At 54.5% G+C, this 45,822-nt stretch carries 35 protein-coding genes and 1 pseudogene; 13 read left to right on the top strand and 23 right to left on the bottom strand.

Annotated elements, in window-relative coordinates:
* Nucleotides 1-55 precede the first annotated feature (55 nt).
* A pseudogene (nrdR, locus tag Q0X28_RS07635) lies at nt 56-517 on the top strand (transcriptional regulator NrdR); the annotation flags it as partial.
* 68 nt (nt 518-585) lie between these two features.
* Here the strand turns inward: nrdR and hrpA are convergent.
* The 3 genes from hrpA to Q0X28_RS07620 form a co-directional block, all read right to left on the bottom strand.
* Nucleotides 586-4,485: an ATP-dependent RNA helicase HrpA gene (gene hrpA / locus Q0X28_RS07630; protein ID WP_298577386.1), complete on the bottom strand. Its 3,900-nt coding sequence runs from the start codon at nt 4,483-4,485 to the stop codon at nt 586-588.
* Nucleotides 4,486-4,650: 165 nt separating this feature from the next.
* Nucleotides 4,651-6,765 carry a beta-glucosidase gene (locus Q0X28_RS07625; protein WP_296237221.1) on the bottom strand — a complete coding sequence of 705 codons (2,115 nt, stop codon included), beginning with the start codon at nt 6,763-6,765 and terminating at the stop codon, nt 4,651-4,653.
* A gap of 445 nt (nt 6,766-7,210) precedes the next feature.
* The gene (locus Q0X28_RS07620) at nt 7,211-7,801 is read right to left on the bottom strand and encodes a peroxiredoxin (RefSeq protein WP_296237218.1); all 591 of its coding nucleotides are present in this window, start codon (nt 7,799-7,801) and stop codon (nt 7,211-7,213) included.
* A 124-nt stretch (nt 7,802-7,925) separates the two neighbouring features.
* Here Q0X28_RS07620 and Q0X28_RS07615 point away from each other — a divergent pair, with 124 nt between their 5' ends.
* The gene (locus Q0X28_RS07615; RefSeq protein WP_296237216.1) at nt 7,926-8,876 is read left to right on the top strand and encodes a hydrogen peroxide-inducible genes activator; all 951 of its coding nucleotides are present in this window, start codon (nt 7,926-7,928) and stop codon (nt 8,874-8,876) included.
* Nucleotides 8,877-8,976: 100 nt separating this feature from the next.
* Here the strand turns inward: Q0X28_RS07615 and Q0X28_RS07610 are convergent, their stop codons facing one another.
* From Q0X28_RS07610 to Q0X28_RS07600, 3 genes are all read right to left on the bottom strand, one after another.
* Complete coding sequence (locus tag Q0X28_RS07610) at nt 8,977-9,906, bottom strand: SDR family oxidoreductase (protein WP_298577383.1); 930 nt, start codon at nt 9,904-9,906, stop codon at nt 8,977-8,979.
* Nucleotides 9,907-10,783: 877 nt separating this feature from the next.
* On the bottom strand, nt 10,784-13,315 hold the full coding sequence (locus tag Q0X28_RS07605) for an RNA helicase (RefSeq protein ID WP_298577381.1): 2,532 nt from the start codon (nt 13,313-13,315) through the stop codon (nt 10,784-10,786).
* Between the two features lie 3 nt (nt 13,316-13,318).
* Complete coding sequence (locus Q0X28_RS07600) at nt 13,319-14,269, bottom strand: PAC2 family protein (protein ID WP_296237210.1); 951 nt, start codon at nt 14,267-14,269, stop codon at nt 13,319-13,321.
* Between the two features lie 233 nt (nt 14,270-14,502).
* Between Q0X28_RS07600 and Q0X28_RS07595 the strand changes: the two genes are divergently transcribed.
* Nucleotides 14,503-15,483 (top strand): hypothetical protein, encoded by a 981-nt coding sequence (locus Q0X28_RS07595; RefSeq protein WP_296237208.1) that lies wholly within the window; start codon nt 14,503-14,505, stop codon nt 15,481-15,483.
* 146 nt (nt 15,484-15,629) lie between these two features.
* A complete protein-coding gene (locus Q0X28_RS07590) occupies nt 15,630-16,751 on the top strand; it encodes a DUF4192 family protein (protein WP_298577379.1) in 1,122 nt (373 codons plus the stop codon).
* On the opposite strand, the gene galE is transcribed toward Q0X28_RS07590, so the two are convergent.
* From galE to Q0X28_RS07570, 4 genes are all read right to left on the bottom strand, one after another.
* On the bottom strand, nt 16,748-17,737 hold the full coding sequence (gene galE / locus Q0X28_RS07585) for a UDP-glucose 4-epimerase GalE (RefSeq protein WP_296237204.1): 990 nt from the start codon (nt 17,735-17,737) through the stop codon (nt 16,748-16,750). The genes Q0X28_RS07590 and galE overlap by 4 nt on opposite strands.
* Nucleotides 17,738-17,740: 3 nt before the next feature.
* Entirely contained in the window at nt 17,741-18,430 is a 690-nt protein-coding gene (locus Q0X28_RS07580; RefSeq protein ID WP_298577376.1) for a metal-dependent transcriptional regulator, read from the bottom strand.
* Between the two features lie 161 nt (nt 18,431-18,591).
* Nucleotides 18,592-19,569: an RNA polymerase sigma factor SigB gene (gene sigB, locus Q0X28_RS07575; RefSeq protein ID WP_296237200.1), complete on the bottom strand. Its 978-nt coding sequence runs from the start codon at nt 19,567-19,569 to the stop codon at nt 18,592-18,594.
* Between the two features lie 78 nt (nt 19,570-19,647).
* The gene (locus tag Q0X28_RS07570) at nt 19,648-21,210 is read right to left on the bottom strand and encodes a class I SAM-dependent methyltransferase (protein ID WP_298577374.1); all 1,563 of its coding nucleotides are present in this window, start codon (nt 21,208-21,210) and stop codon (nt 19,648-19,650) included.
* Between the two features lie 90 nt (nt 21,211-21,300).
* Here Q0X28_RS07570 and Q0X28_RS07565 point away from each other — a divergent pair, with 90 nt between their 5' ends.
* Nucleotides 21,301-21,543, top strand: coding sequence for a DUF3039 domain-containing protein (locus tag Q0X28_RS07565; protein ID WP_296237195.1), 243 nt, complete (start codon nt 21,301-21,303; stop codon nt 21,541-21,543).
* A 123-nt stretch (nt 21,544-21,666) separates the two neighbouring features.
* Here the strand turns inward: Q0X28_RS07565 and Q0X28_RS07560 are convergent, their stop codons facing one another.
* Complete coding sequence (locus Q0X28_RS07560) at nt 21,667-23,463, bottom strand: RNA polymerase sigma factor (RefSeq protein WP_296237193.1); 1,797 nt, start codon at nt 23,461-23,463, stop codon at nt 21,667-21,669.
* Nucleotides 23,464-23,691: 228 nt separating this feature from the next.
* A complete protein-coding gene (gene ppgK, locus Q0X28_RS07555) occupies nt 23,692-24,465 on the bottom strand; it encodes a polyphosphate--glucose phosphotransferase (protein ID WP_296237191.1) in 774 nt (257 codons plus the stop codon).
* A 279-nt stretch (nt 24,466-24,744) separates the two neighbouring features.
* On the opposite strand from ppgK, the gene Q0X28_RS07550 reads away from it, so the two are divergent.
* On the top strand, nt 24,745-25,677 hold the full coding sequence (locus Q0X28_RS07550; protein ID WP_296237189.1) for an inositol monophosphatase family protein: 933 nt from the start codon (nt 24,745-24,747) through the stop codon (nt 25,675-25,677).
* 126 nt (nt 25,678-25,803) lie between these two features.
* On the opposite strand, the gene Q0X28_RS07545 is transcribed toward Q0X28_RS07550, so the two are convergent.
* From Q0X28_RS07545 to Q0X28_RS07530, 4 genes are read right to left on the bottom strand one after another with little or no spacing between them, the layout of a single operon-like run.
* Nucleotides 25,804-27,462, bottom strand: coding sequence for an NAD(P)-binding protein (locus Q0X28_RS07545; protein ID WP_296237187.1), 1,659 nt, complete (start codon nt 27,460-27,462; stop codon nt 25,804-25,806).
* Nucleotides 27,463-27,465: 3 nt separating this feature from the next.
* Nucleotides 27,466-28,680 (bottom strand): thiamine pyrophosphate-dependent enzyme, encoded by a 1,215-nt coding sequence (locus tag Q0X28_RS07540; RefSeq protein WP_296237186.1) that lies wholly within the window; start codon nt 28,678-28,680, stop codon nt 27,466-27,468.
* A gap of 11 nt (nt 28,681-28,691) precedes the next feature.
* On the bottom strand, nt 28,692-29,942 hold the full coding sequence (locus Q0X28_RS07535) for a transketolase C-terminal domain-containing protein (RefSeq protein ID WP_296237184.1): 1,251 nt from the start codon (nt 29,940-29,942) through the stop codon (nt 28,692-28,694).
* 22 nt (nt 29,943-29,964) lie between these two features.
* Nucleotides 29,965-30,543, bottom strand: a complete 579-nt coding sequence (locus tag Q0X28_RS07530) for a 2-oxoacid:acceptor oxidoreductase family protein (RefSeq protein WP_296237182.1) — start codon at nt 30,541-30,543, stop codon at nt 29,965-29,967.
* Between the two features lie 632 nt (nt 30,544-31,175).
* Here Q0X28_RS07530 and Q0X28_RS07525 point away from each other — a divergent pair.
* From Q0X28_RS07525 to Q0X28_RS07515, 3 genes are all read left to right on the top strand, one after another.
* Nucleotides 31,176-31,481, top strand: a complete 306-nt coding sequence (locus Q0X28_RS07525) for a DUF4193 domain-containing protein (protein WP_296237180.1) — start codon at nt 31,176-31,178, stop codon at nt 31,479-31,481.
* A 223-nt stretch (nt 31,482-31,704) separates the two neighbouring features.
* The gene (gene dut, locus Q0X28_RS07520) at nt 31,705-32,181 is read left to right on the top strand and encodes a dUTP diphosphatase (RefSeq protein WP_296237177.1); all 477 of its coding nucleotides are present in this window, start codon (nt 31,705-31,707) and stop codon (nt 32,179-32,181) included.
* Nucleotides 32,182-32,184: 3 nt separating this feature from the next.
* Nucleotides 32,185-33,015, top strand: coding sequence for a DUF3710 domain-containing protein (locus Q0X28_RS07515; RefSeq protein WP_298577369.1), 831 nt, complete (start codon nt 32,185-32,187; stop codon nt 33,013-33,015).
* Here the strand turns inward: Q0X28_RS07515 and Q0X28_RS07510 are convergent.
* Nucleotides 32,995-33,777 carry an alpha/beta fold hydrolase gene (locus Q0X28_RS07510; protein WP_296237174.1) on the bottom strand — a complete coding sequence of 261 codons (783 nt, stop codon included), beginning with the start codon at nt 33,775-33,777 and terminating at the stop codon, nt 32,995-32,997. The genes Q0X28_RS07515 and Q0X28_RS07510 overlap by 21 nt on opposite strands.
* A 416-nt stretch (nt 33,778-34,193) precedes the next feature.
* On the opposite strand from Q0X28_RS07510, the gene Q0X28_RS07505 reads away from it, so the two are divergent.
* Nucleotides 34,194-34,952, top strand: a complete 759-nt coding sequence (locus tag Q0X28_RS07505) for a DUF3159 domain-containing protein (protein WP_298577367.1) — start codon at nt 34,194-34,196, stop codon at nt 34,950-34,952.
* On the opposite strand, the gene Q0X28_RS07500 is transcribed toward Q0X28_RS07505, so the two are convergent.
* A complete protein-coding gene (locus Q0X28_RS07500) occupies nt 34,912-35,658 on the bottom strand; it encodes a TrkA family potassium uptake protein (RefSeq protein ID WP_296237168.1) in 747 nt (248 codons plus the stop codon). The two genes, Q0X28_RS07505 and Q0X28_RS07500, sit on opposite strands and share 41 nt — an antisense overlap.
* Nucleotides 35,658-36,326, bottom strand: coding sequence for a TrkA family potassium uptake protein (locus Q0X28_RS07495; RefSeq protein ID WP_296237167.1), 669 nt, complete (start codon nt 36,324-36,326; stop codon nt 35,658-35,660). Before Q0X28_RS07495 ends, Q0X28_RS07500 begins: the two co-directional genes overlap by 1 nt.
* Nucleotides 36,327-36,589: 263 nt before the next feature.
* Between Q0X28_RS07495 and Q0X28_RS07490 the strand changes: the two genes are divergently transcribed.
* From Q0X28_RS07490 to dxs, 3 genes are read left to right on the top strand one after another with little or no spacing between them, the layout of a single operon-like run.
* The gene (locus tag Q0X28_RS07490) at nt 36,590-38,506 is read left to right on the top strand and encodes an APC family permease (protein WP_296237165.1); all 1,917 of its coding nucleotides are present in this window, start codon (nt 36,590-36,592) and stop codon (nt 38,504-38,506) included.
* A complete protein-coding gene (locus tag Q0X28_RS07485; RefSeq protein WP_296237164.1) occupies nt 38,496-39,836 on the top strand; it encodes a class I SAM-dependent RNA methyltransferase in 1,341 nt (446 codons plus the stop codon). Before Q0X28_RS07490 ends, Q0X28_RS07485 begins: the two co-directional genes overlap by 11 nt.
* Nucleotides 39,837-39,890: 54 nt before the next feature.
* The gene (dxs, locus tag Q0X28_RS07480; RefSeq protein WP_298577388.1) at nt 39,891-41,762 is read left to right on the top strand and encodes a 1-deoxy-D-xylulose-5-phosphate synthase; all 1,872 of its coding nucleotides are present in this window, start codon (nt 39,891-39,893) and stop codon (nt 41,760-41,762) included.
* 79 nt (nt 41,763-41,841) lie between these two features.
* On the opposite strand, the gene Q0X28_RS07475 is transcribed toward dxs, so the two are convergent.
* The 4 genes from Q0X28_RS07475 to Q0X28_RS07460 all read right to left on the bottom strand — a co-directional run bounded on the left by Q0X28_RS07475 (nt 41,842) and on the right by Q0X28_RS07460 (nt 45,642).
* Nucleotides 41,842-43,095: an HRDC domain-containing protein gene (locus Q0X28_RS07475; protein WP_298577363.1), complete on the bottom strand. Its 1,254-nt coding sequence runs from the start codon at nt 43,093-43,095 to the stop codon at nt 41,842-41,844.
* Nucleotides 43,096-43,102: 7 nt separating this feature from the next.
* Nucleotides 43,103-43,690, bottom strand: a complete 588-nt coding sequence (locus Q0X28_RS07470; protein WP_296237161.1) for a DUF3000 domain-containing protein — start codon at nt 43,688-43,690, stop codon at nt 43,103-43,105.
* A gap of 77 nt (nt 43,691-43,767) precedes the next feature.
* Nucleotides 43,768-44,994, bottom strand: a complete 1,227-nt coding sequence (locus tag Q0X28_RS07465; RefSeq protein WP_296237159.1) for a glycosyltransferase family 87 protein — start codon at nt 44,992-44,994, stop codon at nt 43,768-43,770.
* A gap of 75 nt (nt 44,995-45,069) precedes the next feature.
* Nucleotides 45,070-45,642, bottom strand: a complete 573-nt coding sequence (locus Q0X28_RS07460) for a GNAT family N-acetyltransferase (RefSeq protein ID WP_296237158.1) — start codon at nt 45,640-45,642, stop codon at nt 45,070-45,072.
* Nucleotides 45,643-45,822 lie beyond the last annotated feature (180 nt).

The raw sequence follows: 45,822 nt of genomic DNA, 5'->3' as shown, positions 1-45,822 counted from the left end.
CTACACAAGGAGTATCGTCGGCAGCGTCAGATGTGTATAAGAGACAGGTCATTCGCCGCAGTCCCGTGTTGTCGACTCCCGTTCCATTGATAGTGGGAAGATTATCCGACGACGACGTGAATGTCTCAGCTGTGGAAAACGCTTTACTACCCATGAGACGGCCATCCTCAACGTCATCAAACGGAGCGGTTTGTCAGAACCGTTCTCCCGCGACAAGGTGCTGCAAGGCGTTCGCCGTGCGTGCCAAGGACGAGATGTCTCCGAAGATGAACTCAAGTTACTCGTTGAAAAAGTAGAGGCCAATGTCCGCTCAACAGGCGCGTCTGAAATACCTTCGCACGAAGTCGGCCTTGCTATCCTTGGACCCCTCCGGGAACTAGATGAAGTTGCCTACCTCCGTTTCGCCTCGGTCTATAAGTCCTTCACTTCTCTGGAAGACTTCGAAAAAGAAATGGCAGCTCTGCGGCACGACCATGGACACTCTGGCGCAGGTGTCACCGGATACGACGACCTTTAAAACACACATTGCCAACAGACAATGACTAATGTCACCGTGAACTCGACGTTCCACACCTGCAATGAGACCTAAGCGGGAAGTGCAGCAATTTCCCGCATAAGCTTCTTTTCGGAGACTTTCTCCACCGTTCCTAGCTGCTGCGCAAAGGTACTCACCTTAAACTCCTCACACAGCCAGCGCACCTTTTTAACGGCGACAGAATCCCCCGCTGAAGGAGCTCCACACTTCTCCCACAAGGCATCCTCAACACGGTAGAAAGCCTCCACCGAAGCGGACCACGGATCCTCCCATTCGCCATCATGAAGTACCGCTTTGCCCAGACGCTCTTGCGCGGCCTGCAAATAGCGAGGAATGTGCTTGACGCGAACTGCCCCATGCATCGTGACAAAACCTGGCGAGGTAAGCCACGCCACCTGCTCACGCACATCCTGCACAATCCCCTCTCCCTCTGGGAGATTTGCCAGCACCTGTATACGCGCTTCCACTGCCTGCGCAACGAGTAATGCAATGGCACGCTCACGAGAGGGAACTTTCTCAGTCGCACTCTGGCGCAAAGAAGCGTAACCGTCCAACGTAAGAGTGGGAGGCCCAGCGAGCACCACAATATCCCGCACTGCGCAATGGTGACAATCCTCCCGGAGGGACCCCTCACCTCCGGGATAACTCCGCAGTGCCATACGTTGAGCTTGAGGAATACCGCTAAAGAGCTGACGGCGAGCATGCGGGAGCTCAGCGAGTAACAACTCTACTAGCGCCTTATGCTGCGCCACCTGCGCCGATACAGCAGTCGGATAGGTATGCACATGCCATCCGTCCTTTTTCCGCAGCAACGCCGGATATGCAGTGACGTCACCCTGCGAGACCTGCGGTGGAATATCCCCAATCTCCTCGGTCCAGGCAGGAAAAGGCCCTTTTTCCACCGTATGGAAGGTCGAGCTAATCGCTTGGGCACTAGTGCCCTGCTGCCTTGCCTGTAGTTCCCGCACATCTCGCGCTGTATCGACGGTACGTCCTTGCTCGTCCACTGCAACAAAACGCATGAGCAAATGCTGAGGCAGCTCCGCAGCGGAGATGACGGAATCAGGGACATCTACCCCACGCACCTGGCGCAAGGTTTCTTGGAATACCTGCCGGAAGTCGCGCGAGTAATCCTCCACTATGGTTCCCATCATTGCCTGGGATGTCTCAGGAAGAGGAATAAACATACGACGATAATCTTTGGGTAAACCTCGTAATAGAGAGAGGATGAGCTCCTCTCTCATTCCGGGCACCAACCATGTGAAAGGTGCGGGGGATACCGCAGGAAGTTGAGCGAGTGGAATGAGCACCGAAATGCCGTCCTTCGCAGAACCCGGTTTGAAGGCATACTCCAGGGGGAATCCAGCGAGTTCATCAGGATAAAGAGTGCTATCCTCGCCAGCGGAGGCCGCAGCTCTGATGTGTTCTTCTGAGAATTCCAGTGAGGCTTTCTCTGCAGCACTGGCTCGGCGCCACCATTGGTCAAACTGCACCCGTGACATGATCTGCTCAGGTACGACCATGGCAAAGAGCGTCGCTAGTGTCTCCTCGTCGACTACGCTGCCACGCTGCCGTGCCTTTTCTTCATAGACCTGTAAGCGTTCGATCGTGGCGTCATTAGCCGCAGTAAAAGGATACTGTCGGTCCCAATCGCCCCGGACTAGCCCGTGTAGAAGAAAAAGGCGACGTGCAAGATCAGGGTCAATCTTGCGGTATGACACGAGTCGATCGACCACCAGCGGTACCCCCCATAAACTGGTGGTCTCATATGCCTGCACCTCACCCCGCGAATGCGACCAGTGTGGTTCTGTGTAACGGCGGGAGATTGAGGCGCCGGCAGCTTTTTCAACCCATTCAGGTTCTATGGCTGCTACTGTCCGGGCCCACACTCGGGACGTCTCCACAATTTCATAGGCCATGACGAAGCTATTCTTCCGAGCGACACCGCTACTCGGGAAAATAGCGAATCGTTTCCCCCGTGTACCCTGGTAGTCCCGCGTCTCGCCGATACGTGAACCTATGTGGCTAAGAAGCCCAACCAACAGTGCACGATGGATGTCGTCTTCTCGGACTCCGTCTTTCTCCTGATGTGGAAGCCACGACCATTTCAAATCCCGGCATATTTCGCTCAGCTGTTGGACAAGATCGAGCCATTCTCGATAGCGCATCCAGTGGAGAAACTCTCGTCGGCACATTTTTCGGAATGCGGAACGAGAGAGTTGGCGCTGTTGCTCATGAAGAAAATCCCAGAGCTGAAGGTAAGAGAGAAAATCACTCTGTGGATTGCGGAAACGGGCATGCAACTGGTCCGCTTCCTGCTGCTGTTCCATCGGCCGTTCTCGAATGTCTTGGAGGGAGAGACCAGCAACAATAAGCAGGACGTCTCCTAGGACGTCACGTCGCTGTGCTTCCACCAGCATCCGGGCGAGACGCGGATCGGTAGGAATACGTGCCATTGTCCGGCCAGTCCCCGTCAAAGCCATATCATCGCGTAGTGCACCCAACTCGCGAAGGACTTGGACGCCGTCACGGATCGAGCTCAATTCAGGGGGATCAAGGAAGGGGAAGTCCTCCACTGTCCCAAACCCAAGGTCAGCCATGCGGAGAATGACAGCAGCCAAATTCGTGCGGAGAATCTCGGGTTCGGTATAAGCCGGACGGGACTCGTAGTTCTCCTCTGAATACAATCTCAACGCAATACCATCTGAAAGACGCCCACAGCGCCCCGAGCGTTGGCGTGCAGATGCTTGTGAAATTTCTTCGATGGGGAGACGTTGGATTTTCGTCCGATGAGAGTAGCGAGAAATGCGGGCTGTACCAGTATCGACAACATAACGTATCCCCGGCACCGTGAGTGATGTTTCTGCCACATTAGTCGCTAATACAACCCGCTGTGTGTCATGGGGTTCGAAGACCCGGTGCTGTTCCGCCGCGGAAAGACGTCCGAAAAGCGGCACTATGTCCAGAGCGGGAAAACGTCGTTGACGTAGTGCATCTTCAGCCTCCCGGATCTCTCGTTCCCCCGGAAAGAACGCCAAGATGTCGCCGCCTTCCAGCGACGACTCGGTATAGAGTTCGGTAACGGCGTCAACAAAAACATCGAGGGGATCGGCGTCAGTTTCACCAGGCCGATAGCGGATCTCTACAGGATACGTTCGCCCTGACACCTCAATGATCGGTGCGGGTTCACCTCCCACCGCGAAATGCTCAGCGAAACGTTCCGTCTCAATCGTCGCAGAGGTGATGATGACATGCAGGTCAGGGCGCTGGGGAAGAATCTTTTTGAGATATCCCAAGAGGAAGTCGATATTGAGACTCCGCTCGTGTGCCTCGTCGATAATGATGGTGTCATAAGCGCGGAGTAGCCGGTCGTGATGGATTTCCGCTAAGAGAATGCCATCCGTCATCACCTTAATGGCGGTGTCTTCTGAGACAGTGTCTGTGAACCGAACGGAGTAGCCGACGAGTCCACCTAGCGGGCAATTGAGTTCGTTAGCAATGCGTTCTGCTACTGACCGTGCAGCGATACGACGGGGTTGTGTATGCCCGATAATGCCAGTTGCTCCCCAACCCAGGTCGAGACAGAGTTTGGGAAGCTGCGTCGTTTTACCAGAGCCGGTTTCACCTGCAACTACGACCACTTGGTGGCGCAGTAGTGCCTCACGGATATCTTCTAGCCGGGAGGTAATAGGTAGCTGATCAGGGTATTCAGGATGGGGAAGTGCCGCACGGCGAAGTTCGAGGCGCAGTTCAGCACATTCGAGATCATACTCAATTGCCGCACATGACTTGAGCGATCGGACTTTCTGGAGCCGGCGGCGCAGCTGGTCATAGTCCCTCAGCATGACATTCTCTCCAGTGCCAAGGCGGCTGAGAAGACGATGCCGGTACTGCCGAACATCCGCGGGGAGCGGAGTAGAGGTGGAAGTACGACGCCGATGCTGGGACATAAACTCAGATTACCCGTAGTGAGTGATACAGGAGAAAGAGCCTGGCAGGAGAGAGGCCCCTACGATACCGGTGGCCTCCTGCTTTTCGGGAACAGGAGGCCACCAGGTAGATAGTCGATGAGCTCAGACCACGCCAGGAGGGGGTACTGGGATGGCTTGAGTGTGTTAACGCACTGTGTAGTTCAGCGTGTAGGAGGTCTCGTTCACATTCGATCCCAGGTAGATGTGGTAGACACCTGGCATGACGACGAACTTGTGGAGGTTACTGTTCCAGTAGCTGAGCTGTTGCGGCAGGACTGTGATTGTGATCGTCTTCGACTCACCCGGACGCAGATACACCTTCTGGAAGCCGCCGAGTTCCTTCGGCGGAACTGACACACCCTGATTCCGTGGCTTTCCTACATAGACCTGCGGGACAGTCGCCCCAGCTCGCTTGCCCGTATTGGTGACGGTAAACGTCACCTTAATCGGTGTGTTGGCAGCACCAGAGGTTGCCTGCATGCGGGGAACGGAATATGCGAACGTGGTGTAGGAGAGACCGTAGCCGAAGGGGAACAGTGGTACTTGGTTGCGGGACTGGTACCAGCGGTATCCAACAAAGATTCCTTCGCTATAGGTGGGGGTGAGACCAAGCGGACCTCCCGGGAATTGTGCGAGGGTGTGCGCAGGCCACTGACCGTCAGCCGTGGGGAAAGTCTGTGGAAGGTGACCAGAAGGGTTCACATCACCGTAGAGGAGTGAGGCGGTGGCTTTGCCACCCGCTTGGCCGGGCTGCCACATGTTCAATACTGCAGCGACTTTCGGTAGCCACGGCATTGCAATGGGCCCGCCAGTATTGAGAACGACAATCGTGTTCTTGTTGGCAGAGGCAACCTTGTTGATCAATGCAGTCTGTTCAGACAAAAGGTTAATGCTGGTGCGGTCCATCGCCTCCATGGTGAGGTTGGTGACGAAGACGATGGCAACGTCAGCCTTCTTTGCTTCCTGGGCAGCGCTGAGGTGGTTGAGACCAGAGGAGTAGCTAACCTTTGCGCCACGTGAGCGCTTCGTGATCTCGTCGAGGGCCGTGTCTGTTTCAGTAGCGGAAACATTAGAAGAACCACCACCGCCGACAGCTACCTTGGCAGGCGCACCAAAGATGGCAATGCGTCGGGCAGTGTTTGTCTTCAACGGCAAGACACTATTCTTGTTCTTCAACAGCACGGCGCCTTGCTCCGCGATCTTCTGTGCCGCAGAATTACCGCGCGCTACATTGACGGGATGGATCTGCTTCGTACGGTCGAACATGCCGAAACGGAACATGACGGTCAGCGTTTCCTTGACGCGAGCATCGATGTCCTTCTCACTCAGCCGACCTTGCTTGATGGCTAGTCGCACCGTGGGTTCGAGTGATGTGAAGGTCTGTGGCATTTCAACGTTAAGACCATTCTTAAAGTCTTCTGTAGACCACGATGCAGGGAAGTCAGTGACGACATAGCCGCCAAAACCCCAGGTATGTCGCAGGTATTTGGTGAGTGTGTAGTAGTTGGAGCAACTGTGTGTCCCGTTGAGGGCGTTGTAGGCGCACATCACAGAGCCAGGATTGGCCTGCTTCACTGCCATCTCGAATGGCTTCATGTAGATCTCGTGCAGCGCTCGTTCGGGAACACGGGAATTGCCGATGTTACGAGCAGTCTCTTGGTTGTTTGCAACGAAGTGCTTGAGTGTAGCGATAACACCAGCAGACTGGATGCCTTTTACGTTGGCAGTGGCCATCGTGCCAGATAAATAGGGGTCTTCTCCGTAGTATTCAAAGCCGCGGCCGCCCAGCGGGTTACGGGCGATATTGAACCCAGGTCCGTAGAGCTGGTCAGTACCGAGTGCGCGGGCTTCCTCACCGGCCACTCGACCTTGGAGCTGTGCTATCGCGGGATCCCATGAGGCGGCGTAGGCGAGTGGAGCGGGGAACTTCGTTGCGGGGTCGGCGCCATTGCGAACGCCGGCAGGGCCATCAGATTGGACAAACTCGGGAATGCCGAGTTCCGGGATCGGGGGAATATAGCCAATGGCCGGAGTGTGCGGGCCGGTAAGCTTGGTGCCGGAGAGCATGTGAATCTTTTGAGAGAGATTCATTGCAGAGATCAGCTTGGCAGCACGCTGCTCGGGGCTGAGTGCGGTGTTCATCCACGGGCGAACTGGGGTGGCATTAGCGCTCCCCATGAGAGCCGGGGTGAATGCCAAGGCGGCGGCAATACCTGCTACAGAAAAGGACCGTAGCGTTTTGGTCCAAGATGCGGTCATATAGTTGCACGTCCTGTTCGGTAGATCGATCAAGTCAGTTACTAATTTACCAATTGTGCTTGCTCAATTTGGAAGAATTGTCACTTATTGCGCAATGGCACGCAAACATCGACTCAGAGACTCGCAGGACAATCCGAATGGAAGAAGTCCGGAGTGTAATGTGGATCCTTCCTGACAAAGAATGGCCGAGACTGTGTTGTCACATTACCGATTCTCCTGGAGTGCTATTAACTTAACGATTCAACGAAAGTGTTGTGCGCCACTTGGCGCCTGTCGATATATATGAGACGACAGTATCAATATCACGCTAAGAAAAAGTGTTTAACCTAGAGCTATTGACTACCTACAGCGAAGACAAGTGAAAAAGGCAAGAAAAAAGGGTCCCTTTCTGTTTATAAGGGGCCCTTTTCCGTTGTCGTAGCGGGTTTTAACCCGAGGTGACGAGTCACTCGAAGACGGAGGATACAACGTCCAGCTTGTCGATGGTGGGGTCGTTCTTCTTCCAGTCGCAACCGCAGGGGCCGGCGGTCTGCAGAGCATCGAGGACGCGCAGAACCTCTTCTACGGAACGGCCGACAGAGTCTGGAGTTGCGGAGACGAACTGGATCTTGTTCTCAGGGTTGACGATGAAGGTCACTCGGTCGGCAACGCCATCAGCATTTTCTACGCCGGTAGCCTGGACAAGTTCATGCTTGATATCGGCTAGCATGGGGAACGGGATTTCGAGCAGCTTGTCGTTGGTGGCACGCCACTGGAAGTGAGAGTACTCGGAGTCAATGGAAACTCCGAGTACCTGGCAGTCACGATCGAAGAATTCATCGTTAAGGTCGCCGAAGGCCTTGATTTCGGTCGGGCAGACGAAGGTGAAGTCCTTCGGGTAGAAGAAGATGACCCGCCACTTCCCATCGTAGCTGTTGTTGTCGACAGTCTCGAAGTAATCCTCGGGCTTGTCAGCGTCGATGTCGTGCAGGTTTCCACCCCTGAGTGCGGTCAGGGAGAACTCTGGGAATTCGTCATCAATAGTAAGAAGAGCCATCTTGTACTCCTTCTGGTGAATACCAATACATTCGTCACCATGTTTTGGTGATCTCTCTTGACTACCATCTTCCACGCTTGAAATTAAAAAGTCAAGACTTTTGGAGTGTATTATAATAATCATTATGGCTAATCAATCATACCAACCGACTATCGCGCATTTGCGGGCATTTGTCGCTGTAGCGCACCATCGTCACTTCGGTGCTGCGGCTCACAGTCTCGGGGTCTCACAGCCGTCACTATCGCAGTCTCTTGCCACCCTGGAAGAAGGCATCCACCGCACTTTGATTGAGCGATCGACGCGACGTGTCATCGTAACGCAAGAGGGTGAGTCACTCCTCCCATATGCAGAGGCCGTTATTGCTGCAGCCGATCATTTCCGGTCTGCAGCACAGGGCCTCGGACACGGTTTGGAAGGTGATCTTTCTATTGGTCTTATCCCTACCGCCGCGCCCTACATCTTGCCCCAGGTTTTAAGTCTTACCGCCCAGCATTACCCAAATCTTTCGGTAACAGTGATCGAGGACCAGACAGCACGCTTGCTGGAAAGCCTGCGGGCTGGCCGCATCGACGTGGCATTGTTGGCCCTCCCCCTGGGAGAGACAGGTTTCAACTCGATCCCCATTTACCAAGAGGACTTTGTATTAGCTGTTCCCAAAGGCCACCCGCTCGAAGGACGTAACGATCTCCCGACAAGTGTGCTGCGTGAGGTGCCACTGCTTCTTCTTGACGAGGGGCATTGCTTGCGTGATCAGACGATCGATCTCTGTCATGCCGTGGGCGCCACAGTGGGCAAATCCAATACTCGCGCTGCATCCCTTCCCACCATTCTGCAGTGCGTGTCGGCAGGGATGGGTGTCACGCTGATCCCTGCTTCTGCAATTCCTGTGGAGGGCTATATGAAAGGAATTGCTATCGCCCGCTTTGCGGACCCGGTACCAGGCCGAAAGATGGGCCTCGTCTATCGCTCGTCATCGACCCGTGGAGGAGACTGGGACTCACTCGCTCGAACCATAGGGGACGCTTTCGCGAATACCGTGGGAACTACACACGAAAAGATCGCTCGCAGGCGGTAAACCTCTCGATCATTGATTGATACAACGCCATGAAAGTTGGGGTGGGCGGATCATCTGATCCGCCCACCCCAACTATTAAGTGAGGAAAGAAGTCCGTTGCCTACTTACGGCCAGTGAACTCATTCATACCGTCATTAACGCCAAGGAAGTTAGCTATAGCGTCATACCAGTGTGTGGGAAGGATACGCATCAGCGCGGTGTACTTTACCAACGGCGGCATGAAGATTTCCTGCTGCCCAGATTCGATGCTGGCAATAATCTTGTCGGATACTTCTTGCGGCTTCAGAATTGGAAGAAGTAGTGGGATACGCGTCTTCACACCATCGAACATGCCTGTTGAGATGTAGTAGGGGCAGACGGTAAGGGTCTTCACAGCAGACTTTTCCTTCGCCAATTCATTGCGAAGAGACTCCATGAAACCGCGTGCACCCCACTTGGATGCTGCATAGTCAGTCAGCATGGCAGGCCCAATAGTTCCTGCAGCAGAGCTCAGCGTAATGATATGGCCGTGATCTCGGGCAATCATGCCGGGAAGAAACTCGCGGGTAACGTAGAACAGACCGTTGAGGTTAATGCCGAGGGTGCGATCAATCCCCTCGTCGGAGAGTTCAAGCAGTGGAGCACCGGACACGACACCAGCGGAGTGTACGAGAATGTCAACCTGTCCGAATTCATCAAGCACTTGTTTGGCCACAGACTTCACGGCCTCACGGTCAGAAACGTCGACTCGGTAGCCCTTAGCAGTGCACCGCATCTGCTGCAGACGGGCAACCGTGTCATCAATACGCTGCTGGGTAAAGCCCCAAATAATGACGGCCTTTGCACCACGACGAGCGCACTCTTCCGCCATCAAACGACCAACACCGTTAGATCCGCCAGTAATAAGGACTACGTGTCCGGCAATGGCAGTGCCGTCATTCATCGCTACTTTCTTCACGAGGTTTTTCACGACGTTCCTCATCATGGTGGGTCCACCACTCTTTACCAGGGGCAGAACGTCCTTGATCACCTGCATTGGTACGTGTCCCATACTGAGCCCTTTCGGCAGTGGTTATCGTTAGCTTGTCCGCTATATGTGCGAAGTAAAGAGGAGTTTTCTCTTTCTGGAATCGATTGTAACGAGCGAAAGGCATCCAAGACGAAACCCCACGCATGACTTAGCACACAGTTGCGAAACAACCTGCAGAGAATTTACACGCTAGCTAAATAGTCGCGTAGAAACGATTAAGAAAAGCGACTGAAAGAAACCATTGTGGTGGTTCGTGGCAAGCGGTAGCACCGCCCTTGGATAAATCCGTTGTGGGAGTAGAACGCTTTCAACTCTTCTCGGCATTCCAGCGTCAGCGGAAGGTCCTGTCGGGGAGGCTGGTGGAGGAGTTGTGCGGCGACTCCGAAGCCGCGGAAGGGCGGTGCAACAGCCAGGCTTGAGAGGTAGCATTGTGCTCCATACCCGCGTGCATTTTTTGAGAGAAAAGCTTCAAAGTAATAGCGCCAAAAGTGCTTTCCTAACAAACTCCATATGCTTGCTAACGTCGTAACTGACTCTGTGACCATTCTGCCGAAGCGACGGCATCGTGTAAGGAAAGCCCCACCCGCTGACGCGTGTTCCTCTGCAGCTGTGCCCTCCACAGCCCAAATAGCGGCTCCAGCAACACATTCATGGATGGCACTCGCCGCATTAGTCTCTGTGGCTGTCACCGCCACCATCAAGGTGCCAGCTGCGTATGCATCTTCAGCCCAATGCTGAATGAGCGGGAGTGCACTTTTAGCCCGATTGTGAGAATGAGGAAATAGCCAGACGAGATAGGGTTCGACTGTGCCAAAAGACTCTGCAATGATCCGCGCTGCAGTGGCCACCTCGTCCAGGTGGGCAGCGCGAATATGAAATACCGGGGTTTTTGCTGAACTCATGAACGCGTCAAATCTTTCACATCGAGCGATCGGAAATATACTTCTCCGCGCTCATTGGATAGAGCGCTATCGACAACTGCATCGATGACCCACGAATGGTTCTCTTCCGGATCGCAAATGGTTTGACGAACGTCCCATGTTGTTCCATCCGGAGAAGGAGTGATAGTGATGAAACGAGCACTACGTGCGTCGCTATCGGTCACGATGTCATCGTACTCGGCCCAGTAATCTTCCGTTGCCTGGTACCAGTCAGGATACTCTTGCGAGATTCTTTCATCAAGTTGGGCAAGAGTTTTCGTGTCATCGAGAGCGAGTAGCGAGACATGTCGGAACATAACGGTACGGATTAGGCGCTCGAACAAGTAGCGGTTCTCGGAAAGGAGCGGTGGGGGAGTAGTAGCGTTGCGTTCTTCCTCGGTGGGAACTCGACCAGCCTTAAGAGCTTCCCATTCTGCCAGCAGTGAATTGTCAATTTGCTCCACGAGCGCTCGGAGCCAGTCGAGAATATCGTGTAGCTCATCGGTGAGTGCATCGCGTGGGAGCAGCCGTCGGAGCGTGTTATAGCAGTCGGTGAGGTACCTCAAAACAGTTCCCTCAGCACGGGAAATGCTGTACGTGGCAATGAGATCACCAAAAGTCATCCCATTCTCCACCATCTCCCGGACAACTGATTTGGGGCTGAGATCCCATTGATGTGCCCAGGGGTGCTCCTTGCGATAGCTCTCCAACGCGACGGAAAGCTCTTCCGCAAGTGGCTGAGGCCAAGTTATCTCATCGAGCTCCGCCATCATTTCCTGGTAGCTCACTCCATCCTCTCTCAGCAACTGAGCACGGGCATGACGGAGCTTCTTTTGTTGGGCGTAGAGAACGGGAGAGGGGTCTTCGAGAATTGCCTCGACAATGGAGAGTACCTGTAGCGGGTAGTCGGGTGAATCCATGTCGAGGACACTCAAATAGGCTAACGCGAACGGGGATAGCGGCTGATTGAGTGCCAGTTCGTGAGGGAGATCTCCACGGATGTGGACCCATCGTCCATCCGCAAAGGGCTCGTCCTGGCGTGTCACCACACCCGACTTTTCCAGTCCGCGGAAAAGTGCGAATGCTTCGAGGGCAAGTGAGCGTTGTTGTGCTCGACTGACATAACTATGCGTGATGAGGTGTTGAACGGCTGAGAATAAACTACCAGGCCTTTCGATGAGCTGAAGCAGCATACTTGCCGTCATTTGCATGCGAGGAACTAAGGTTTCTGCCGGGGAAGAGGTGAGTTTTTCGAAAGTCTTCTCATTCCAGCTAACGACGCCCGGTTCTTTCTTCTTCTTTTTTTGCTTTTGTCCCTTTCGGGTAGCACGCAGAGCGTCAATTTCTTCTACCGGAGCCTGTACGATGACGAGACCTTCCGTGTCGAACCCAGCCCGACCCGCCCGCCCAGCAATTTGTTGAAACTCGCGGATTTTGACAATGCGCTGGCGGTGACCATCAAACTTGGCCAAACCGCTAAAGATAACAGTGTGAATGGGCACGTTAATGCCGACTCCCAAGGTATCTGTTCCGCAAATGACAGTGAGTAGCCCTTGCTGGGCAAGTCGTTCGACGAGCCGTCGATACTTAGGAAGCATCCCGGCATGATGGACACCCACGCCATGCAACAGCAACGTCCGCAGAAAAATACCGAAACTGGTAGAGAATCGGAATCCGCGTAGTGCCTCCGACATGCGGGCACGTTGCTCCTTCGAGATAAGAGCAGTAGCTTTCAACTGGTTGGCATAATCGATCGCATCGCGTTGGGTAAAGAACACGATGTAGAGAGAACCCAAACCTTCATGCACGAGAGACAAGACTGTCTCATTAAGCGGTGACCGCGAGTACCGGTAGGTAAGGGGCACTGGTCTTTTCGCGTCAGTAACCTCCGTAACAACCCGACCCGAGCGTTCGTACAGTCCGTCTTTCCACAATGTCGTGTCACCGAGAGTTGCAGAGAGCAGGACAAATTGAGTATGGGGGAGCTCAATGAGTGGTATTTGCCATGCCCAGCCCCGATCGGGGTCCGCCACAAAATGGAATTCGTCCATAATAACGAGCCCTACGGCGCACTTTTCGCCTTCGCGGAGGGCTTTATTCGCCAGAATCTCGGCAGTTGCACAGATGATAGGTGCGGAAGGATTGACAGTGGCGTCTCCAGTCATCATACCGACGTTGTCGGATCCGAAGACCTCGCATAGCGCAAAAAACTTCTCGTTGACGAGAGCCTTAATCGGTGCCGTGTAGAAACTGACCTGATCGTGAGTCATTGCCCACCAGTGCGCGAAGATGGCTACTAGGCTCTTCCCCGAACCAGTTGGTGTCGAAAGGATGAGGTGATCGCCAGCACTGATGGTGAGAAAACCTTCAGCTTGAGCAGGATAGGGGTCGATGCCAGAATCCGCTAGATAGCGTTCAAAACAGTCAATGATGGACGTGTCCAGCAGTGATTCAGGGCAATCTGTAAGTTCGGGAAGGTAGTCGGCCAGAGTCGGGGTCGAAGAATCCACTGTCTATTTGTCGCCTTCTTCAGCAGGTGGATCCTGCCGGGTATCAACTTGGGAGAGGAACTTCTCCAACTCTGCACCCAACTTCTCGGAGTTCATGAGGTCTTCTGCAAAGACCTTGAGGTCTGCTTCCTCCGTCTTTTTCCGTTCGTGTTCCTCTTTGAAAGAGTCATAGGTTTGTTCCATAGCGCGAACGACGGTGACCAGCTCCGGGTTATCGTCTATCTGCTCATTGACTTCAGCAAGAAGATTGTCAGCATCCTTCTCAACAGCGCCGGTAGGAATGGAGAGTTGGCAGAAAGACTGAAGGGCGTGGAGAAGTTGAACAGATGCAGGAGAATAATGCGACTGTGCGAGGTAATTAGGAACTTGGACGGTGAACCCATCCATACGGAAGTGTTCCTCCTGCAAGACATAATCGAGGTAGGCATCAAAGCTAGCGGGGAAACGCATAGAGCCTTCCCAATTAGTGATTCCCTCTCCCTCGAAATGCTGTGATCCATGGTGCAAACAGGGGACATGGCGTGTGTGCGGGACCCCCATTGTGGCGGCGAAGATTCCTACGGTTTCCTTCACCCCGTAGGAAGCCAGTAAACCGAGAATTTCACGGGAAATCTGTCCCCAATGTAAGTCTGGTTCAGTGCCTTCCAGGAGGAAAAATGGGCGTCCATTGTTGTCGTAGAGGAGCCACAATTTGATGTCGTGGGGGTGGTAAGCTTCCAGTTTTCCGTCCCGCATGAGCAATGCCGGGCGTCGATTGGTGTATTCGATAACAGCGTCAGCAGTGAAATCCGCCACCAGCTCTTTCTCGAGCGAACCGAGCAGGTGCTGAGTGGTGATAAATACGGTATTGCCAGCGTCGACGAACCCGGTAAGTCCGTGCACAAACGGGACGCTATCGACACCATCGGGAAGTGTCGGACGTGGGAACTGCGATCGATGAAGAGAATCGGGCATGTCGTCTCCTCCTTCCTAGTCGACTAGCGGGTCCCAGTGTTGAGACTCGCGCAGGGTACAACGAGCTACAATGCGCGGCCGGAAGGCCGTCTCAAGAAGCCCTCTTTCTTACGAGCATACTTGTTTGGACTCCCGGTTGGGGCTCACTCGTGTCAACATACCCCGCTCTGTTTACATTCCCAATCCGCACATAACCCGTGCATATGGAGCACCTCTCAGGTAAATTAGGAATTATGAAGATTCGGCACACACGGGTAACCTGCGCTGCCCTCGCTTTCTCCACCGTACTGTCGCTAGCTCTTGTTTCCGGCTGTGGATCAGAGGACAGGCAGGCGGAGAATCCTGCTGCACGTGGGGCAACGACAGAGCGTCCCGGTGCTGCAGCGGAGCCCTCTCACTCGCCTTCTGGTAGGAGTGGAACACATGGCCGGGATGGATCTCGACAGAGTGACGTCAAAGTGCCGAAGCATAAGAAACCTCGTATTGATTGGGCCGAGTTTCTCCGCGATCCCGCAAACTATTTGCTGGGTGGGACTGAGTTTCCCGGTGGATATTCGGCGCGCACACTGAGCCTCTCGGAACGCGGTAAGGCAATTCAGGATGTCGGCAGAGCTGGCGTCAGTGTCGAGAACTTCCCCAATTCGTGTAATGGGGCAGCGGGGCGCATCGGGTCCGCCAATGACCAGATTGCTATGCAAATGGCGTCAAAGCAGAATCATTCGCTTACGCTCGTCGTCATCAATAACTCTGATCCCACTGCTGCGGTGTCTGCGTGGGCCGACAAAAACGACCAATGCCCGACATTTCTCTCACAGGAAAACGGGGTGACCTCGACAGTCTATGTTGAGAAAACGGACGCACCAGAGATTTCTGGTTCGCAGGCAGTGGGATATCTGATTACGACAAAAACTACGAATCTGCGCGGTAGCACTACGCAAGAACAGCTTCTTTATGCGGTCCCCATGGGAGAGGTTGTTGTTGAGGTCATGGGAATGAATTTCGGTGGTCCAGTTAGCCGCGGGGAAGTAGATGATGTCCTGCAAAACGCCGTAAAGAAGAGTACGGAAGTTGAGCAGAAAGCTGCTGAAGCGACCCGCAAAGACGCTAACGAATCTGCCAGTACTAGCTCCACTAGCGTCCGTAAGTCGAGCGTGACTCATTCTCCGCGAACGACTACTGTCAGGCCCGCAGAACACCATACAGCAGAAGACTAGTCAGCTCTGTGGAGTTTTCTCACACCCATTGGTTGCTCAGCGAGTAACGGGTGTGTGTTGTCCACACCTGTCCAGACTGTGGACTAGTTTTTGATAGTGCTATGTGCTGACGGTGCTGTGTATCTCCCCTTTGCGACAGTGTCAGTATGCATCACACCATTTCTTCACCCGGGCATCTTATCGCCCAGCTACCTCACTTCTTCGGATTCGATGTTCATGACTCACTCGTCGTCATGACGACTTCTAGTGTCACTCATGCGATGGGACCGCTCCTGCGTGCTGATATTTCCAAACCTGGTAAAACGGGGGAGACACGGCAGACAATATCAGCCGCTCTGCGGCGTCTCGCAGACCGAGAATTCGGAGAGTTGCATATCATCCTAATAAGCTCTGACTGGACAGCGCAGGGGGCCGCCCAAGCGGACGCTATCGATGAAGTCTGTGAGGAACTAGCCTATTCCGTCGGATTCACCATTAAAGATTTCTATATGGCCCGCCACTGTCATCCGGGGGGAGATTGGGTCTCTCTTTACACAGGTGAGAAAGGGAGAATCCCGACTATCATCCCCATCGATACGGTTTCTATCGGCCGTAAAAGTGCACCAAAGCTACCGCAGCAACGGCAAGAATTGGCAAATGCTAGGGAACCGATCACCGTCATTAGCGGCAACGAGAAAACGGAGTTGCCTGTTGCTCCTGAGCTTCAGAAGACGCACTCCTATAGGGGACTACCTGCATTGATGTCCCGTGAAGAGACACAAGAGTGGGTGGCTGCGCGAACTACGGATATTTCCCAACTCTCTGAATGGGACGCACGGACGGAAAGTCTAGCCTGTCTTTCTGTTCCCTCCAGGGACGAGCTGCGTCACATTCTTCAGACAACCCCTACACAGTCTGTGCATGACCCATCTGCGGTCGTGATGCGCCAGTTCTTACTCCGCTGTATTGAGTCTTGCCAAGGAGCTGACGGGCTTATTGCTCTGCTCGCCGACCGTGATGCGGATCAGTGGGCAGAATGGATGTGGGAGCTTATCCCAAGCGTTGATCTCGCTATGCGTTCTTACATGCTCTTAGCATTGGCATTGTGGTACTACATGCATGGCGACGGCTTTCGGGCGCACACCATGCTCGACCAAGCAGCAATCATTGACCCCCAGTGCATTGAAATTCGTCAATTGCGGCAGTTGCTGGCCATGTGCATTGAACCCAAGGCGTTACGAATCGTTGTCGACGAAATTGCCGAATCCCTGTGGGAAGAAGGCGCCTAGCGAGCCTTGTGTGCGGCAAAAGCGCGGTCACCAAGCTGCCGGGTAAACTCCCACGCGTCACTGACGATTTCGGTGATATCAGTGTGCTGGGGATTCCAACCTAATTCCTGCTTGGCCTTTTCGGAGGAAGCGACTAGAACGGCAGGGTCACCCGCACGACGTTCCGCTACCTCGGCAGGAATTGGGTGCCCAGTAACTTTCCGGCAGGCCTCGATGACTTGCTTTACGGAGAAGCCTTCACCCGAACCAAGATTGAATATCGAATGACGACCTTTTGGAGACTTCTCTAGTGCAAGAATATGCGCATCTGCCAGGTCCAAGACGTGGATATAGTCCCGAATACAGGTGCCGTCAGGAGTGGGCCAATCATCGCCGAACATGTAGATCTTTTCACGGTAACCCATGGCTACTTCAAGGACGAGAGGAACGATATGGGTCTCGACCTTCCGATTCTCACCAGCGCCATGGTAGGCACCTGCTACGTTGAAGTAGCGTAGCGAGGTGGCGGTCAGCCCATAGGCGTTGCAATAGGAGGTAATCGCCATATCCATAGAAAGCTTAGTGGCCCCATACGGGTTCGTGGGGTGGGTAGGCATGTCTTCGGTGATGGGGACCTGATCTGGCTCTCCATAGGTGGCTGCGGTCGAGGAGAAGACTAACCGAGGAACGTTATTGTCGCGGATGGCATCGAGGAGCGCCAGGGTGGTAACAACGTTGCCTTGCCAGTATTCGTCCGGTACTTCACAGGATTCCCCGACAAGAGAGCGAGCAGCGAAATGTAAAACACCGTCGTACGACTCTGCGGCTAGCACCTCGTGCGCAACATCCTTGATGTCGCCTTCAATGAAGCGAGTACCGGCCGGTACTGCTTCCCTGGTACCTGTCGACAATTTGTCGACGATAGTGACGTCGTGACCGCGTTCCACTAGCAAGGTAGCAACACAGCTACCAACGTATCCGGCGCCGCCGGTAACCAGGAGTTTCATGTATTACCTCTTCACAGGTTCAATATAAAAGGCGTGTGCCATGTCATTAGGTATGGTAATCCACTCGCCGCCCAATGAGCATAGCCGAATGACGCCATCCTTCTCTTTGACACTGATGCGGGCTCCAGGGCCAATTGCATTGGTGATGAGACTATCGACAAGATCCTGATCGGTCTGGGCGATTTCGCCAACTCGGCGCAGCGTGACGATGAGTGGCTCTTCGTTGAGATCAAGCTCAGTCAGACGAGGGTAGTCTTCCGTCACAGCCGCATCAGCAGAGATCCTGTCAAGCCCAGGGATGGGATTCCCATAGGGGGAGTGGTGCGGGTGGTCTAGCACCTTGACGAGATGTCGTTCGACATTTTCGCTAATAACATGTTCCCATCGGCACGCCTCGTCGTGGATTTCCGATACATCCATGCCGACGATATCGACGAGCAGTCGCTCTGCGAGGCGATGCTTTCGCATGACTGCCACTGCGATTTCACGACCTTTAGGGGTGAGATGCAGTTCTCGGCTCGCCTCCACTGTCAGAAGCCCATCCCGTTCCATACGCGCCACAGTTTGGCTGACTGTGGGGCCCGACTGCTCGAGACGCTCCGCAATGCGAGCACGGAGAGGCGTGATACCCTCTTCTTCGAGTTCGAGGATGGTCCGCAGATACATTTGGGTAGTGTCGACAAGCTCTTTCATATGAGAGTCCTTTTCCTTCATGGGCAGACCAAAATAATGGTGTGGGCAGCCATACCTATCTTAAGTCAAAAATACAGGAAGACCCTGCCTAACCGCCTTCGTGAAGAAGAGTTTTTAGGCAGGATCTTGGGGCTTTTCGCTAGTAGCTATTGATGCTCTCGCTAGCTGGCGTAGGCGCGGAGACGTTCGATGTCTTCGCTTTCCCGAAGACGCTCCAGTACCGTACGTTCAATCTGGCGCACACGTTCACGGGATAGACCGAATTTCTTACCGATGAAGTCCAAGGTGTGGGTTTCACCATCAGCAAGACCATAGCGCCAGCGGATAACGTTACGTTCACGCTCACTGAGATCGTCTAAAACGTCATGGACGTCTTCCGCCATAAAACGAGTCATAGTGTATTCGACAGCGTCGAGGGCACCATCATCTTCGATAAAGGATCCGAGCGGTGAATCATCATCAGAACCGACCTTGGTGTCCAGACTGATGGGGTCTCTAGCTTTGTCGACAAGATCGAGAATCTTCTCAACCGGAATACCGGATTCCTCAGAAATCTCTTCCCACGTTGCCTGACGACCCAACTGTTGATTGAGCTCGCGCTTAATTCGAGAGATCTTGTTGAACTGCTCTACCAGATGAACAGGAAGTCGAACTGTCCGAGTCTGCTCCGCCATCCCACGGGTGATCGCCTGGCGAATCCACCAAGTGGCATACGTTGAGAACTTGAACCCCTTGGCGTAATCGAATTTATCGACGGCTCGGATGAGACCAAGGTTTCCCTCCTGAATGAGGTCAAGGAGGGGCATACCACGGCCGGTATATCGTTTCGCAAGGGAGACAACAAGTCGGAGATTCGCTTCCAAAAGCTGCTGACGAGCAAGTTCCCCGTCCCGTACCAACATGCGCAGCTGTCCTCGACGAGCATCTCCATAGCGGGGATGCTCCTCAAGAAGATGCTCTGCATAGATGCCTGCTTCAATGCGCTTTGCTAAGTCAACTTCTTCTTCAGCCGTCAGGAGCGGCCGACGACCGATTGCATTGAGGTAAACACGTACCAAGTCGGCAGTCTGAGAAGGGCGATCAAGGTCCTGTTCCTGCGTCCGATCAACAACTGCCGTTGCTGCGCTGTCTGAGGTCATGGGATCCTCCTCGTCGTAAGTTGGTTCACTCGGTTCAACGCGTGAGTCCCCAAAAGAGTTCCCAAATCCCAAAATTAATCACAGAGTGATGATTCCATGCAGGTAGAGGGCGTGAAGAGCGGAGCACATCGCGGGGCGGAAGATGTCCCAGTCCCAGCCCTGTACCGTACAGAGGAGTTCGGCGACATCACCGGCCGAGAGCCCGTCACGGCTCAGCCCGTTAAGAACCGCGCGCAGGGGTTCATCGATAGTGTGACGGAAGCTTGGTATGTCGCTACGGTAGACCGAATGGCTAGAGTTTTCAGTACCCAGCCCATTCGACGAGGGAGTTGCAGTATCGACGAACACTGCTTGCGGAGAGAGTGCAAAACGTTGCGAGAGCAGTTCGTCTGTCGACCACTGCTGCAGGTTATCCCAACGTTCCCAGCGTGATAGAGACTCGGCGGCAAGTGCATCTCCTTCAGGGGCAGTGAGTTCTTCGATCAGGAGAGTCGACGGACCTGTAGCTTTCCGCATGAACACCATGCCGAAGCCGATACCGGCAACACTATGATCAGCGAGGTGACCTAGCCATTGCGCAGCGTAGTCCCTCCATTGTGGGTCAGCTGGATCTCGGCCCGAGTCTTTCATCCAGGTTGCTACATAAAGGGCCGGGTCAACACAATCTCGTTCTACAATCCAGACATCGACCCCCTTTGAAGGCACCCATTGGGCAAGACGGGCCCTATAGTCTCTACCCTGCTCATGCACCCATGCCCCCAGAATTGTCGCATGACCTCCCTCTTTAAGATACTGGGGCGACTGGCGCACCATAAGTTCGGTCGCACCATCAAGATCGAGACCCGAGTCCCTATAGGAGTGAGTGATCTTCTCTGATGCGACAACAAAAGGCGGATTCGCGACGATTGCATCGAATTCATGGTCAGCTACTGGGTCAAACCACGGGCCTTGTCGTATCTCTGCACGTGGACCTGACGGAACAGTTTTCTCCTGGAGGAGGCCGCCTTCTGGGGCGACGTACACTCCATTGATCGCAAGAGTTGCAGCGGCGAGCTCGCAGCAGCGAGGCGACAAATCTGTTGCAATAATGCGCTGAGCATAGTGGCTTCCGTGGAGTGCTTGAATCCCGCACCCCGTCCCAATGTCAAGCAGAGAATCGACGGTGTCTAGTGGGGTTGCGCGCAGGAGTGACAGGGATGCTTCTCCTACGCCAAGGACATGGTCCTTCCGCGTGGCAGCGGGGAACAGTGCCCCGTCGAGATCAGAGAACACCCACTGATTTCCGAAACCTGTGTTAGCAGGACGCACATCAAGCGCAACACGATAGAGCCCGTTATCTTCCATCTGGAAGATCTCACTGTCAAGAAGATCAGCGAGATCATGCCCCGCAACGTCAAAGAGTGCTGAGATCTCTTCCGCGCTCTGCGGCTCTCCGAGTAAGAGAAGACGCACGAGAGGTGCGAGGGGAGAAGTCTCTCTTTCCTGCGGTGTGGTGGTTGCTAGCCACGCGGGTACCGGTTCGTGGCGGAACAGCGCTTGAAACGCGTCGTCACCAAGTAGCTCATGCACTCCGTCGATGGTGTAGTTCAGACGGAGGAAGGCGGAACGAAGAGTCTCGAGAACAGGCACAGAAATAGTCACGTCATCATTCTGGCACAGACTTTTGTCCTGTTTGGAAGTGGGGTGTGACCAGAGTGGAAGGCCGTAAGAAAAAAGAGCACAATAGCAGATGTGAGTACTGCTACTGATGTTCTAGAACGTCCAGATGTTGATCTGGAAGAGAAAACAACTGATGAAGCCCCTCAGTATTTTCACTATGTTAAGAAAGACAAGATCGTGGAGAGTGCGATCACTGGGACTCATGTGGTTGCTCTGTGTGGAGAAGTGTTTCCGGTAACCAAGACTCCTAAACCCAACTCTCCGATATGCCCTGAATGCCAGCGTATTTACGACACGCTGCGGAATTCCCGTTAGCGCTCCCACCCGCTGCTTATACGACCTAAGAAAAGAGACCAGCCCGGGGCTGGTCTCTTTTCTTAGCGCTCTGAAGAATCTGTCTGATGGAAGCCGGATAGACTGTGTGTGCCTTCGAACGGCCTAGTCGAGATAATCTCGCAGAACCTGCGACCGTGAGGGATGGCGTAGTTTCGACATGGTCTTCGACTCAATCTGGCGGATACGTTCACGGGTGACACCGTAGACCTGGCCAATCTCATCCAGCGTACGGGGCTGTCCATCCGTGAGACCGAAGCGAAGACGAACCACTCCGGCTTCACGCTCAGAAAGGGTGTCCAGGACGTCCTGCAGCTGGTCTTGGAGAAGTGTGAACGACACTGCGTCAACGGCGACAACAGCCTCAGAGTCCTCAATGAAATCACCGAGCTGTGAATCGCCTTCGTCACCAATGGTCTGGTCGAGAGAAATAGGCTCACGAGCGTACTGCTGGATCTCCAAAACCTTTTCAGGGGTGATGTCCATTTCCTTTGCAAGCTCTTCAGGAGTGGGCTCGCGGCCTAGATCCTGTAGCAGCTCACGTTGGATACGACCAAGTTTGTTAATGACCTCCACCATATGGACCGGGATACGAATAGTACGAGCCTGGTCTGCCATGGCACGGGTGATGGCCTGACGAATCCACCAAGTAGCGTAGGTGGAGAACTTATAGCCCTTGGCATAGTCGAATTTCTCAACGGCTCGGATAAGACCCAGGTTTCCTTCCTGAATAAGGTCGAGGAAGGCCATACCGCGGCCTGTGTAACGTTTCGCTAGCGAGACCACCAAACGGAGGTTCGCTTCGAGAAGATGGTTCTTAGCTTTGTTACCATCCCGGATAACCAGCTTCAGATCTCGCCGTTGTGACGGAGGAACTTTTTCCCCCTGCGCTTCCAGCTGCTTGAGATACCAGTCCGCGTACAAGCCAGCTTCAATACGCTTAGCGAGGTCAACCTCTTCTTCCGCATTGAGCAGAGCGACTTTACCTATTTGCTTGAGGTATGCGCGGACTGAGTCCGCAGAAGCAGTTAATTCAGCGTCTTTACGTGCTTGTTTAAGAGCTGCAGACTCTTCCTCATCCCAGACAAAGTCCTTCGACGTAGGCTTCTTTTTCTTTGCTGCAGCACGCCCGGTTGAGGTCTTGGACAGTACTCGAGAAGCAGGAGAATTGTCGACGGTGGGTGTTTCTTCCTCGTCTTCATCATCCTCTTCACCCTCAATGACGACATCGTTGACGTCATCGTCATCGTCGTCATCATCTTCGAGAGGGTCGAGGTCATCGTCCAGATTCAGATCGTCATCGGTCAGATCATCGTTATCAAGATCATCATCGTTGAGGTCCTCGTCCATATCTGCGTCTAGATCTGCATCCAGATCTAGATCATCGTTGTCAAGTTGATCCTCATCGTTCTGTGGAGTGTCCTCGACCTTGAGCTCCTCCTCGGCTGCTTTTTTGGTGCGCCGAGTCGAGTTCTTCTTAGCGCCACGAGTCGATACAGTCTTGGTACTTGCGCGCTTCCGCGCGGTCTTCTTCGCTACGGTCGTATCCTCGCCTGCAGCCGAGCTCTCCGCGGCAGATGCAGAGGAACGACGTCGCGAGGTGGTCTTCTTTGCCGTCGCAGTGTCACCGTCAGCAGCTTTCTTAGTGGCAGCCGTTTTGCGTCGTGTGGTCGTATTCTTCGCGGCTGTATTGTTCTTGGCAGTAGCAGCTTTAGTGGTGCGACGATCGCTCGATTTCTTCGCAGGAACAGTGCTTTCTGCGGTGTTGTCTAGCGCCGTAGCGTCTCTGTTTGTAGATGCAGCAGAGGACGATGACCGGCGGCGTGTACTGGAGTTTCCGGTCGTCGTCTTTTTTCCCGGAGTAGTGGAGGCGGAAGTAGATGCGCTCTTAGAGGCTGCCACAAAAAACCTTTCGAGACTATGCGAGCATAAAGTCGGTTGTTGGTCCCATCGCGTTATCAGAAGTACCTAGGGTACGCGACTAAACGAGGAGAACATGCCTTGTCATTGTACCGACTAGCTGACAATATTGCCGAACCCTCAGCCTGCGGGTGCCACGCGCTGTGCCAGATTCAATAGGAAAACGGCCAGCGCATTGACGCTGGCCGTTTTCTCCCTGAACTGATGTGGTTAGGGACAGATACCGTTAGCGGCAGCATAGGAGGCACCGACGATACCGGCATGGTTGCGCAGAGCTGCGGGTACAATAGGCGTACGAATATCGAGGTTGGGCATCCACTTAGCGTGCTTACGAGAGATACCACCACCTGCGATAATCAGGTCAGGCCAGAAGAATTTTTCCATACTGCGGATCATGTCATTGACACGTGCTGTCCATTCCGTCCAGGTGAGGTCTTCACGCTCACGTACGGCGGCAGAGGCATACACCTCCGCGTCCCCGTCGCCCAATTCGAAGTGGCCAAACTCAGTGTTGGGGATAAGAATGCCGTTGTACAGAACAGCTGATCCGATGCCTGTGCCGAAAGTCAAAAGGACGACCAAGCCCTGTGCGCCTTTAGCTGCACCGTAATGGAGCTCGGCAATGCCGGCGGCATCAGCGTCATTGACGACGGTCACCTCTTGCCCGGGCAGATGGCGGGTGAACAGGTCCTTGATGTCCGTATCAATCCACGATTTATCGATGTTAGCGGCTGTTTTTGCAGTCTGTTGCTGGATGACGGAGGGGAGGGTCACGCCAACAGGACCCTCCCAGCTAAAGCGGTGGGTAATCTCAGTGACGACGTCTGCAACTGCATCCGGGGTGGCAGGTTGGGGGGTAGCTATACGAATGCGTTCGCCGATGAGTTGTCCGGTGTTGAGATCAACGAGTGCACCCTTGATGCCGCTACCGCCGACGTCGACGCCGAAGCCGCGCAGTTGCGGTTGGAGACCGTTTTCCGCCATGGTGTTCCTTTGAGATGGAGAAGCCTGTGAGGTGTGGTGCGTTATCAGTATCTTAAGCGTCTCACAATGACCGATGAATGCGCTAGACGTTACTGAATCGCTCCAGATAAGATTACGAGATGTAAACCTCGTTCTGCCAACTTTGTTGCCAGACGTAGCATAGAAGCATAGGACTGACGAGAGGGAAGAGGGTTCTTGTCCTTCTTTTTGAAGAAAGCGACTATTTCTTTACTCGTTTACCACCCCCCGCACAGACAACGTGTCAGAAAGATGTGAGCCATGGCTGATCCTGCCGTCACCGCGCTTGAACACATTACCCCTGCTGAACTTCGCGATCTGGCTGTTACTATGGCAGCTAAAGCTGCGCAGCTTGTCGCGCAACGCCGTGCTGAGTTGCTCACTGAGGATACGACCGATAACGCCTCTGCCCTGGGCCAACAGCTCAAGACCACAGAGTGCGACCCCGTTACAATCGTCGATCAAGAAAATGAAAAAGCTCTTCGTGAGTTCCTCACCCGGGTACGTCCGCATGACTCTATCTTGGGTGAAGAAGGTGGGGGAGAGGTCCTCACTGGTGACGAGAACGCGGTCACCTGGGTCCTCGATCCCATCGACGGCACCGTGAACTTCCTGTATGGAATTCCCGCGTACTCGGTGTCCATTGCTGCCGCGATAAATGGCAAAGTTGTGGCCGGCGCTGTCGCGAACATTGTTGCCAGTGAGATTTTCTCTGCCCATCGTGGTGGGGGAGCAAGTGTTATCAGCATAGAGCAGGCGCAAGCCGATCCCTCCAGCGCCCGTACAGCTCCTCGCCTTCACTGCAATGAACCAGAGAGCTTAGGGGTTACCCTTTTGGGCACGGGCTTTTCTTACACGTCCTCAAAACGAGCATTGCAAGGTGCTTTGTTTTCGCAGGTCATTTCACACGTTCGTGATATTCGAAGGCTAGGATCGGCAGCCCTCGATCTGTGCTTTGTCGCGTCAGGACGTCTTGACGCATACTACGAGCACGGACTGCACCCGTGGGATCGTGCCGCTGGTGGCATTATTGCGCAGGAGGCTGGAGCTGTGACGGTCATTCCCGACCCCGCGGAAATCGGTCATATGGGAACGTTGAACTATGCAGTTGCTCCTTCCGTCGCGCAGGAATTCGTGACCATGATGGAAGCAGCGGGTGGTTTGCAGCCGATGCCTTTGCTCAAAAAGCAGTAGCGAGTCCGCGTATTACCACGGTGCCAATCGGCACCGGCCGTTAACGGCACGGGTTTATACAGGAAGAGGGGTGTTCCTCCATTCGGAGGAACACCCCTCTTCTAAGCCACGTGAGCTAAGACATCATTAGGCTTGCTCAGGGACCAAGTCGATTGCACCACAGGGGCACTCTTCGACGCAGATGCCGCAGCCCTTGCAGTAGTCATACTTGAACTCGTATTCACCAGGCTTGATTTTGGTGATGGCGTTATCGGGACAGACGCCGAAGCAGTTGTCGCAGCCGAAGCAGTTGCCGCATGACATACAGCGACGAGCTTCGAACAATGCAGAGCTTTCGTCCAAGCCCAGCACAACTTCATCGAAGGTGGACGCGCGGCGAGCCCCTTCCAGCTTTTCGCGAACCTGTACAGGCGCATCAGCGTAGTACCAGGTGGACAGCCTGTCGAAGGACGCATCAGCGTGCTTCGGGGCTGGATGGTACTCAGTGTCGCGAAGGAAGGCGTCGATATAGCGCGCCGCCTTCTTTCCGTGGCCGATCGCAACGGTAACGGTGCGCTCCGACGGGACCATGTCACCACCAGCGAAGATACCGCGGTGGCCAGTCATCATTTGGTCGCTTACCTGCACAACACCATTGCTGATCTCGATCTCGTCATCGTTTTCAATGAGGGAAAGGTCCGCATCCTGGCCCAGTGCCATGATGAGAGAGTCGCCCTGCAGCGTCTCGTATTCACCAGTCGGCTGGGGGAAGCCATTCTCGTCGAGTTCCATTTTCTCGATCTGGATCTCGCCCTGATCGACGTGTTTCACTGTCGACAGCCAACGCATAAGTACGCCCTCTTCCTCAGCTTCTTTGACCTCGGAGTCGTGGGCGGGCATCTGGTCACGAGTACGGCGGTAGAGAATAACGGATTCCGAAGCACCCAAGCGACGGGCAGTACGGGCAACGTCGACAGCGGTATTGCCGCCGCCGTAGACGTACACGCGCCGTCCCAGCAATGGCTTTTCCTCGGCGTCGGAATCGGTTACATCACGGAGCACTGACACTGCGTCGACCATAGTGGCAGCAGAACCAGCTGGGATATTGACGTTCTTACCAATCTGCGCACCGACTGCGAGGAAGATGGCGTCGAAATGCTCAATTTCTTCCGCCACATTCTCCACCTTGGTGTTAAGCTCGATCGTCACACCCATGTTCTGGATGCGCTCAATCTCAGCACGTAGGATGCCGCGCGGCAAGCGGTAGGAGGGGATACCGAAACGCATCATTCCGCCAGCTTCGGGGCCGGCATCACGAATGGTAACGGTGTGGCCGGCACGTCGCAGGTGGTAAGCGGCGGAGAGACCGGATGGACCAGCACCGACGACCAGAACCTTCTTGCCGGTCTCTTCCTGCAACAGCGGAACAGTCCAGCCTTCAGAGATTGCCTTGTCGCCGAGGAAGCGTTCAATGGCGTTAATGCCAACAGCCTCATCAACCTGTCCACGGTTGCATGCCGTCTCACAAGGGTGGTAGCACACGCGACCCATTGTGGCGGGCAGCGGGTTGTTCACCATAATCTCGCGCCAAGCGGCTTCGTAATCGCCTTCTTCTGCGTGGTACAGCCATTCCTGCACGTTCTCACCGGCAGGGCAAGCCTTATTGCACGGGGGCAGGTTGTGAACGTAGACGGGACGCTCAGTGCGCCAGGAGCCCGTTTCGTTTGCCAGTGAGGAACCAACCTCCAGCGTAATGGCAAACGGTTCAGAGGTGGGGGCAGCACCTTTAGATTCAGGGGCAGTCATGTCCTACTTCTCCTTATGTCCGCTCTTGGATTCGAGAATGTGCTGCTTGTGCTGTTGGGCTTCTTTATCAGCCTGGGTGGTTTCGGCAGCATCTCGAACAGTGCGAGCAAAACGACCCTCGGGATCATCACCTACCGACATCACACGCTCGAGCACGTCATCATCGAGGCCTTCGGCGTCAATGAGTCCATACCGGCGGATGTTGCGGTCAGCAATAGCCTGCAAACGGGCCAGGGTTTCCGTGTCCTTGTTCTTAAAGATATGTGCAAAGCGACGCTGTGGACGGAGGTATTCCTCCACCGGCACCGGCCGCCGAATCTTCATAACAGAAGTGATTTCGCCTGCTTCTGCTTCGTAGACCGGGAACAAGCCAGTCTGGGTGGCAAGGCGAGCCAGCTTAACGGTGTCGCGAGATGCCGATCCCCAGCCCAGCGGGCAAGGCACCAGGATGTGGATGTAGCGCGCTCCGCGGTATTGCATTGCCTTCGTGACCTTGTACTCGAGATCACGAAGGTCTGCGACGGTAGCTGTAGCAACGTAAGGGATCTCGTGAGCCATGGCGATACGAGCCATGTCTTTGCCCTGGCCGAACTCGTTACCAGGATGCTCACCAACCGGCTGAGTGGTAGCGGTGCGGGCGGTAGCCGGGGTGGAGCCAGAACGCTGCACGCCGGTGTTCATGTAGGCCTCGTTGTCATAGCACAGGTAGAGGACGTCATCGTTACGCTCGAACATACCGGACAGACAGCCCATACCGATGTCGACCGTACCGCCGTCACCACCTTGAGCAATCACACGAATGTCCTGCTTGTTCTGGGCGCGGAGGCCAGCAGCGGCGCCAGCTGCGACAGCAGGAGCATTGCCGAATAGTGAGTGGAGCCAGGGAAGCGTCCAGGACGTTTCCGGATAAGGAGTCGAGAACACTTCCAGGCAGCCCGTGGCATTAACCGCAATGAGATTGCCATCGGTTGCCGCTCTCGCGGTGTCAACAGCGTATCGAGCGCCGAGGGCCTCACCACAGCCTTGGCAGGCACGGTGCCCGGAGGTCAACGAGTTATAGCGATCAGGGTCGGACTGAACGGAGCGCAGCTGTTCTTCTGCCAGTCGGTTACCTACAGCATAGGAACCTACCTGGTAGAACTTGACCTTCTCGCGAGCGGGAATGGAGGTCTCACGAGTAGACGGCATGCTGGGGAGCGGAAGGCTTACTTCACTCATTGCACTACCTCCTAGTTATTTCGGGCGTCAGCCGCTTGGTTGGCACGGGTGTTTACGTCGCGCAGCATATTTTCAGCCATGGGGCCAGAGCGGCGGACAGCTTCCTCACGCTCAAGCTCGGCATCCACAAGAGTGCGGTCGAGATCGAGGAAGGTGAGGGGTTCAAGCGTGTTGGCATTGGCAGAATCAAGCATTTCATGGATGGAATGCTTGGTGATGTTACGACCACCTAAACCGGCAATGACTTCGTAAAGCTTGGGCTGGAGATCTGGGTCGATGACACGCAACGAGTCGAGAATGTGGGACGAAACTATACCGCCGATACCGACCTGGAAGGCCTTTTCAAAGCTGATGATCGTCTTCGCATCCTTCAGAATGTTGCCAACAGTCTCGAAGGGGAAGGGGCGGAAGGAACAGATTGACAGGACACCAATCTTTTCGCCCTTCTCACGACGCTCGTCAACAACGTCCTTCAACGTGCCGACGATGGAGCCGAGTGCGACGATGATCGTATCTGCGTCCTCGCAGTGGTAGGTATGGACAAGTCCGCCCGAGGAGCGTCCGAAGACCGTTTCGAATTCCTTTTGAACCTGTGGAATCAGCTCTAGAGCTTGCTTCTGCTTGTGGTGAGCAAGGTAGCGGACCTCAGTGAAGGCTTCGGGACCCACCATTGCGCCGATGGACATCGGATTCTCCGGATCGAGTACCTGGCGCGGCTCGTAGGGAGGTAGGAACTTTGCAACCTGTTCCTCTTCCGGAACGTCAACCTGCTCGACGGCGTGCGTAAGGATAAAGCCGTCCATACATACCATTACTGGCAGCGATAGTTCTTCAGCGATACGGAACGCCTGTACATGGAGGTCAGCGGCCTCCTGGTTGGTTTCCGCGTAGAGCTGGAGCCACCCGGAATCACGCTGACTCATCGCGTCAGTATGGTCGTTCCAGATGTTGATCGGAGCGCCAATAGCACGGTTAGCAACCGTCATGACGATGGGGAGGCCCAAACCGGAGGCGTTGTACACGGCCTCGACCATGAACAGAAGACCTTGGGATGCCGTTGCAGTGTAGGCACGGGCGCCCACTGCGGATGCGCCAATAGAGGCAGACATAGCTGCGTACTCAGACTCGACGTTGAGGTATTCGCACCCGGTAAGGTGGCCATCTTTAACCAGCTTAGAAAGCGCCTCCACGATGTGGGTCTGCGGGCTGATGGGGTAAGCAGCGACAACATTCGGTTTGCAGGCGGCAACAGCTTGAGCCATCGCCTGAGATCCTTCAATTTGCTTAAGCACTGGCATTCACCTCTTCATTAGAGAGAAGTTCCGCAGCGGCCTGGGCTGCTGCAATATTCTTTTCAGCAAGAGGGGTGGGGAACTTCGAACGGATGGCTTTCTCGACTGCTTCCATAGAAACAATGTCGGTGAAAGCCGTAACGGCGCCTAGTAGGACGGCGTTAGGGACGTTGCGACCAACGTATTGGAAAGCCAGGTCTGTAGCAGGAATGACATGGATGTGTCCCGGCAGGTGGCTTTCGACGAGTTCAGTGAGATCAAGCTCGTCAATCGACTTCGTTGAGTTAATGAGGGCATATCCATCAGGTTTGAGACCTGAGAACACGTCCATGATTGCCAGGAGCGTTGGGTCCTGGACAATGATCAAATCCGGTTCTAGCACGGGTTCGCGAGTGCGGATTTCCGTGTCACGGATTCGACAGTATGACACCACTGGGGCGCCAGTGCGTTCGGAGCCAAAGCTCGGGAACGCTTGTGCGCTGTGGCCATCTTCAAATGCAGCAAATGCGAGGAGGTCGGATGCAGTGACTACACCCTGTCCGCCTCGTCCATGAATTCGTACCTCGACCATAACTAAGACTATACGGCCGAGGTGCCCTAAATTACCTGTTCGGAATTGGCGTTTATCGGTTAATTGACGTGGCTACTTTGCCTAATTGGCGTGAGTTTTCAGGATTTTGCAAAAATGGAATAATTCTCTCAGATTTGGAGGGTGGGAAAGTGCAGGTAGATCGATTCCGCACAGGCTTTTAGCAGGCACTTTCCGTAATACGGAACTATATTTCCATGCAAAAAATTATTTTAAGAATTTCCATTTTTGAGCTATTTAAAGGTAAGGCTAGCCTAAATTGTCACGCTAATCAAGTGGATTTACGAAAGAAAAACAAGCGCATCTCGTCACCGTCGTTAGAGCCAGCGGCCACATACACCCCGCAGGAGGCCAAGAGCACAGTGAGCTACGGCAATGAATGGCGGTTCTTGGGAAGCATGGGCCGCCCACTTTTCATTCGTAGAGAAAATTGCAGTTCAGCAGCTTGAACCAAATGGCGAGAATCTCTGCAAGAGAAAGATGTCGAGAAATCCCCTTGTTCGCTAGCATTGGTCGATATCTTTCTGTAGTATGCCGTTGTCGAATCGCACCCGCGATTTGTGTGCATAGGCACCGTCTCGTCTCTCATTGTGACGATTAAGGATTGAGCAATTATGGCGACTGACTACGACGCACCGCGTAATAACGATGCCGAGGGTCTTGAAAGTAGTTCTCTGGAAGAACTGCAGGCAGGACGGGGAGAAAGCCAAGCTGGCTCCGCGGAGATTGACGAGGTCGATACTGCTGAGTCGTACGAGCTGCCTGGTGCTGATCTGTCTGATGAAGAACTCACCGTACGAGTCGTCCCAAAACAAAAGGATGAATTCACCTGCGGTGTCTGCTTCCTCGTACAGCACATTAGCCGGCTTGCTTATGTCGAAGAGGACGGTACCATGGTGTGCCAAGACTGTGCAGGATAGCGAAACGTTTCCTCGCACAGCAGACTGGCATTTCGTTCTATCGCTCCATTCTCCCAAAAAGCCACGTAGAGAGTTCTTTACGTGGCTTTTGTCGTATTTCTTTCGAATGTGAGAAACATTAGTTTCCGTCATATAGCCACCAAAATGCGAGGTTATCCCGGTGGTAGGGAAACTCTTTGAGACCCCTCCCGCGCGAGTGTCAATCGCCGGTACACTCGACACTATGTCCGAACTCACATCTGACTCTTGCATCGTTGACATTGTCCGCCTCGACCCCAAGCTCCCCGTCCCTGTGCGTGCGCACGCCGGTGACGCTGGTGTCGACCTGTACTCCGCCGAAACCGTAGTGCTCGAACCCGGTCAGCGTGAACTGGTACGCACCGGTATCGCGATTGAATTGCCTTTTGGCACTGTGGGTCTCATTAATCCCCGGTCTGGTCTAGCAGCCCACAACGGCCTTTCGATCGTGAACGCCCCCGGTACCATCGACGCCGGTTACCGCGGTGAGATCAAGGTCTGTCTCATTAATCTCGATCCCCATAACTCGATTCGCATTAAGCGTGGCGACCGTATAGCCCAGATGCTTGTCCAGCGCGTGGAAATGTTTACCTTTAACGAAGTTGACTCACTCGATGATTCTGACCGTGGAGAGGGCGGCTACGGTTCCACCGGCGGTCATTCAACGCTGGAAGAAAGCTAACGAATGTTTGGCATCGGAAAGAAGAAAAAGAAGGCTACAGCCAAACCGACTCCTCAGACCGAGGATGCTAGCTCTGTAAAAGAAGCAGCGTCCCCGGAGGAATCTGGAAATAGCGCTACCCACCCCGTGTCGCCCTCTGACCACCATAAGGCACGGGTAGACCATGGAGTGGGGCCATTCGATGAGTCGGATGGTGGCTTGACCGAACTTCTTGACCCTAACGAAGAAGGTGCGGGGATCGCCGACTTCGGTGCTTATGCCTTTGTAGCACCTGTGGACGCACAGCTGCAGATTGAAACGTCTGCTGACGGGAGTCTTGCTGTGCATATCCTAGTAGGTAGCGGTCATATCACGATGGACGCATACTCAGCACCGAAGTCTGGCGGGCAGTGGCGTATGGTCGCTTCCGAGCTGGCAGATGGTCTGCGGGCACAAGGCGCCAAAGTATCTATCCAAGATGGTCCCTGGGGACGTGAGGTGGTAGGGGCTGCACCGAACTCAGTAATTCGCTTCATCGGTGCCGATGGACCACGCTGGATGCTTCGAACGGTGGTCGTCAGCAATGCTGCAGATGCTGAGCAATCTGCAGAAATTGCACGAACAGTGTTTGCTCATACGGTGGTCCGTCGGGGTATGAACGCGATGCCTGCTCGTACCCCCATTCCTTTGGTACTACCCACGGAGATTCTCGAGCAAGTCCAAGCAGAACAGCTTCGACAGCAGGAAGCTGCAAAGGTAGCGGCAGAACAAGCGCGTCGGCGTATGTCGGCAGATCGTGGCGAAGCACTCCAACAATTTGACGGTCCCGAGTCCTTAAGAAAGCAGCTCAGATAGCAGAGCAAGGCTAGCTCGGCTGAAGATAGCAACATCCTTCTCGATATCTGACAAACAAATATGGGCGGTTGCGCTGTTGTGCAGTGCGGCCGCCCATTCTTGTCCTACGCTCGCTGGATGGAGAGGATCGTCGTCAACACATACCACCCCCACCGGCATCCTGATGCGGGTGAACTCTGCAAGGCTAAGGGAGGGTGTTACCGCTGCCTCTCGCATAAGCACCGCTAGCTCGTCACTATATCGTTCCCAGCAAGGATCCTGGAGAGCAGATAGCCAATGGGGAGAGGATGCGACCATTGTTGCCCGTACTTTGGCAATCCCTAGCTCGTCAAGCGCAGCTGCTGTTGCGGCAGCAGACAGTGCTGCTGGTGCGGTGTGAAACCCCTCTCCAGTCCACGGTGCCATAAGCGCTACTACCGCTGTCAGTGGTGATGAACCAGCGGCGAGCGCATTTTCCCGGCGGGATTCGTGTAACGCAATGCGGCATGCAGCAATTGCTCCAATAGACACGCCGACAATGACAACCCGTTCACCCGTTTGGAGGGCTTCCTCGAGAACGCCATTGACATCACCAAGAAATCCTTCCAGTAAATGACCCGGTCGAGGATCGACGGCCACCAGTCGGGCGGATAACTCTGCAGCTAACAGGGAGAAGGCTCGGCGCGAAAACTGAGCGTCAAACCCCGTCCCCGGCAGGGCGATAACACACAGGGGCGGCCGTAACTCGGGTAGTGCGGGGGGAGTGAGGAGAGACCGGACCATATGGTCAGTGTACTGTCCGGGAGATCAAGGCTCCGGGAAGCTGGGCGGTGGTGAAGCGATGAGGATTTTTCTTAGCAGGAACGCTAGACTTGCAACGTCTTATACAGGTAGCCCCCGCCTTCGAGGTACGTTGTTATGAATGTCCTGCATAACCGCATTACCCCTATTGAGGAGTGTCGGCTCGGTGACAAAGTGACTATCACTGGGACAATTAGCATGGTGACAGTCAGTGCTCCTCACGCACCCTGTGGCGTAGAAGCACATCTTTATGATGACTCAGGAGTTATTGAGCTTCATTGGATGGGGCGTCACACCATTCCCGGTATAGACACCGGACGGCATGTTCAAGTCGAGGGACGTGTCGCACTGCATGGGCGAGATTTGGCTATCTACAATCCACGCTACGAATTGCTGTCATGACTGCACTAGAGCCCACTGATCCCCACCCCGCTGACGACTACACCTCACTCCCTTCAGCTGGGATAGAGGGTGATCCTCACACCGAGGACCCTGTCCAGGCGGAAATCGAAGAAACCTTGCTCGAGCGTATGGGAGGCTGGCAGGGCTTGGTCTACTCGACTTTGCCTGTCCTCATCTTTGTCCCCGTCAATGCATGGAAAGGGCTACAGCCCGCGATCTGGGTAGCGCTCGCAGTAGCACTTGTAGTCTTCTGCGCCAGACTGTTTCGCAAAGAGAAACTGACTCCGGCGGTATCTGGATTCTTCACCGTGGCGCTATGTGCATTCATCGCCTATCGAATGGGTAATGCAAAAGGATATTTCGTCTGGGGAATTTGGGTATCGGCGGCCTATGCCATTCTCTCCATCATTTCGATGATCGCCCGCTGGCCCATCGTTGGTGTTTTGTGGAACGCATTGAACGGGCTCGGTCAGGATTGGCGTGCAGATAAGAATCGCCGTCGCTGGTACGACCTTGCCACGCTTGCATGGGCACTTGTATTCGCAGCACGATTTGTTGTTCAGCAATGGCTTTATGCGGAGGATGCGGCTACCGCCCTAGGAGTCACTCGTATCGTCATGGGATGGCCGCTGACAATTCTGGCTGTTGTTGTCTCCGTATGGGCGATACGAAAAACGACCGTGGCAGAATCGGCGCCAGTGGTTGAGACGGTAACTAGTGAAGAAGATTCGACTCACTCGAGTCCAGCGGAGTAGTACCGGCGTTTGTGGCTGCCTCGTAGGTGTCATTGACAGCTTTGGGACTGTTCTGGCACACGAGTGCGGCGAGCTCTTCTTGCGCCGAACGATTCGCAACGAAGAGGAGCTCATCACCGGGTTCGAGGGCATCATCCGGCCTCGGCACAATGACGTTGTTATCGCGCACAATAGCAACTAAAACCCCATCACGAGGGAAATGGAACCGCCCAACTTTCTTCCCCGCCAAGTGTGTACGGCTGGGGAGACGAATTCCTAAAAGGTCCACGTCTCCCCTGCGGAGCGGCATAAGCCGTACCAGCTCACCGACATTAATCACCTGCTCTACGACAGACGCCAGTAGTTGCGGCGTAGACACCATTTCATCCACCCCCCACGACTCATCAAACAGCCACTCGTTGCGAGCGTCATTAACACGGGCAACTACCCGAGGAACCCCAAATTCCGTTTTCGCTAGCAAGCTCAAAACGAGGTTAGCTTTGTCATCTCCAGTGGCAGCGACGACGACATCAAACTTCTCCAGCCGGAGCTCCTCCAGCGCACGAACCTCACAAACATCCATGTGAACCCAGCGGGCGTCTGGAATGAGTTGAGGCCGTAATCTGGCCTCATCCGGCTCGAGTATAAACACGGAATGCCCACTTTTGACGAGTTCATGAGCAATGGAGATACCGACACCACTTGCTCCGGCGATTGCGATTCGCATTAGACTTCCACCTCCTGTGGCGCGATTCTGCCAATTGCGACCGCGCGCTGCTCTTTCTCGCTCAGTACTGATAGCCACACATGGTCTTCAGCTTGAATGCGTGTCCGTGATGTGGGGATAGCGGCCCGTCCCGCTCTCACAATGAATGCACAGCGACCTCCAGTAGCTTTTTCCAATTCACTGAGCGGTTTGCCCACCCAATCGACATGAAGAACCAGTTCCACGACAGAAATCTGTCCGGATGGATCGGAGAGTGTGCTGCCCACACCCTCCCCAGTGATCATGTGGAGCAAACGGTCCGCTGCCCAAGGCACAGTCGCGATGGTGGGAATGCCCAAACGTTCGTAGATTTCGGCTCGGCGCCCGTCGTAGATGCGAGCAATCACCCGGTCCACATTGAACTCTTCACGAGCTACCCGAGCAGCAATAATGTTGGTGTTGTCACCGCTCGATACCGCCGCGAAAGCGTCCGCTTCAGTAATTCCCGCCTCGGTGAGAACATTCCGGTCGAATCCCTGTCCCAGTACACGTTTACCGTGAAAATCATTACCTAGTTTGGCAAGAGCTTCACTCTTGACATCGATAACGCTGACATTGTGGCCGAGAGCTTCCATTCTTGCTGCGAGCGAGCGACCCACACGGCCACAGCCCATAATCACCACGAACACAGTGCTCTCCTCTGGATGATCGCTGGGGATTCACCCCGCTTGGTAGCTTCTAACCTATATTCTAAAGTTGAGAAACTGCTTAGCCAGCGGATCGCTACATGAACTCTGGATAGGCTCGAGTACTGAAATCTGTTGATGGGAAACTCATGATGAATCTGTCACGCCGCGCAAAAGGGTTGCTTTTGGGCTCCCGAATTCGTAGCGATGAGTCTCATCAGATTCTCCTTCCCAATCAGCTCGCGGCGTCTCTATTTACTGCGAACATGCTGAGTTCTGTCGCGTACGTCCCCCAGTTTGTTCTCATGGTGTTGGCAGTTGCGGGTGCTTCCGCCATCACGTGGGGGCTAGGTGTTGGATTGGCCATCGCGTTCCTCCTTCTCCTCGTGGTAGGTGCGCAGCAGACCATTATCCGCATCTACCCAGGTGGGGGAGGCGACTACCAGGTCGTCAAACACAACTTGGGCTACCGGACTGCAGCTAGCGTAGCAGCTGGGTTTATGGTCGATTACGTCCTCACCGTGGCGTTGTGTTTGAGCATGATGGTGCATATGTTTGCCGGTATTACACCGGGTGTTATGCCTTACACCCCCCTCATCGCGGCAGGCATCCTGGTTATTCTTCTCTGGGTCAGTATGCGTGGTTATGCCAATTCCGCCTGGGCGACCCTCTTACCCACCGGCTTCTTCATTCTCGTCCTCATTGTCCTGCTGGTGGGTGGAGCAGTCCGAGCTGCCATGGGTAACTCCATTGTGGCAGTGTCCGGCACCTATGGTCTGACACCTTCGGCGAGTTTCGCAGGCGGGGTCTCTAACGCACCTGCTGAAGCTGTGCTTATGTTGCTAGCAGGCGGGATAGCAATTGGTGCCACAGCACTTTCCGGTGTTGAAAGCGTCAACAACGGGATGGAGATTCTCAACAAGCCACAGAACCGAAATGCCTCGCGAATTTTGGCTCTCTCTGCTTCGACTACCTTTGGACTCCTGGTGGGAGTGGTGGTACTTTCCTGGGCTAGCCAAGTCTCCTTTGTTAGTGACCCACTTCGTCAACTTCCGGGCTCGCCTGCCGGTTATGTGCAACAACCCCTGCTTGTACAGCTCGCCTCCGCGGTGTTCCCGGACTACCCCTTCATGGAATGGGTAGTTATGCTGGCGTCAGCGCTGGTTCTTATGGTCGCTGCCCTTGCGGTATTCATCAGTTTCCCCTCACTAACGATGCACGTTGCAAAGGATGGCTTCCTACCGCAGTTCCTTTCCTACCGAGGTCGCCGTCTCACGCACAACGGGGGTATTTTCTCTCTCGCTATTCTGGTGGTATTGGCGCTTGCGCTCACTAATGGGCAACCACGGCGCCTGCTCGAGCTTTACGCATTAGGGTCCCTTTGGGCCTTTCTTGTCGCCCAGATTGCGATGGTTAAACATTGGATACGTCACCTGCGAGCGGCACGCACCCCCCGCAAAATTGCGCGTGCTCGAAGCGGTATGGCACTGGCACTTATTACTGCTCTTCTGCTCGCAACGGTCCTCTTGCTCTCGGTGATCTTTAAGTTCATCCGAGGTGGATGGGCCTCGATCCTCGCTATCGTTATCATTACCTTCGTCCTCCTCTCCTTCGGTCGGCACTACGCAAAAGTAAAGAAGCGTCTCGCTGATGCGCGTTGGCAGGGGATGGCGCCATCCCGAACTCATGCACTCGTCATCGTCTTTGGCCTACACCTTCCAACTCGTCGAGCTTTGGCTTACGCGCGTGCTGCCCGGCCAGATGCTGTGGAAGCTATCACCGTCAATATTGATGATGCGAAGACCAGAAAGCTCGTCGAAGCGTGGACAAAGTCCGAAATGGATATTCCTCTGAAAGTTTTAGAGGCCCCTTATCGGACAATTCTCGGCCCAGTAGTTCGCTACATTCGTCGAATTCGGGCACACAATCCTCGCGACGTGGTGAACGTCTATATTCCACAGTTGGTGGTAAAACACTGGTGGGAGTCTATTGCCCATAACGAAGTAACGAACCTCATGCTAAAGAGGTTGGTGCGTGAGCCGGGCGTATCTGTTACCGTCGTTCCATTCCTCCTCGACGAGAATCACTTCGATATGGAGGCGGTAGGCGCCGCAGCCGACGCCCGCGAGGACGTCATTGTGGTTACCCCAGAAACCCCCGAAGGAGATGAAGGTGAGCGCTAGACCGCAAGACGGGCCAGCCGTCTCCGCTCCTGGGGTTGGTTCACGCATCCGCGTAACCTGTGCAGGCCCTGCACACGGTGGTGAAATGGTGGCTCGTTATGAAGGGCGAGTCATTTTCGTCTCGGGAGCACTCCCCGGCGAGGACGTCACCATCGAGATCACCCAGAACAAGAAGTCCTTTTCGCGCGGACATGTGATCGATATCCATGCGGCTCATCCAGAACGCGGCGAACATGTGTGTCCTGCGGCTACCGCGGGTGCAGGTTGCTGTAGCTGGGACTCCGCAGCGATTAGTCTCCAACGGGAGATGAAAGCTCAAATCGTCGAGGACCTCCTCCACGGATTGGGTGCGGTAGAGGACATCCCATGGAGGGGAAATGTTAGCGTGCTGTCGGACAACGTCACGCGCACTGCTACGCAGTGGCGAGTACGACAACGGTTGAGTATCACCAGCGGGGGAGACGTTGGTGTACGAGCAGCGCATTCACATCAGGTCATTTCGCAGCAATGCTCACAGGTGGTTCCACTCTTATCCGGTTCTCCCGATGAATGGGGAATTGCTGATGACGTCGTCTCACTTGCGGGGACAAACTCGGAACTCGTGCTGGCCGCAGATTCGTATGGAGAACGGCACATCATTGCTCTAACACGTTACGAGGATCGTTATCAGGCATCTCGCCGCGCACGTGCAACTTCTCGGCGTGCACGGATTCAGCAGGTGCACCAGCGACGGGTGCTGGCGGGATCGGGAATCGCTCGTCAACGCGTTCTAGGGAGAGAGTGGCACCTACCTGCAGAGGCTTTCTGGCAAGCCCACCGTGGCGCCGCCACTACGTACGCCGAGCTAATTCGTGACCGTGCGGACCTTGATACCGGTGAGGTTGCGTGGGATCTCTATGGCGGATGCGGAGTATTTGCTCATGCACTCTCTCTCGCTACATCCCAGCCTGGTCCGATCGTGTCGGTGGATGTTGCTGGGCCCGCTGTAGCAGCAGGAAATGCCACTTTCGACTCGGATGGACCAGAAGTTTTGATGGTAGAGAGCTCTGTCGGACGGTGGCTGAAGGGAGACATTGCTTCTCACTACCAGACGCCCGCTACCGTGGTGCTCGACCCTCCCCGTGCGGGGGCAGGTAAAGACGTGATTTCTGCCGTTGCACTGCATGCACCGCGCACAGTCCTCCATTTTGGCTGTGATGCAGCGGCCTTTGCTCGAGACATAAAACTCTGGGGGGAAAACGGTTACACCTTATCTGAACTGCAGGTTTTTGATGGATTCCCGAATACCCCGCACATGGAGTGTTTCGCCCTGTTAAGGCGTCTACTCTAGACTGTATGAGTCCCACCCGGACGAGTTCATCCGAAGGAGGTGCCACCTGTGTCTATTCTGGAGCACATCAATGAACCCGCTGATCTTACCGGGTTAAGTTATCCAGAGATGAAGGAGTTAGCGGCGGAGATCCGTCAATTCCTCATCAATAATGTGTCGCATACTGGTGGTCACCTGGGTCCGAACCTCGGTGTGGTCGAATTGACGCTGGCAGTTCACCGTGTTTTTAAGTCGCCGCAAGATGCCATCATTTTCGACACAGGACACCAAAGCTACGTCCATAAAATGCTCACCGGGCGACGCGACTACTTTGATACATTGCGTCAGGCAGGTGGACTTTCCGGGTACCCAAGCCGCGCTGAAAGCCCACATGACTGGGTGGAATCGTCGCATGCCTCAGCATCATTGTCGTACGCCGATGGTCTAGCAAAATCCTTCGCGATCGACGGCATAACCCGCCGCAATATTGTTGTGGTGGTCGGAGATGGAGCGCTTACAGGCGGCATGACGTGGGAAGCGCTCAACAATATCGCCGAGCACAAGCACACATCACTCACCATTGTGGTCAATGACAATGGTCGTTCCTATGCGCCTACCATAGGTGGCCTCGCTGAGCGCCTCACTCGTCTGCGGACCGAAAACGCATACGAGTGGGCCATGGATCAAACGAAGAAAGAATTGCAAAAGCGAGGAAAGCTGGGGCAGTTCATCTATTCTTTGCTGCATGGTTTTAAGACCGGCATCAAAGACACTGTTGTTCCCGAGCCTCTCTATAGCGACCTAGGACTCAAGTACATCGGTCCTGTTGATGGCCATGATCAGCGGTCCATGGAGATGGCCCTTGAACGTGCCCGAGATTTTGATGGGCCGGTCATTGTCCATGCGGTGACGCGTAAGGGCGAAGGCTACGCATTTGCCGAACACGACATGCGGGATCACATGCACACCACGGACGCAATCGATCCTGTGACAGGTGTCTGCCTGGTTCCCCGTAAGCCCGGTTGGACAGCAGTGTTTGCCCGTGAAATGCTCCGCATTGGAGCTGAGCACCCCGAGGTCGTAGCTATTACTGCCGCAATGGCAGAGCCTGTTGGATTAGCTCCGTTCCGCGACAAGTATCCGGAACGTTTTTTCGACGTCGGTATCGCTGAGCAACATGCTATTACCTCCGCAAGTGGACTCGCCCTCGGTGGGAAACACCCAGTAGTGGCGCTGTACTCCACCTTCCTGAACCGCGCATTCGACCAGCTCTTGATGGATGTAGCGCTCATTAAGCAGCCCGTCACAGTGGTGCTTGACCGTTCGGGTGTAACGGGACCCGATGGCGCAAGCCATGATGGAATGTGGGACCTTTCGCTGATGAGCATCATTCCCTCGATGCGCGTAGCCGCACCGCGCGACCCACAACGTCTTCGTGAGGAAATTGCGGAAGCAATTGAGACTAAAGACGGACCGACGGTCGTAAGATACCCCAAGGGGATCGTCACTGATGACTTCAATGCGCTTGAACGTACCGACGATGGTGTCGATATTCTCTGCAAATATGGTGACGACATTCTCATTGTGGGAGTGGGAACCTTCGCCCGGCGAGCTGTTGCAGCAGCCCACAAGCTAGCGGAACAAGGTATCCAGGCAACGGTTGTGGACCCTCGTTGGATACTCCCCATACCGGCCTCCATTCTTGCGCAGGCCTGTCAATACCAAATGGTTGTTGTCTACGAGGACAATGGCATTAATGGCGGCATTGGGTCTGTTTTGGGCAATGCTCTGCGTATGCATGAATGCGATGTCCCGCTCCGCCAGATTGCCCTCCCACAAGAGTTTCTTCCCGTGGGAACGCGCAAGACGTTGCTTGAAGAACGTGGACTTGATGCAGAGAGCGCCGCTGAGCGTATGCAGGACTGGTTCCGTCACCTCACTAGCTAGCGGAGTGGTGCGGAGGAGAAAGCGAGTGCGCGAATTCTGCCAGTAGCGACTCCGCCACGGAAGTTTTACTTAGCAAGGGTTACTGCAGGGGAAAGTGCAGCGCCTCAGACAACGGCACCGCTATCTGGCTTATCTGCCAGGGACGAGCCCGTGAGGAGCGTAGGCTTTCTGTCACGCTTGGTGGAGGGGTTGGCTCAGTGAGAGACCAACTGAGGGTTCGTAATGCCTCCCCAGCAACTAGATCCTGTGCATCAATGGCGAGCTGCTGGGCAATCTCATCAGTGACAGCACGGCATCGCGTGAGATTCTCGGCAGCCGCTGGATTGAGCCGTTTCCATTGGCTTTGATGGGGAATGCTGTGGCCAGCATGTAGTCGAAAAGCAGGAAGTTTCTCCTCGGGAACCGCTAGCGCACCGTTAATAGCTCCCAGCCAGCGAGACCGCTGACGTGTTCGCTGAGTTCCTTTTACGCGTTTGAGTTCCGCTTCAGTCGTTGGTTTCTGCTCCGCAAGGGCAATGATGAGACGATCCGGAAGAAGCCGACCGGGAGCGATATCTTTCTGGAGGGCCAATTTATCGCGGGATATCCATAACTGGCGAACGATCTCCATTTCGCGTCTGTTCTTCAAGATGTGAATTCGAGATGTGCTGCGCCACGGATCCTGTTTTGGTGCAGGATCAGGTTTACACCGCTCAAATTCACACTCTTGGCGTATCCACTCATCTCTGCCTCGGTCGTGTGCCTCCGCATAGAGTGCATCCCAAAGCTCGATGAGATACTCAACATCAAGAGCTGCGTAGTTAAGCCACGACTCTGGTAGTGGACGACGAGACCAGTTCTCTGCACTATGGCTCTTACTGAGATGTAGTCCCAATACCTCTTCCGTCAAGTGCCCGAGATTACACTTCTGGTATCCCAGAAGACGTCCCGCCACTAAAGTGTCGGCGAGTTGAGGTGGTTTGAGCCCCAGCTGGCGGAGACAGGGGAGATCCTGGTCAGCAGCATGAAGAAGCCAGGGGAGAGGGTTGATGACGGCTGCCAATGGAGCAAGGTCCGTTACTGGATCTGCACAATGTGTTGGGTCGATAAGAAAACTACCTGCCCCGTTACGTCGTAGTTGGATGAGCTGCGCTCGCTGGGAGTACGTAAAACCGCTTGCTCGTTCGGTATCCAAAGCGAGGATGCCGGAGCCTGCTGCGAGAGTAGCCGCAGCGTCGGAGATTTCTGCAGGCGTGGAAAGTAAAGGCGGTAGCCCATCACGAGGAGTAGTGACAGAAACAGCTGGTGCCCGATCGATGTTCGGGGATGGCGGTGTGGGAGATTGCTCTGACACGGTAGTGTTAACGGCGCTCGGAAAGGTCTGTAACCCCTACGGGAGGCAGCCCAGCAACAAAGGCAAGAGTCTCTGCGACCGCTTCTACGTGGGCAGCTATGTCAGTGTTCTCTGCTGTCCATGAGGCGCGCATTTCCAGTTGATAAGCGCGTGGAGGTCCGGAGATATCGCCGTAGCGGACGGAGTGTGTAGAGGTTACGGTACCGCCGAGCATAGAGAATTTCACATCGCGCTCATGCAGACCATCAACAAGCCAGCTCCATGCGACTTCTGTGAGCATCGGGTCTTCAGCGACTGCTGCATCCATGTCTGCTTGGATATAAGTGACAATCCGCATTGTCCCATTCCAAGCGTCTTGCCCGCTGGGATCACACAGTATAATAAATCGGCCGTAAGCATCGCCTTCGCTTTGCTCAGGAACGATCAGTTCTTCTGGATGGGCAACCTCTAACCCGATGGCGTAGCTCAGCGGCGCAAGACGCTGCGGTGGACGGATCGGTCCCACTTCAATCTCGCGGCGCAACTGGGCGTGTTTGAGGGAGTCAATCGCTTCATCGAAAGCGGCAGACTCGATGCTGGATTCTTCGCTGATCACGGTTATTACGCTAAAACACTGGCGGGAGAATCCCAGCTGACGCGCCGAGTCTGAGTGAGTTTAGGCGGGAGTTTGCCTTAGAACAGGGCGGCGCGCCCCATCGGATAGTCAGGATCGTGCGTTTTCTGTGCTGCCAGATAGCGCCATAGCCCGACAATAAAGATGATGATGAGCAGCAGCAGCCAACCGATCGTTGCACGGCTGTATTCAATCCAGCGACCGTAGATATACCAGCGGGTGGAGTACCAACTGGACCCCTCCAACACCAGATATATCCCCACCCATGCTGGCCAGTTTCGGAGGAAGCTCGCTTTGCTAACGATCGTCATGACCATTGGGATTAGCATGATGGAGTAGTAGCGTTGGCCAAGCGCACCTCCCAAAAATGCAATGAGTAGTGCAGTTCCGGCGGTGGTGGCCAGCCATAGGCGAAGGTCGATGTTGCGGTAAGGCTGAAGCAGAATAATTGCTGCCAAACCAAGAAGAATGACGACACAGCGGACAATCCACACGAGAGGTTCGGGGGCACCCCAATAGGCGAGCCAACCCCCAATGGCGTTGTTGTAGTAGTCTCGCACCTCTCCCAAATAGCCGAATGTCCGCGTCCAATATGCGGCCGGATCAGCGGATAGGACCCACCCAATTCCATTGAGAATAATGGGGATGAGGAGAGCTGCTATAAAAGGCTGCCATCGTTTCAGAAGCAGCGGGAGGAGAAGTAGTGGTGCCAGCATCGGTTTAATGGCCAAGGAAAGTCCAAGAGGTACCCCTGCCCACATGTTTTTGTTCCGCAGTAGCAAGTAGAGGAATCCAACCTCGCACAGATAAACCGCGCCGTTGATGTTACTGAATACCAGCGTATTTGTTACGCTTTCGGAGAGAAAACTGAAAAAGAGTACCAAGGGGAGAGCGCAACCATGCAGACTGTAGTCAAACATTTTGACCAGCAGCATAGATGCCAGCACAATACAGACCGCGTTAAAGCCAATGAAGAGCCAGCGGCTCAGAGTTTCACTACCGATGAGACCAAAAGGGCTCAACAACAAGCTCCCTGAGGGAGCGTAGAGGTAATGAGGGTTGGTAAAGCTGTAATTGTCCGTGTAGACAGGCTGCCCGGCGAGGAACTTTGTTACCGCCGTGTACACCGGCGCAAAATCATTGGTGACATAGCCGTTGACCGCTTGGATGAAGACTTTGTGCACCATGACCAGCACCGTCAGCGGCCAGAACACTACGGTCAACACCCTATTAAGGGAGTCTTTGTCCCATTCCGTAGCGGCTGAGAGGGATGCAGGTAATGCCATTCCTTATCCTTGCAGTGAGATGGTGGTGGATGGTGTATTACTGGACGCTGTCGTATAGCAGTGTAGTGCTAGCTATTAGGCAAGCGGTGCAGCTACGAGGAGTTTCTCCAGGACAACGTCATCGTTTTGGGTGGTCCCAACGTAGTAAGTGCGCGACCCAACGATCTCAAAACTCTGTTTCTCATAAAACCGAAGAGCGCGCTTGTTCTCAGAATTAGTTCCTAGCCAGAGACTTGAGTAGCCACAGTTAAAAGCTTGTTCAACAGCATGGTCCATGAGGGCACGGGAAATCCCTGAACCGTGATACTCCGCGCGGACGTAGAGTTTGTCGACGCCAAGAGAGGGTCGAACGCGAAGCTTTTCATAGGCCGCGGGATCCATTTCTGCCCCTGCTATTAAGAGCAGATACCCCAGCAACTGTCCGGATTGGGTATCTTCTGCGACCGCAAGGTAGTGCGCAAAGTTGGTGAGATGATTGCGGAGGCGCTCCTCATTGAACTGGTAGTCACAATGCTTGGCGATATCTTCCGCAGTGATGGAGCTCGGGCAGGCCATCGGGAATGTCTCGCAGGCAAGTTTTCGCAAAGCGGGAACGTCAGTATCATACGCTGGGCGAATACGGAAAGAAGCAGGGGGAAGTTCAGTCATAGATCTAGTGTAAAGGACATCGCGATGTTGTCTTTGGCAGGTAGCGGTCAGATTGAGCACCGCATGAGTATTAGGGTCGATGGAGCAAAATAGTAATATGGCGGCCATCCGGCCGCCATATTAACTGGTGCGCGATACTGGGATCGAACCAGTGACCTCTTCCGTGTCAGGGAAGCGCTC

The sequence above is a fragment of the uncultured Lawsonella sp. genome, assembly GCF_947252745.1.
Lineage (GTDB): Bacteria > Actinomycetota > Actinomycetes > Mycobacteriales > Mycobacteriaceae > Lawsonella.
The sequence above is the reverse complement of the archived record's forward strand: the minus strand, read 5'-3'. Positions and strand labels throughout refer to the sequence as shown.

Bases quoted from the DNA above. Each gene is read 5' to 3' on its own strand.
- hrpA (WP_298577386.1), bottom strand. From the start codon at position 4,485: ATGTCCCAGCATCGGCGTCGTACTTCCACCTCTACTCCGCTCCCCGCG.
- Q0X28_RS07625 (WP_296237221.1), bottom strand. From the start codon at position 6,765: ATGACCGCATCTTGGACCAAAACGCTACGGTCCTTTTCTGTAGCAGGT.
- Q0X28_RS07620 (WP_296237218.1), bottom strand. From the start codon at position 7,801: ATGGCTCTTCTTACTATTGATGACGAATTCCCAGAGTTCTCCCTGACC.
- Q0X28_RS07615 (WP_296237216.1), top strand. From the start codon at position 7,926: ATGGCTAATCAATCATACCAACCGACTATCGCGCATTTGCGGGCATTT.
- Q0X28_RS07610 (WP_298577383.1), bottom strand. From the start codon at position 9,906: ATGGGACACGTACCAATGCAGGTGATCAAGGACGTTCTGCCCCTGGTA.
- Q0X28_RS07600 (WP_296237210.1), bottom strand. From the start codon at position 14,269: ATGCCCGATTCTCTTCATCGATCGCAGTTCCCACGTCCGACACTTCCC.
- Q0X28_RS07595 (WP_296237208.1), top strand. From the start codon at position 14,503: ATGAAGATTCGGCACACACGGGTAACCTGCGCTGCCCTCGCTTTCTCC.
- Q0X28_RS07590 (WP_298577379.1), top strand. From the start codon at position 15,630: ATGCATCACACCATTTCTTCACCCGGGCATCTTATCGCCCAGCTACCT.
- galE (WP_296237204.1), bottom strand. From the start codon at position 17,737: ATGAAACTCCTGGTTACCGGCGGCGCCGGATACGTTGGTAGCTGTGTT.
- Q0X28_RS07580 (WP_298577376.1), bottom strand. From the start codon at position 18,430: ATGAAAGAGCTTGTCGACACTACCCAAATGTATCTGCGGACCATCCTC.
- sigB (WP_296237200.1), bottom strand. From the start codon at position 19,569: ATGACCTCAGACAGCGCAGCAACGGCAGTTGTTGATCGGACGCAGGAA.
- ppgK (WP_296237191.1), bottom strand. From the start codon at position 24,465: ATGGCGGAAAACGGTCTCCAACCGCAACTGCGCGGCTTCGGCGTCGAC.
- Q0X28_RS07550 (WP_296237189.1), top strand. From the start codon at position 24,745: ATGGCTGATCCTGCCGTCACCGCGCTTGAACACATTACCCCTGCTGAA.
- Q0X28_RS07545 (WP_296237187.1), bottom strand. From the start codon at position 27,462: ATGACTGCCCCTGAATCTAAAGGTGCTGCCCCCACCTCTGAACCGTTT.
- Q0X28_RS07540 (WP_296237186.1), bottom strand. From the start codon at position 28,680: ATGAGTGAAGTAAGCCTTCCGCTCCCCAGCATGCCGTCTACTCGTGAG.
- Q0X28_RS07535 (WP_296237184.1), bottom strand. From the start codon at position 29,942: ATGGCTCAAGCTGTTGCCGCCTGCAAACCGAATGTTGTCGCTGCTTAC.
- Q0X28_RS07530 (WP_296237182.1), bottom strand. From the start codon at position 30,543: ATGGTCGAGGTACGAATTCATGGACGAGGCGGACAGGGTGTAGTCACT.
- Q0X28_RS07525 (WP_296237180.1), top strand. From the start codon at position 31,176: ATGGCGACTGACTACGACGCACCGCGTAATAACGATGCCGAGGGTCTT.
- dut (WP_296237177.1), top strand. From the start codon at position 31,705: ATGTCCGAACTCACATCTGACTCTTGCATCGTTGACATTGTCCGCCTC.
- Q0X28_RS07515 (WP_298577369.1), top strand. From the start codon at position 32,185: ATGTTTGGCATCGGAAAGAAGAAAAAGAAGGCTACAGCCAAACCGACT.
- Q0X28_RS07510 (WP_296237174.1), bottom strand. From the start codon at position 33,777: ATGGTCCGGTCTCTCCTCACTCCCCCCGCACTACCCGAGTTACGGCCG.
- Q0X28_RS07505 (WP_298577367.1), top strand. From the start codon at position 34,194: ATGACTGCACTAGAGCCCACTGATCCCCACCCCGCTGACGACTACACC.
- Q0X28_RS07500 (WP_296237168.1), bottom strand. From the start codon at position 35,658: ATGCGAATCGCAATCGCCGGAGCAAGTGGTGTCGGTATCTCCATTGCT.
- Q0X28_RS07490 (WP_296237165.1), top strand. From the start codon at position 36,590: ATGCTGAGTTCTGTCGCGTACGTCCCCCAGTTTGTTCTCATGGTGTTG.
- Q0X28_RS07465 (WP_296237159.1), bottom strand. From the start codon at position 44,994: ATGGCATTACCTGCATCCCTCTCAGCCGCTACGGAATGGGACAAAGAC.
- Q0X28_RS07460 (WP_296237158.1), bottom strand. From the start codon at position 45,642: ATGACTGAACTTCCCCCTGCTTCTTTCCGTATTCGCCCAGCGTATGAT.